Source organism: Streptomyces sp. NPDC002446 (genome assembly GCF_053595675.1).
Window position 1 is genome coordinate 1 of the sequence record NZ_JBSFYC010000071.1, and the last position, 40,862, is coordinate 40,862.

At 72.8% G+C, this 40,862-nt stretch carries 34 protein-coding genes, 1 tRNA gene and 2 pseudogenes; 17 read left to right on the forward strand and 20 right to left on the reverse strand.

Annotated features, from left to right (window positions below; all coding sequences use genetic code 11):
* Window positions 1–213 precede the first annotated feature (213 nt).
* A complete protein-coding gene (locus tag ACWD6P_RS30025) occupies window positions 214–1,065 on the reverse strand; it encodes a DMT family transporter (protein ID WP_451447318.1) in 852 nt (283 codons plus the stop codon).
* Window positions 1,066–1,298: 233 nt separating this feature from the next.
* Here ACWD6P_RS30025 and ACWD6P_RS30030 point away from each other — a divergent pair, with 233 nt between their 5' ends.
* Both ACWD6P_RS30030 and ACWD6P_RS30035 read left to right on the forward strand, forming a co-directional pair.
* Window positions 1,299–2,954: an FAD-binding dehydrogenase gene (locus ACWD6P_RS30030; protein ID WP_451447319.1), complete on the forward strand. Its 1,656-nt coding sequence runs from the start codon at window positions 1,299–1,301 to the stop codon at window positions 2,952–2,954.
* A gap of 252 nt (window positions 2,955–3,206) precedes the next feature.
* Window positions 3,207–4,229, forward strand: coding sequence for a hypothetical protein (locus ACWD6P_RS30035; RefSeq protein ID WP_451447320.1), 1,023 nt, complete (start codon window positions 3,207–3,209; stop codon window positions 4,227–4,229).
* Between the two features lie 36 nt (window positions 4,230–4,265).
* Here the strand turns inward: ACWD6P_RS30035 and ACWD6P_RS30040 are convergent, their stop codons facing one another.
* On the reverse strand, window positions 4,266–4,670 hold the full coding sequence (locus ACWD6P_RS30040; RefSeq protein ID WP_451447321.1) for a (2Fe-2S) ferredoxin domain-containing protein: 405 nt from the start codon (window positions 4,668–4,670) through the stop codon (window positions 4,266–4,268).
* 160 nt (window positions 4,671–4,830) lie between these two features.
* Here ACWD6P_RS30040 and ACWD6P_RS30045 point away from each other — a divergent pair, with 160 nt between their 5' ends.
* Both ACWD6P_RS30045 and ACWD6P_RS30050 read left to right on the forward strand, forming a co-directional pair.
* A complete protein-coding gene (locus tag ACWD6P_RS30045; protein ID WP_451447322.1) occupies window positions 4,831–6,246 on the forward strand; it encodes a cytochrome P450 in 1,416 nt (471 codons plus the stop codon).
* A 306-nt stretch (window positions 6,247–6,552) separates the two neighbouring features.
* Complete coding sequence (locus ACWD6P_RS30050; RefSeq protein ID WP_451447323.1) at window positions 6,553–8,187, forward strand: ABC-F family ATP-binding cassette domain-containing protein; 1,635 nt, start codon at window positions 6,553–6,555, stop codon at window positions 8,185–8,187.
* A 34-nt stretch (window positions 8,188–8,221) separates the two neighbouring features.
* Here ACWD6P_RS30050 and ACWD6P_RS30055 read toward each other — a convergent pair whose 3' ends face one another.
* The 7 genes from ACWD6P_RS30055 to ACWD6P_RS30085 form a co-directional block, all read right to left on the reverse strand.
* Window positions 8,222–8,896: an HAD family hydrolase gene (locus tag ACWD6P_RS30055; RefSeq protein WP_451447324.1), complete on the reverse strand. Its 675-nt coding sequence runs from the start codon at window positions 8,894–8,896 to the stop codon at window positions 8,222–8,224.
* 111 nt (window positions 8,897–9,007) lie between these two features.
* Window positions 9,008–9,766, reverse strand: coding sequence for a Bax inhibitor-1/YccA family membrane protein (locus tag ACWD6P_RS30060; protein ID WP_451447325.1), 759 nt, complete (start codon window positions 9,764–9,766; stop codon window positions 9,008–9,010).
* Between the two features lie 96 nt (window positions 9,767–9,862).
* Window positions 9,863–11,227 (reverse strand): hypothetical protein, encoded by a 1,365-nt coding sequence (locus ACWD6P_RS30065; RefSeq protein WP_451447326.1) that lies wholly within the window; start codon window positions 11,225–11,227, stop codon window positions 9,863–9,865.
* A gap of 3 nt (window positions 11,228–11,230) precedes the next feature.
* Window positions 11,231–13,774: a hypothetical protein gene (locus ACWD6P_RS30070; protein WP_451447327.1), complete on the reverse strand. Its 2,544-nt coding sequence runs from the start codon at window positions 13,772–13,774 to the stop codon at window positions 11,231–11,233.
* Between the two features lie 15 nt (window positions 13,775–13,789).
* Window positions 13,790–15,301, reverse strand: a complete 1,512-nt coding sequence (locus ACWD6P_RS30075; RefSeq protein ID WP_451447328.1) for a caspase, EACC1-associated type — start codon at window positions 15,299–15,301, stop codon at window positions 13,790–13,792.
* Window positions 15,302–15,498: 197 nt separating this feature from the next.
* Window positions 15,499–16,461, reverse strand: coding sequence for a pseudouridine synthase (locus tag ACWD6P_RS30080; protein WP_451447329.1), 963 nt, complete (start codon window positions 16,459–16,461; stop codon window positions 15,499–15,501).
* Window positions 16,462–16,563: 102 nt separating this feature from the next.
* Window positions 16,564–16,648, reverse strand: a tRNA-Leu gene (locus ACWD6P_RS30085).
* Between the two features lie 237 nt (window positions 16,649–16,885).
* Between ACWD6P_RS30085 and ACWD6P_RS30090 the strand changes: the two genes are divergently transcribed.
* The 3 genes from ACWD6P_RS30090 (at window position 16,886) to ACWD6P_RS30100 (ending at window position 19,646) form a co-directional block, all read left to right on the forward strand.
* Window positions 16,886–18,211 (forward strand): M20/M25/M40 family metallo-hydrolase, encoded by a 1,326-nt coding sequence (locus tag ACWD6P_RS30090; RefSeq protein WP_451447330.1) that lies wholly within the window; start codon window positions 16,886–16,888, stop codon window positions 18,209–18,211.
* Window positions 18,212–18,371: 160 nt separating this feature from the next.
* Window positions 18,372–18,605, forward strand: coding sequence for a chaplin (locus ACWD6P_RS30095; protein ID WP_451447331.1), 234 nt, complete (start codon window positions 18,372–18,374; stop codon window positions 18,603–18,605).
* A gap of 195 nt (window positions 18,606–18,800) precedes the next feature.
* Entirely contained in the window at window positions 18,801–19,646 is an 846-nt protein-coding gene (locus tag ACWD6P_RS30100; protein ID WP_451447332.1) for a chaplin family protein, read from the forward strand.
* Window positions 19,647–19,801: 155 nt separating this feature from the next.
* Here the strand turns inward: ACWD6P_RS30100 and ACWD6P_RS30105 are convergent, their stop codons facing one another.
* The gene (locus ACWD6P_RS30105; protein ID WP_014059547.1) at window positions 19,802–19,990 is read right to left on the reverse strand and encodes a DUF5703 family protein; all 189 of its coding nucleotides are present in this window, start codon (window positions 19,988–19,990) and stop codon (window positions 19,802–19,804) included.
* A 47-nt stretch (window positions 19,991–20,037) separates the two neighbouring features.
* On the opposite strand from ACWD6P_RS30105, the gene ACWD6P_RS30110 reads away from it, so the two are divergent.
* Complete coding sequence (locus tag ACWD6P_RS30110) at window positions 20,038–20,709, forward strand: hypothetical protein (protein WP_451447333.1); 672 nt, start codon at window positions 20,038–20,040, stop codon at window positions 20,707–20,709.
* Between the two features lie 146 nt (window positions 20,710–20,855).
* Here the strand turns inward: ACWD6P_RS30110 and ACWD6P_RS30115 are convergent, their stop codons facing one another.
* Window positions 20,856–23,267, reverse strand: coding sequence for a helix-hairpin-helix domain-containing protein (locus ACWD6P_RS30115; protein WP_451447334.1), 2,412 nt, complete (start codon window positions 23,265–23,267; stop codon window positions 20,856–20,858).
* Window positions 23,264–24,247, reverse strand: coding sequence for an aldo/keto reductase (locus tag ACWD6P_RS30120; RefSeq protein WP_451447335.1), 984 nt, complete (start codon window positions 24,245–24,247; stop codon window positions 23,264–23,266). Before ACWD6P_RS30120 ends, ACWD6P_RS30115 begins: the two co-directional genes overlap by 4 nt.
* A gap of 126 nt (window positions 24,248–24,373) precedes the next feature.
* On the opposite strand from ACWD6P_RS30120, the gene ACWD6P_RS30125 reads away from it, so the two are divergent.
* The gene (locus ACWD6P_RS30125) at window positions 24,374–25,429 is read left to right on the forward strand and encodes an LLM class F420-dependent oxidoreductase (RefSeq protein WP_451447336.1); all 1,056 of its coding nucleotides are present in this window, start codon (window positions 24,374–24,376) and stop codon (window positions 25,427–25,429) included.
* 263 nt (window positions 25,430–25,692) lie between these two features.
* A complete protein-coding gene (locus tag ACWD6P_RS30130) occupies window positions 25,693–26,481 on the forward strand; it encodes a ferritin-like domain-containing protein (protein ID WP_451447337.1) in 789 nt (262 codons plus the stop codon).
* Window positions 26,482–26,535: 54 nt separating this feature from the next.
* Here the strand turns inward: ACWD6P_RS30130 and corA are convergent, their stop codons facing one another.
* On the reverse strand, window positions 26,536–27,531 hold the full coding sequence (gene corA, locus ACWD6P_RS30135) for a magnesium/cobalt transporter CorA (protein WP_451447338.1): 996 nt from the start codon (window positions 27,529–27,531) through the stop codon (window positions 26,536–26,538).
* 59 nt (window positions 27,532–27,590) lie between these two features.
* On the opposite strand from corA, the gene ACWD6P_RS30140 reads away from it, so the two are divergent.
* The 4 genes from ACWD6P_RS30140 (at window position 27,591) to mshC (ending at window position 31,216) form a co-directional block, all read left to right on the forward strand.
* Window positions 27,591–28,289, forward strand: a complete 699-nt coding sequence (locus tag ACWD6P_RS30140; protein ID WP_451447339.1) for a histidine phosphatase family protein — start codon at window positions 27,591–27,593, stop codon at window positions 28,287–28,289.
* A gap of 109 nt (window positions 28,290–28,398) precedes the next feature.
* The gene (locus ACWD6P_RS30145; protein ID WP_451447340.1) at window positions 28,399–28,989 is read left to right on the forward strand and encodes a DUF3090 domain-containing protein; all 591 of its coding nucleotides are present in this window, start codon (window positions 28,399–28,401) and stop codon (window positions 28,987–28,989) included.
* Window positions 28,953–29,855 carry an SCO1664 family protein gene (locus ACWD6P_RS30150; protein WP_451447341.1) on the forward strand — a complete coding sequence of 301 codons (903 nt, stop codon included), beginning with the start codon at window positions 28,953–28,955 and terminating at the stop codon, window positions 29,853–29,855. Before ACWD6P_RS30145 ends, ACWD6P_RS30150 begins: the two co-directional genes overlap by 37 nt.
* 131 nt (window positions 29,856–29,986) lie before the next feature.
* Window positions 29,987–31,216, forward strand: a complete 1,230-nt coding sequence (gene mshC / locus ACWD6P_RS30155) for a cysteine--1-D-myo-inosityl 2-amino-2-deoxy-alpha-D-glucopyranoside ligase (RefSeq protein WP_451447342.1) — start codon at window positions 29,987–29,989, stop codon at window positions 31,214–31,216.
* An 89-nt stretch (window positions 31,217–31,305) separates the two neighbouring features.
* Here mshC and ACWD6P_RS30160 read toward each other — a convergent pair whose 3' ends face one another.
* Window positions 31,306–32,394, reverse strand: a complete 1,089-nt coding sequence (locus ACWD6P_RS30160; protein ID WP_451447343.1) for a PAC2 family protein — start codon at window positions 32,392–32,394, stop codon at window positions 31,306–31,308.
* Window positions 32,395–32,657: 263 nt separating this feature from the next.
* On the opposite strand from ACWD6P_RS30160, the pseudogene ACWD6P_RS30165 reads away from it, so the two are divergent.
* Window positions 32,658–32,911, forward strand: a pseudogene (locus tag ACWD6P_RS30165) (fuconate dehydratase); the annotation flags it as partial.
* A gap of 5 nt (window positions 32,912–32,916) precedes the next feature.
* Window positions 32,917–33,012, forward strand: a pseudogene (locus ACWD6P_RS30170) (oxidoreductase); the annotation flags it as partial.
* 168 nt (window positions 33,013–33,180) lie between these two features.
* Here the strand turns inward: ACWD6P_RS30170 and ACWD6P_RS30175 are convergent.
* The 6 genes from ACWD6P_RS30175 to ACWD6P_RS30200 all read right to left on the reverse strand — a co-directional run bounded on the left by ACWD6P_RS30175 (window position 33,181) and on the right by ACWD6P_RS30200 (window position 40,222).
* A complete protein-coding gene (locus tag ACWD6P_RS30175) occupies window positions 33,181–33,852 on the reverse strand; it encodes a FadR/GntR family transcriptional regulator (RefSeq protein ID WP_451447344.1) in 672 nt (223 codons plus the stop codon).
* A 94-nt stretch (window positions 33,853–33,946) separates the two neighbouring features.
* The gene (locus ACWD6P_RS30180) at window positions 33,947–34,999 is read right to left on the reverse strand and encodes a hypothetical protein (protein ID WP_451447345.1); all 1,053 of its coding nucleotides are present in this window, start codon (window positions 34,997–34,999) and stop codon (window positions 33,947–33,949) included.
* A 233-nt stretch (window positions 35,000–35,232) separates the two neighbouring features.
* On the reverse strand, window positions 35,233–36,837 hold the full coding sequence (locus ACWD6P_RS30185; RefSeq protein WP_451447346.1) for an FAD-dependent oxidoreductase: 1,605 nt from the start codon (window positions 36,835–36,837) through the stop codon (window positions 35,233–35,235).
* A 13-nt stretch (window positions 36,838–36,850) separates the two neighbouring features.
* Window positions 36,851–38,395: a glycerol kinase GlpK gene (gene glpK / locus ACWD6P_RS30190; protein WP_451447347.1), complete on the reverse strand. Its 1,545-nt coding sequence runs from the start codon at window positions 38,393–38,395 to the stop codon at window positions 36,851–36,853.
* Between the two features lie 46 nt (window positions 38,396–38,441).
* Window positions 38,442–39,230, reverse strand: a complete 789-nt coding sequence (locus ACWD6P_RS30195; RefSeq protein ID WP_451447348.1) for an MIP/aquaporin family protein — start codon at window positions 39,228–39,230, stop codon at window positions 38,442–38,444.
* A gap of 227 nt (window positions 39,231–39,457) precedes the next feature.
* The gene (locus ACWD6P_RS30200) at window positions 39,458–40,222 is read right to left on the reverse strand and encodes an IclR family transcriptional regulator (protein ID WP_451447349.1); all 765 of its coding nucleotides are present in this window, start codon (window positions 40,220–40,222) and stop codon (window positions 39,458–39,460) included.
* A 260-nt stretch (window positions 40,223–40,482) separates the two neighbouring features.
* Between ACWD6P_RS30200 and ACWD6P_RS30205 the strand changes: the two genes are divergently transcribed.
* The coding region (locus ACWD6P_RS30205) for a homocysteine S-methyltransferase family protein (protein ID WP_451447350.1) at window positions 40,483–40,862 on the forward strand (380 nt) is incomplete at its 3' end.

A 40,862-nucleotide genomic window follows, 5' to 3' on the forward strand; every position in this document is an offset into this window, starting at 1 on the left:
GTCGAAGACCATCCGCCGGACGTGGCCGGGGAAGAGCGTCGCATAGACCGCACCGAAGTACGTCCCGTACACACCCCTACCCCGGAGGACCGTCACCGGCAGCCGAACAGCCCCGCGCAGCGGCAATCAGCTCGCCGCAGGCGCAACGGCGACAAACCCCCACGGCGGGAAAGCCGAAAACGTGCGCGGCAGGCCAAGCGCAGCGGAAGGGCGTCACGGCGGCATCGCCGGATGGGTCCCAATCAATACGATCCCCGCGACGACCGCCGCGATCCCGGACACCTCCCAGGCCAGCGCCGCGGGGGTGACCTGCAGCCGGTCGCCGAGGAAACCCACCCCGCAGGCGATCCCGGCCAGCGGCTGGGCGGCGGTCAGTGCGGGCAGCGACAGCCGCAGCGGCGCAGACTCGAAGGCGCTCTGCACCATCACCAGTGCCAGCACCCCGAGGACGAGGATCGCGTACGGCTGCCAGCTGGTCAGCAGTGCCGGCCAGCCGCCCTTCTCGTAGTGGTCACCGCTGATCCGGGTCAGCGCGTCCTGCAGGCCGTAGACCAGTCCGGCCGCGATGCCCAGCAGCGCGGCCTCCAGGCTCACATGCACCCGCTCCCGCTTGGCGACGGCCGCCAGCAGCAGGGCGGTGCCCAGGACCATCCCCATGATCAGCCACTGCCACAGATGATCGGGGCTCCTGGTCCCGCCCTGCGGACGGCCGGCCACGACGAAGGCGGTCACCCCGCCCGCCAGCAGCCACAGCCCGGCCCAGCCGGTGCGGCCGAGCCGCTGCCGGGTCAGCCGCCTGGACAGCGCCATCGCGAACAGCAGATTGGTCGCCAGCAAGGGCTCCACGAGAGTGATGTCACCCATCCCGAGCGCCACCGCGCCCAGCGCCATCCCCAGCACCATCAGACCGATACCGGCCACCCACACCGGCATCCGCACGAGATCGAGCAGCAGACGCAGCGAGAGGTAGTCCTTCATCGGTGCGTACTGGGCCGCGGCCTGCTGGAGCACGAAGCCCGACCCCAGACAGCAGGCCGCACCAAGGGCGAGCAGTATCACCGTCACGTCGCACACCTCGTATCGCGCGTGGGCGGGGGATGCGGCTGGGAACAGCCATCCGGCACCGGGCGCGGGGTGGCCCAGGTCACCCCTCATTCTCCCGCGCGCTCCCGTGTCCCGCCGGGTGCCTTCGCGTACCGCGCGGTAACCGAACGGTTGACGCGGCCGTCGGGTGCGCTGAGGATCGATCACCACGGCGGCGGGTGCGTGCCGGCGTGCCCCGGTGAGGAGATGCAGAGATGGCGTACGACGCTGATGTGATCGTGATCGGAGCGGGGCTCGCGGGGCTGGCGGCCACCGCGGAGCTGGTGGACGCCGGACGCAAGGTGATCCTGCTCGACCAGGAGCCGGAGCAGTCCCTCGGCGGACAGGCGCACTGGTCCTTCGGCGGCCTCTTCCTGGTGGACTCGCCCGAGCAGCGCCGGCTGCGGATCCGCGACAGCCGGGCGCTGGCCTGGCAGGACTGGCTGGGCACCGCCGGTTTCGACCGGACGGAGGACCACTGGCCACGCAAGTGGGCCGAGGCGTACGTCGACTTCGCGGCCGGGGAGAAGCGCTCCTGGCTGCACCGGCAGGGCGTACGGTTCTTCCCCGTCGTCGGCTGGGCCGAGCGCGGCGGCTATGCCGCGACCGGGCACGGCAACTCCGTCCCCCGCTTCCACATCACCTGGGGCACCGGGCCCGGCCTGGTCGCGCCGTTCGAGCGACGGGTGCGGGCCGGGGCCGCCCGCGGCCTGGTGGAGCTGCGCTTCCGGCACCGCGTCACCGGGCTCTCGCGCAGCGCGGGCAGCGTGGACACGGTCAGCGGGGAGATCCTGGAGCCCTCGGACGCCGAGCGCGGCACGCCCAGCAGCCGCGAGGTGACCGGTGCCTTCGAACTCAGGGCGCAGGCCGTGATCGTCACCTCGGGCGGTATCGGCGGCAACCACGAGCTGGTGCGCGCCAACTGGCCCGAGCGGCTGGGCACGCCTCCGCGGCGGATGCTCTCCGGGGTGCCGGCGCACGTGGACGGCAAGATGCTGGGCATCGCCGAGGCGGCCGGCGGCCGGATCATCAACCGCGACCGGATGTGGCACTACACCGAGGGCATCGACAACTGGAACCCGATCTGGCCGAAGCACGGCATCCGGATCCTGTCCGGCCCGTCCCCGCTGTGGCTGGACGCCCGCGGGAAGCGGCTGCCGGTGCCGCTGTTCCCCGGCTTCGACACCCTCGGCACGCTCGAACACATCATGCGGACGGGGTACGACCACACCTGGTTCGTGCTCACCCAGAAGATCATCGAGAAGGAGTTCACCCTCTCCGGATCCGAGCAGAACCCCGACCTGACCGGCAAGAGCATCCGCGAGGTGCTGGGCCGCGCCCGTTCCGGCGCGCCGGGCCCGGTGCGGGCGTTCATGGACCACGGCGCGGACTTCGTCGTCGAGTGCTCGCTGACCGATCTCGTACGGCGGATGAACGCGCTGACCGAGGAGCCGCTCATCGACGAGGCCGCGCTGCGCGACGAGATCGTGGCCCGCGACCGCGAGATCACCAACTCCTTCACCAAGGACCTCCAGGTGACCGCCATGCGCGGGGCCCGCAAGTACCTCGGCGACCGGCTGATCCGCACCGCGGCCCCGCACCGGCTGCTCGACCCCAAGGCCGGCCCGCTGATCGCCGTACGGCTCAGCATCCTCACCCGCAAGACGCTCGGCGGCCTGGAGACCGACCTCTCCTCGCGGGTGCTGGCCGACGGCGGCGCCCCCCTTCCCGGTGTCTACGCGGCGGGCGAGGCGGCCGGATTCGGCGGTGGCGGGGTGCACGGCTACCGCTCGCTGGAGGGCACCTTCCTCGGCGGCTGCCTCTTCTCCGGCCGTACGGCGGGACGGGCGGCGGCCAGGGCGGTGGCCTGAGGGGAGGGGGAGGGAACGGGCGCGATTCCGGCGGGTGGCGGCCCAATTCGGTTGTCCGGAAGGGATATTGGCGGATCCGGCCATTCCCCTTCCCGCCTTGACGCGGAGCTCTGCGTAGCGCTTTGCTGTGCGTGATGACTGGTGCGGACCAGTCCGTCACCCTCTGCACAGGCGCGCGCAGGCCCGGCTCCCCCACCGAGGACAACGGTGCGGTGCCCGGCCCGCACGGCGCGCCATGGAGCCCCTTGACCCGTGACTTCGTTTCCCCCTACGCCGCCGCCGGCCGTGCGACGCGCCCGCTGCCCGGACGCCCCGGTCCTCGCCCCGGCCCTGGACGACACCCAACTGGCCATCGCCGCCGAGGCGCTGGCGCTCGGCCAGTGGGCCCGGGTGCGGACCCTGCTCGCCGAGACCGGCGCGGACTGGGACCGGCGCGGGCACCGGCTGGCGGTCCTGGCGAGCTGCCCCGGCAGCGCCGCCTGGGCCGGCGACTGGCAGCTCGCCGAGCCCGGCAGCGGTGACGCCGCGACGCTCCTGGCGTTCGCCACCGTACGGCTCGCCCTGCGCGGCGAGGCCGGTACCGGCGCGGCCGCCGAGGCCTGTGCGGCCGCCGCCCGGATGGTGCCCGACGACCCCACCCCCTGGCTCGGCGCGCTGATCCTCGCCCGCCGTACCGGCACCCCCGACGCCCGCGCCCACGCCTTCCGGCAGGTGCGGGCCCGCCACCCCGACCACCACCACGCACACCACCTGATGGCGGCCTGCCTGGCCGAGCAGCAGCCGGGCCGCCCCGACGACCCGCGGCACCCGGCCAACGCCTTCGCCGCCCGCGCCGCGGCCCGCGCCCCCGCCGACTCCCCGCTCGCCCTGCTCCCCGTCGTCGCGCACGCCGAGCGCTACCGGGTACGGGCCGCCGCGGGCCTGGAGCCCCCCGACCCCGCGGACTCCGGCCACTGGTCCACCCGCCGGGCCCACAAGCTCCTGCAGGCCGCCTTCGACTGGTGGCTGGAGTGGGAGGGCGAGGATCATCCGCGCGGCAAGGTCGACCTCAACTTCCTTGCCCATGCGATGTTCCACGAGGGCAAGAGGGCCAAGGCCGCCGCCCTCTTCCAGCGCATCGGCCCCCATCTGACGCGCGCTCCGTGGTCGTACGGGGGCCGCGATGCGGAGGGGGCGTTCCGGGCCGCGGTGCGGGCCTGCGCCCGGGGTGAGCCCACGGTGCCGGGCGCCCGGCCGCAGGGGGTTTCCGGCCGTGACCCCTCGGACGGGCCGTAGGGGCGGTTCGCCGTCGCCGCGGCAGGCGGCATACGGTCAGATCTGTTCCCGCACCCGCCGCGACACCGTGATCGCGTACAGATCGAGGACGCCCGGCGGCTCCGCCAGGCCCGGCCCGCCGGCGCGTATCCAGGCGGCGATGTCCGCGAGTGCGTCGTCGTCGTTGACCAGGCCCAGCCAGACCGGGCGACCGCCCGCCGCGCGCCCCTCGGCCGACGGCTGGACCACGATCACATTCGCCTGGTCGCAGACGTCCAGGCACTCGGAGGCCCGTACCGGCGCCGCGCCGTCCAGCGCCGCCCGGAGCCGGGGGATCTGCCCGGCGTGGTCGACGCCCGGGATCTTGGCCGCATCGCCGCAGCAGCAGCCACGGCAGACGGTGACCCGGCACGGGGCCGCGGTCGCCGCCCGGCCGGCACGCTTGTTGATCATCCGGCTCATGCTACGTGGGGGCGGCGGAGCTCCCCGCGCCGCCTCCCCCTCGGCGGGCCGGGGCGGAGTGACGCCGGGTCACGGTGCGACGCCGAGTCACGGTGCGATGCCGGAATCACGGTGCGACGCCGGGATTAGTCATGTGCACGACTGGGATAGGAATCCCAGCATGTCCCTCACCGAGTCCCCTTCCCAGCCCGGCCCCGCGCCGGAGACCGAGATACCCGGCCCGGCCGGCCTCCCCGTGCTCGGCTCGCTGCTCGACCTGCGGAGCGACTCGCTCCGTACGTTTGCGAACGCCCGGCGCGAGCACGGTGGCGTGGTGCGCCTGCAGGCCGGCCCGCCCGGTCTGCGCAGTGTGTTCCACGCGGTCTTCGAACCCGAGGGCGTCCAGCAGATCCTCGCCTCCCAGGCCGCCAACTTCCGCAAGGACCACCCGCTCTACGAGGAGGTCCGGCAGTCCTTCGGCAACGGCCTGCTCACCAGCCAGGACGCCGACTACCTCCGGCAACGCCGGCTGGTGCAGCCGCTGTTCACCAAGCGCCGGGTCGACGGCTATGCCTCGGCGGTGACGACCGAGGCCGAGGCGCTCGTCGACCGCTGGCGGTCCGCGCGGACGGAGACCGTCGATCTGGTGCCCGAGATGAACCGGCTCGCATTGCGCACCGTTTCCCGGATCCTCTTCGGCCTGGACGCCGAGGAGGCCGTGGAGGCCATCCACCGGTGCGCCCCCGTCATCAACGCCTATGTCGTACAGCGCGGTTACCTGCCCGTGAAGATCCCGCGCGGGTGGCCCACCCCCGGCAACCTGCGGGCGCGGGCCGCCACCGACGAGCTGAACGCGCTGTGCGACCGCATCGTCGCGGACCGCCGGGCGGTGTCCGGCGCGGACGATGACGGGCAGGGGGACGATCTGCTCTCGCTCCTGGTCGCGGCCGGCAACGACGAGGACGGCTCGCTCGACGCGACCGAGGTCCGCGAACAGGTCCTGATCTTCCTGCTGGCCGGGCACGAGACCACCGCGACCTCCCTCGCCTTCACCCTGCACCTCCTCGCCCGGCACCCCGAGGAGCAGACGAAGGTCCGCGAGGAGATCGACCGCGTCCTGGCGGACCGCGTCCCGACCGCCGCCGACCTGGACCGGCTGCCGTATCTGACGCAGGCGCTCAAGGAGTCCATGCGGCTCTATCCGGCGGCGCCGGTCATCAGCCGCCGGGCCGTGACCGCCACCGAGCTCTGCGGTTTCCGCATTCCGGCCGGCGCCGATGTGGTCGTCGCCTCCTGGGTGACCCACCGCGACCCGGCGCTCTGGGAGGACCCGGAGCGCTTCGATCCGAGCCGCTTCGCCCCCGAGCGGGAGGCGGCCCGGCACCGCTATGCGTGGTTCCCCTTCGGCGGCGGCCCGCGCGCCTGTATCGGGCAGCACTTCTCGATGCTGGAGTCGGTGCTGGCACTGGCGACGCTGCTGCGCGGCTACGAACTCGACGCCGTGGACGAGGAGGTGCCGGTCGCCGCCGGTATCACCCTCCAGCCCACCGGCCCGGCCCGGGTGCGACTGCGTCCGCGCGACGGGGCGGGGGAGTAGCCCCCGGGGGCGCCGCCTGTCCCGCATCCGTCCGCCATCCCGCACTTCCACCTAACGCAACGAAAATAGCGTTTGCATTTCGGCGGCGTCCCCCGTAGTGTCTTTTCCGGTCCCATTGCCGCCGATTGGAGAAGGCCGTTGCTCGTCTGAGGTCCGCAGACACCGCGCCCGCGTATGCCCTGCATCGCGCGGCCCGTCCGTGACCTCGGAGTGCCCTACGGCGTACCCCGGCGCATCTCGGCGTTCCCGCGGTGTCTCCCTGCGCAAGCCCCCCGCTCATGCACCACGCGCACCCTGGAGACCTTTATGCATAAGCCGCCCACCGCCGCGTCCTTTGCGGCCCCCGCCTCCATCGTCTGCACCGGCCTCGGCTTCGCCTGGCCCGACGGCAGCCCCGTCCTGGAGGACTTCCAACTCGCCGTGGGCCCCGGCCGTACGGGCCTGATCGGCCTCAACGGGGCGGGAAAGTCCACCCTGTTGAAGCTGATCGCGGGCGAGCTGACCCCGACCGCGGGCAGCGTCAAGGCCGTCGGCGAGGTCGGATACCTCCCGCAGCACGCGCCGCTCGACACCCACCTCCGCGTCGACCAGGCGCTCGGCATCGCCGCGACCCGCGCCGCCCTGCACGCGATCGAGAACGGCGACGCGCGCGAGGAGCACTTCACCGCCGTCGGCGACGACTGGGACGTCGAGGAGCGCGCCCGTGCCACCCTCGACCAGCTCGGACTGCCCGGCCTCGACCTCGACCGCACCATCGGCGAGGTCTCCGGCGGCGAGTCCGTCCTGCTGCGGCTGGCCGCCCTGCTGCTGCGCCGCCCGGACGTCCTGCTGCTCGACGAGCCCACCAACAACCTCGACCGGGCGGCCCGGCAGCGGCTGTACGACGCGGTCTCCGGCTGGTCCGGGGTGCTCGTCGTGGTCAGCCACGACCGCGAACTCCTCCAGCTCGTCGACCGGATCGCCGACCTCCGCGGCGGCGAGGTCCACTGGTACGGCGGCAACTTCAGCGCGTACGAGGAGGCCCTGGCCGTCGAACAGGAGGCGGCCGAGCGCATGGTGCGGTCCGCCGAGGCCGACGTACAGCGCCAGAAGCGCGAACTGGCCGACGCCCACGTCAAGTTGGCCCGCCGGGTCCGCTACGGCAACAAGATGTACGCCAACAAGCGCGAACCGAAGATCGTCATGAACGCGCGCAAGAGGGAGGCCCAGGTATCCGCCGGCAAACACCGCATCATGCACACCGAACGCCTCAAGGAGGCACAAGAGCGCCTCGACGAGGCCGCCGAGGCGGTCCGCGACGACGACGAGATCCGCATCGACCTGCCGCACACCGCCGTGCCGCCGGGCCGCACCGTGCTCACCCTGCACGCCCTGCGGACCCGCTACGGCGCCCGCGCCGACCTGGAGGTGCGCGGCCCCGAACGGATCGCGCTGACCGGCCGCAACGGCTCCGGCAAGACCACCTTGCTGCGCACCCTCGCCGGCGAGGTCCCACCGGAGGAGGGAACGGCCGAGGCCCATGTCCCCCACCGTTTCCTCCCGCAGCGCCTGGACGTCCTGGACGACACCCTGACCGTCGCCGAGAACGTCGCGCGGTTCGCCCCGGACGTCACCAACAACCGCATCCGCGCCCGGCTCGCCCGCTTCCTGTTCAAGGGCGCCCGCGCCGACCAGCAGGCCGGCACGCTCTCCGGCGGCGAACGCTTCCGGGCCTCGCTCGCCGCCCTGATGCTGGCCGAGCCGGCCCCGCAGCTGCTGCTGCTCGACGAGCCGACGAACAACCTCGACATGGCGTCGGTCCGCCGGCTGGTCACGGCCCTGGAGTCCTACGAGGGCGCCCTCCTGGTCGTCAGCCACGATCTGCCGTTCCTGAGGGAGCTGGGCATCACGCGGTGGCTCACCCTGGAGGACGGTGAACTGGCCGACGGCGAACCGCTGTAGGCGAGCCCGTCGGACAGGCCCTGTCGGACAGGCCCTAGAAGTGCTGCAGCAATTCGCTGAACGCGGAGAGCTGCAGCACTTTCGCGTCCGCCGGATCGAGGTCGCCGTGCTCCAGTACCCAGGTGTGGTCGTTCGGGATGAACACCGCGTTGAGACCGGCCGAACGGGCGGGCAGGATGTCCGACTTGGGGGAGTTCCCGATCATCCAGGCGGAGTCCGGCGCGAAGTCGTAGGCGCGGGTCAGCTCCTCGTAGGTGGCGACGTTCTTCTCCGCCACGATGTGCACCGCCCGGAAGTGCCCGGTCAGCCCGGACGCCGCCACCTTCCGCTGCTGCTCCTCCGTGTCCCCCTTGGTCAGCAGCAGCAGCTCATGCCGCCGTGCCAGCTCGGCCAGCGTCTCGGCCACCCCGGGAATCAGCTCCACACGGTCCCCCGCGAAGGCCGCCGCCCACCCCGAGATCCGCGCCGACTCCTCGGCGGTGGCGGCCCGGCCCCGCAGCCGTGCCACACACTCCCCGAGGCTGTGCAGAAACACCCTGCTGCCGTATCCGAGGGTCGGCGCGTTCGCCGCCTCGATCCCGTCGAGCACCGCCCGCACCCCCGCACGGTCGAGTTCGGGGTGGACCATCCAGTCCAGGAACTCGTCGATGACCCGCTCGAAGATCACGTTGTTCTCCCACAGCGTGTCATCGGCATCGAAGATCAGCATCCGCCGGCCGGCCCTTCTTCCAGTGAACAGATCCGCGCACCGTACGCAGGTCCGGCGCCGGCCCGCACCGCAATTACAGGGCAGCGGGCGGCCCGGGACCGGCCGGACGCCTCACCACCACCGCAGGTACGACAGCAGCCGCAGCAGCTCCAAGTAGAGCCAGACCATCGTCATCGCGAGTCCGAAGGCCACGTACCAGGCCCACCGGTGCGAGGCACCGGACCGCAGAAAGCGGTTGGCGGTCTCGAAGTCCACCAGGAAGAAGAAGGACGCGGCGCCGATCGCCACCGCACTGACGGCGATCGCCAGGAGGCCGCCGTCCCGCAGCCCGAGGTCCGCGCCGAACACCAGCGACGCCACCATGTCCGCCACGACCAGCGCCAGCAGCCCGATCGCCGTACCGGCCGCCCAGCGCGTCGCCTTCGCGCTGACCCGTACGGCGCGGGTGGCGTACGCGGCCAGTGTGCCGGCGAAGATGCAGCCGGTGCCGATGACGGCCTGGCTGCCGACGCCCGGGTGCAGTGCGTCGAAGAACCGGGTCGCCTCCCCGAGAACGATCCCCTGCACGGCCGCGAACAGCAGGGCCAGCGCGGCGCTGGGCCGGGGCCGGACGGCCAGGAAGATGCCGATGCCCAGCCCGGCGAGCAGGGCCGGCAGGGCCAGGAACCCGAGCTCCAGGAACACGGTCACAAGGGCGCTCGCCGCCAGGACGGCGAGGACGGCCAGGGTCTTGACGACGATGTCGTCGAGCGTGATCGGACGGTCCGGGGCGGCCGGTGCGGCGCCGCCGGACGGCTTCGTCCCGGCCGGGGTGACCGCGCCGTCCAGCGTCAGCAGGTTACGGATCGCGGGGTTGCTTGTCGTGGGCACCGGCCCTCCCGGAGAGATCGGATCGTACGCATCTGGATCGCTCAACTCCTTGTGCAGCAAGCATAGTTGGCGTGTCCGGCAGCGGGCGGGTCCCGCTCACTCCACTTCCACGACCCGCCGGGTGCCGGGAACGCTCTCCCGCAGCGCCCGGACCACCTCCGGCACCGCAGGGAACACGCTGTCCCCGCCGGGCGGCGGCCCGTACGGCAGCGCCGTCCCCAGGTGGTCGCGCCAGGGCGCGGGCACGGCGATCGGCTGGCGGATGCCGGTGAGCACCACGCACTGCACCGCCTCGGTGCCGTAGCGGTGCAGCGCCGAACGCAGCCGGCCGGGCAGCCCGAGACGCTGCGGCACCGCGGTGTTGAGCAGCCGCTCGCCCAGGCTGTCGCCCTGCGCGGCGAGGTCGCTGCCGCGCAGCTGGTGGATGCTGTCGCGGAGGGCGGGGTAGTGCTCCGGCAGCACGCCGCGGCAGCGCAGTACGAGCAGGGGGTGCGACTGCCCCTCCACCTCGCAGGCGATGTCGAACGACATCCGCCGCTTCAGGAAGCCGTAGCGGACCTCGTTGATCACCTGCAAAGACGCCTCGGGCTTCGGCCTGCCGGTCTCCGGGGGCGGCTGGCTGTACAGGCCCGTGAGCTGTTCGCTGACCGTCACCGACCCGGCGAACAGCCGCCGCATCCCCACGGCCACCGCATGGTGCTCGTACAGCTCCAGCCATGCCGGCAGCCGGCGCACACTGGTCAGGTCCGGCGCCAGGCGCGCCGCCTCCTCCGCGTGCTCCAGCGCATCGCCGCGCAACTGCTCGCTGAGCAGGCCGATCCGCCGGCGCAGCTCGATCAGCGCCAGCGCGTCGAACTGCGCCGCCCGGTCCGCTTCCTGCCGCCCGCCGACGCCCTCCAGCACACCGGCGAGGATCTGGGTGGGGCCGGCGTCGGCGGACCAGTCGCGGCGCCGGGCCAGTTCCGTGAGCCGGTCCAGCGCGTACGGGGTCAGCCAGGCGCGGCTCTCCACGAAACCGCCCCAGTCACGGGACTCCAGCCCGTGCCGGGCGGCGAGCCGCGGCAGCCGGGCCAGCAGCGCCAGCAGCAGCAACTCGGCGTCGTCGACGCCGTCCTGATGGTGCCCGGTCTCGCGCAGCGCCTGGGCGAGCTGGTGGGAGTCGAAGAGCGTCGCGAAGACATCGGACTCCGGGCACTGCAGGATCTCCGCCAGCAGCGGCTGCGCGGTCGGCCCGACCAGCAGATGCAGATGCCGCCCGGTGAACGTGGCCGGCAGCTCGGGCGGGGTGAACGCGGCGTGGATCCGCGCCGCCAGCTCCGCCAGCCGGCTCTCCGCCTCGCTGAACCGCCCGATCCGGTGCAGCAGATCATGCGCGGCGAAGTTGCCCAGCGCCTCCTCGACGGCCGCCATGGCCCGCTCCGAGGTCCGCACCATCCACACGACGTACAGCTCGTTGTCCATCGCTCACCTCCCCGCGACCCGGCCGTAGCGCGGCGGTTCCTGCCCGGAGAGGACCTCGAACAGCTCCTCGGCCGCACCCCGCGACCCCCCGACGTACGGCCCCACAAGAATCTCCTCCAGCGCCCGGCCCAGCTTCGCCAGCGCCGCGTCGACGGCCTCCTGGTGCTCGCCGAGCTCCTCGCCGGCCTCGTCCAGCTGCCGGGCCAGCCGGGCGTTCTCCACCGCCCGCCGGAAGAGCCACACCGCGTACTCCCGCTCGGCGCTCACCTTGTTCAGCGGATCCCCCTTGCAGCTGGCCCGCGCCCGCGGCAGGCCCTGGAACAGCCGCCGGATGCCCTTGTCCAGCCCGGCCTCCGGGAGGGCCTCCAGCCAGCCCGCGGTGAACTCCTCGTCGGCGCTGCCCGCCTCGTCCAGCGCCCGCAGCGCGGTGTCCGGCAGACCGGGCATCTGATGGCCCAGCAGCCCGGGGATGTCGCGGGCCTCCAGCCGTGCGGCGCGGCACTCCACGATCGCCCGCAGCAGCCACGCCCGCGCCTGCCACCGGGGCTCGCCGCGGACGTCGTCCAGACACTCACGGGCGGTGAGGAACGCCTCGGTGCGCATCGCCAGCAGCGCCCGTTCCATCCCCTCGCCGACCGAGGTGTGCCGCTCCGCGGTCCGCAGCGCCGCCTCGATGTCGTCGGCCTCGGCCGCGGTGGGCTCGGACGGCTGCAGGGCCTCGATCATCCGGCGGGCCACACCGTACGGCTGGGCCCGCAGCGCCTCGATGAAGCGGCGGCCGAACTCCTCCTCGACATGGGGCTGTTCGGCCAGCCGGGCCAGTTCGTCCCAGAGCGTCTGCGCGGTGGGGCCGGTGGTGTCGGACGGCGCGGGCTCGGCGTGGTCGGTGGCATCGCGTACCACCACCACGGCCCGCTCGGCATCGGCGAGCACCGCGGACCGGGCGGTGTCCACCAGCGTGTACGGATGGACGAACAGCAGCGCCGGGTCCTCGGCGGTCGGCGGCAGATAGCGGCTGATCAGCACCGTGTGCGGGGTGAACACGTCCGACGGCGCGATGCCCTGCGCCCGCAGCGCGCACCGCCACTCGAACCACAGCATCGGCGCGACGTCCTTGCGCCAGGCGAGGAAGGCCCGTTCGGTGGCGGGAGACTCGTCGGGCGTCACCCCCCGCAGCGCGGCATCCAGGAACCGCCCGGCGGCCACCTGCCGCGCCGGCGCATGCGGCCGGTGCACCGCCGTCTCCAGCTGCTCCACCAGCTCACCCCTGCGCCGGGCCCACTTCTCCCGCATCGTGATCAGCTGCGGCACATTGACCTGGTAGTACTGCTCGGTCTCCCGCTCCTCGGGTTCGGTCAGCCGGATCGTGCGGCCGGTCGGCTCGTCGAACCGCTCCACCAGCAGCACCGTCGCCGGCCACAGCGCCCGCCGCTCCTCCGGGCTCGCCCCCTCGAACGCCGCCAGATCGGCCCTCAGCTGCTTGATCTCGGCCTCCAGCTGGTCCAGGCGCAGCCGCGCGTCCATGGTCAGCCGCTGCGACAGCACCCGCTGATGGGCCTGCTCGACACCGATGTACGCATCCGTGGTGAACAGGTCCGGGCTGAACTCCAGCCCCACGGTGGCGCCGTGCCCCCGCACCGTCCGCAGATACGGCTGAAGCGACACCAGCCCCGTATCCCGCGGGCCGTCCGTCGCACGCGGCGCCCGCAGCAGCGCCTGCTCCGTCTCGGCCGCCGCCCGCTCGGCGAGCGCCCGCATCCCCTGCGCGTACGCCACCAGCTCCCCGTACGCGATGTCGGCGACCTCCACCAGGCTCGTCTCGTGCGCCAGCGACCGCAGCAGGCCGACGAAGTCGCGCAGCGCGCCACGGGCCGTCGAGGACGAGCCGTCCGCCACCGTCACCGACCGCGCGCGGAAGACCGACGGCAGATCGAGCGAGGGCTGGGTGCCGGACAGTCCGGCCGTGACCCTGATCAGCCCGACGCCGAGATGGTCCCCGACGAAGTCCCCGCTCTCCGGATCACTGAGGCCGTTGACCCGCAGACAGGTGGTCAGCGCCGCCTGCACCACCTGCTGCCGAATCTCCGGGATGCCCGACCCGACCACCAGCACCTCGACGGGGCCCTGTTCGTCCCCCGCCACCCAGGCCCGCAGCAGCGACGACGGCAGCGCCGCGCGCACCTGCGGCGCAAGCGCCGCCTTCGGCCCCCAGGCCGGCGCCGCGGGGAACAGCGGCCCGCAGTCGGCCGACTCCCGGGCCCGCCGGGCACACCGCGCCACCGGACCGTCGTCGGCCCCGCTCTCCGCTGCGGGGACGTGCAGCCCCAGTGCCCGGGCGTGCAGCACCAGCGCCAGATCGTCCTCGGTGTCACCGAACAGCGGCTCATCCGGGCACTGCTGGAGCCAGTACTGCCACACCCTGCTCACCAGCTGCTTCGGCACGGCCGGCCGGCTCTCCCGGAACCGCTGTTTGACCTGCTCCGCCTCGCCCGCCGTCCAGGTGTGCGGCAGGCGCCTGAGCACCTCGTCGACGCCGTCCCCCCGCATCGGACCCCCTCCTCGTCACACCTCGCCGGCACACCGGAATCCCACGTTCCCGCGGCACTCGGACGGTGACCGCGGCGACAGAGACTCCCGCAGACGCGCCACGGGAGTGTCGTAGGCACCCCCGCGCAGCACCGGTGCGCCCGTGCCGTCCACGCAGATGTCCCAGACGTTACCGAGCAGGTCCCCGATGTTGTACGGATTCACCGCGAATTCCCCGACCGGCGCCAACTCCCCAAGACTGCCACGGAAGTTGACCCGCCCCGCCGCGATGTCCTCGCGCCACCACTCCCCGGTCCGCCCGGCCCGCGCCGCCAGCTCCCACTCGTCCGCCGTGGGCAGCCGCAGTGCCGTCCCCAGCCGCCGCCCCGCCCAGGCCGCATAGGCGCGGGCGGCATGGGCACTCACCGCGACGACCGGGTGCCCGCCGCGCCCCGCCGGGAACTCCAGGCCGCACCAGCCCCGCAGATAGTTGTCGTCGACGTATGCCCCCGCCGCCCGCGCGGCCGCCGGCCGCCAGCGCTCGTTCGCCGGATCGCACAGGAACGCCCGGAACTGCGCATGGGTCACGGGGTACCGTCCCAGCCGCACCGCCACCGGCCCGGCGGGCGGCACGGCCACCAGCCCCGGCGGCGACGGCGGCCGCCGCCCGGACGGCACCGGCACGGCCACCCGCGCCGGCCGGACACCGCCGCGCGCCGCCCGGTCCGCGCCCCGGGCCGCGCCCCGCTCCGGCGCCCCCTCGCCGTCCGCCGGCCGGCTGGGCGCGCCGGCCGCACGCACGGCGCGATTGCGGAACAGGCAGATCCGCCCGGCCAGATCGCTGTTGCTCTGCCGGGGCAGCGGCCGCCCCTTCGCCAGCAGCGCCTGCGTCACCCCCTCGAAGAGCGCCGTCATGCTCAGCAGCGCAGGACCGTCCGGCACCCCGGACTCGACGAGGCCGATCAGCTCGCCGGTGAACGCGGTGTACCTCTCGCCCGGTACGGCCAGCGCCTGGCGCGTCGCCGCGGTGGCCGTCAGCACGAACGCACCGTGCACGGCGGCCGCGGGCGCGAGGTCACCGGTGTGCATACCGCCCAGCGCCAGTCCGCTCCAGCAGCAGTCCAGCACGACCACCTTGCGCCGGGCCGCCGGACGCCCGCCGGACGGGGACAGCAGGATCTCCCGCAGCTCCTCGTAGCGCACCGCGGTGTGCGGCCGGTCCGGGTCCGACTCCGGCAGCGTGAGATGCAGCTCCCCGGACAGCGGGTGCACCAGGCCGTGCCCGGCGTAGTACAGCACCACGGTGTCCGTGGCCTCGGCGGCCGCGTCGTACAGCGCGTTCAGCATCGCCTGACGGGTCGGCTGCCGCAGCACACTGCACCGCTCCCCGGCCAGCCCCCACGCCCCGGTGTCGCACAGCAGCTCACGCAACCGCCCGAGGTTGTTGCGCACCGCCGGGAGGTCCTCCAGCGCCCCGTGCTCATACGTGTCCGTACCGATCAGCACGGCGCGCGACCGGGCCGGATCGGACAGCTGCCAGGCGGACACGCTAATCCCGCGGCCCGGCTGGGACCACCGGCGCGCCGGGCCCCTCCTCGCCCCCGGCAGTCGGCGCGGCGCCCTCGCCCCGACCGACCGCGATCCCGTCCCGGTCCCTCCCGATCCGTACGCGCACCGCCGCCCCCGCTGCCGTCACTCGTCCCTGAGCCGCAGCATAAGTGGCACCCGTCACGCAGGTCTCAGGATCAGGACAACGGCCGCGCATCCCATGCCGCGAGCCGCAGCCCGCTCTCGAACCGCCGCTCCCGGCCGTCCACCGGATCCCTGAACTCCAGCGCCTTCGACAGCAGTTGCAGCGGCGCGGCGAAGTCCTCCGGCCCGGCGTCCCCCGCGGCGGCGGGACGGTCCGAGGGGCCCGGATGGAGCGGATCGTTGAGGATCGGCAGCCCGAGGCCGTTCATGTGCACCCGCAGCTGATGGGTGCGTCCGGTCTCCGGCAGCAGCCGGTAGCGCCCGAGCCCGCCGCGCCGCCCGACCAGCTCCACCCGGCTGACCGCGTTGACCTCACCGGCCACCTCCCGGGCGGCCGGCACCCCGCGCTCCTTCACGATCCGGCTGCGCACCGTCACCGGCAGCGCGACCCGCTCGTCGTACGGCGCCACCGCCTCGTACTCCTTGCGCACCCGGCGCCCGCCGAACAGCCCCTGGTACGCCCCCCGGTCCTCGGGCCGTACGACGAACAGCGCCAGCCCCGCCGTCAGCCGGTCGAGCCGGTGGGCGGGCTGCAGTGCGGGCAGCGCGAGATCGCGCCGCAGCCGCGCCAGAGCGGTCTCGGTGATGTGCCGCCCGCGCGGCGTGGTGGCGAGGAAGTGCGGCTTGTCGGCGACCACGATCCGCTCGTCCTGATGGACGATCCGCACCGCGAACGGCACCGGCACCTCCGGCGCGAAGTCCCGGTGGAACCACACATACCGCCCGGCCAGATACGGCTCGCCCCCGCTCAGCGCCCCGTCCACCCCGACGAACCGCCCCGCCGCCAGCATCTCCTCGACCCGCCCGGCCCCGATCGCGCCCCGGTACCGGTCCACCAGATGGTCCCGCACGGTCGCCCATGCGCCGTCCGGGTCGGCGGGCAGCCGAACCCGCACGGGATCGATCCCCGCACGCTGGGGGAGCGGGGCGGGCGGAACGGGAGATCTGCGTCTCATGGGGCAAGGAAACCTCGGCTCGGGCGGTGCTCCCACATCGCACCGCACAGAAACGACCAGCGCCCGCCTGGCCGGAGCCGGGGCGGGCGCTGATCTGCAAAGTGTCCGAGGGGGGACTTGAACCCCCACGCCCGATAAAGGGCACTAGCACCTCAAGCTAGCGCGTCTGCCATTCCGCCACCCGGACAAGGTGTCTGTCGTTGCGGCCCTGGGCCGTTCCGACGTGGAAAACAATAGCAAACCTTCGGGGGTGGTCGATCACCCGCGCTGCCGGCCGGGCCCGGGCCCGGGCCTGTGACCAGCGCATGTCGGGAGTATTGCGGCCTTGGGCGCAGGGGGCGCCGGGTGGAGGATGGCGGTGGACCCCGCCGCGGAGCGCGCTCCTCGGGGCGCACGACGCGGCCGTGAATCATGAGGAGGCAGTGTGACTGAGCCGAAGCCGGCCAGTGCGGTCACCGGTGAGGACGAGGTGGTCGACCTGTGCCGGGATCTGATCAGGATCGACACCAGCAACTACGGCGACCACTCGGGCCCGGGTGAGCGGGCCGCCGCCGAGTACGTCGCGGAGAAGCTCGCCGAGGTCGGCCTCGAACCGCGGATCTTCGAGTCGCACAAGGGCCGCGCCTCGACCGTCGCCCGGATCGAGGGCGAGGACCGCTCGCGGCCCGCGCTGCTGATCCACGGGCACACGGACGTGGTGCCCGCCAACGCCGACGACTGGACCCATCACCCGTTCTCGGGGGAGATCGCGGACGGCTGCGTCTGGGGACGCGGCGCGGTCGACATGAAGGACATGGACGCGATGACGCTGGCCGTCGTCCGTGACCGGCTGCGCACCGGGCGTAAACCGCCGCGGGACATCGTGCTGGCCTTCCTCGCGGACGAGGAGGCCGGGGGTACGTACGGCGCGCGCTACCTCGTCGACCACCACCCGGAGCTCTTCGAGGGCGTGACGGAGGCGATCAGCGAGGTCGGCGGCTTCTCCTTCACGGTCAACGAGCAGCTGCGGCTGTACCTCATCGAGACGGCCCAGAAGGGCATGCACTGGATGAAGCTGACCGTGGACGGGTCGGCCGGGCACGGTTCGATGATCCACAAGGACAACGCGATCACCGAACTGTCGGAAGCCGTCGGGCGGTTGGGCCGCCATGAGTTCCCCGTCCGGGTGACCAAGACGCTGCGGTCCTTCCTGGACCAGCTCGGGGACGCGCTGGGCACCGAGCTCGACCCGGAGAACATGGACGACACCCTCGCCAAGCTCGGCGGTATCGCCAAGCTGATCGGCGCGTCGCTCCGGAACACCGCGAACCCGACGCAGCTGGGGGCCGGTTACAAGGTCAATGTGATCCCGGGCCAGGCCACGGCGCATGTCGACGGGCGCTTCCTGCCCGGTTACGAGGAGGAGTTCCTGGCCGATCTGGACCGGATCCTGGGGCCGCGGGTCAAGCGCGAGGACGTACACGCGGACAAGGCGCTGGAGACGACGTTCGACGGTGCGCTGGTGGACGCGATGCAGTCGGCGCTGCAGGCCGAGGACCCGATCGCGCGGGCCGTGCCGTACATGCTCTCCGCCGGTACGGACGCCAAGTCGTTCGACGACCTGGGGATCCGCGGGTTCGGCTTCGCGCCGCTGAAGCTGCCGCCGGAGCTGGACTTCGCCGGGATGTTCCACGGCGTGGACGAGCGGGTGCCGGTGGACGGGCTGAAGTTCGGGGTGCGGGTGCTCGACAGGTTCATCGACCAGAGCTGAAACCGGAGTTGAAGCTGCGTACGACGCGAATTACCTGCCGTTCGCGCCGACTTCGCTGAAAAGAGTGAATGTGCTGATGTGTTCGTAGCTTCAACGGCCTTTTCCTCGTTGTAGGCAGTGCGGTCCGCGGCTGGGACCGCATTGCCTACAAGGAGGAACAATGATCAAGAGGATCGCTGCCGCCGCGGCGGCCGCCGGTGGCCTGGTGCTCGCCGGTGCGGGCCTCGCTGTTGCGGACGCGGGTGCCCAGGGTGCCGCCGTGAACTCGCCCGGCGTCGTTTCCGGCAACAACGTCCAGGTGCCGGTTCATGTCCCGGTGAACGCCTGCGGCAACACGATCTCCGTGGTCGGGCTGCTGAACCCCACGTTCGGCAACTACTGCGTCAACAAGTGAACTTCTGACGCTCTGCGACGTCGTATCTGCACCCGTAAGGGTCCAATTCAGCTTGGCTCCGGAATGCCTGCCATGCATTCCGGAGCCTCTGGGTATTTCGATGGGCGAGTGGATCTCTCGTGGAACTCTCGGGATCTCCATGGGCAGCGCCGCTCGCACGCATTCCTGTAAGGCACTAGGCAGGGGAACACACCTATGAGACAGGTCGCACGCAAGGGCCTGATCACCATGGCAGCGGCCGGCGGCGTACTCGCCGCGGCCGCCGGCTACGCGCACGCGGATGCGGGAGCCGACGGCGCCGCGGTCAACTCGCCCGGTATCGCCTCCGGCAACAACGTCCAGGCACCGGTCGACGTACCGGTGAACATCTGCGGCAACACGGTCAATGTCGTCGGGGTGCTCAACCCCACGTTCGGCAACCACTGCGCCAACGGCGGCGGCAAGCACCACGGCGGACACCACGGCCACGGCGGACACCACGGCGGGGCGAGCGCCTCCGGCCGGACCGCCGACTCGCCCGGTATCGCCTCCGGCAACAACGTCCAGGTGCCGGTCGACGCACCGGTGAACGTCTGCGGCAACAGCGTCGATGTCGTCGGGGTGCTGAGCCCGACCCACGACAACGACTGCGCCAACGGGGCGCCCAACGGCCCGCACCGTCCGCACCACCCGGGCAAGCCCCACCACCCCGGGAACCCGGAGCACCCGGGCCAGGAGGGGAACGAGGGACACCCGCACCACCCGGGACACCCGCATCACCCGGGCAAGCCCGAGCACCCGGGTAAGCCCGGGAACCCGGGCGGGGCCGAGAAGCCGGGCGGTTCCGAGAAGCCGGCGCACGGGCAGCGCCCCGGGGCCCCGGGCAAGGAAGCCCCGGGAGCGGGGCCCACATCGCACGGCCGGACCGCGACGGCGGCCCGGCCCAGCGAGCAGCTCGCGCAGACCGGCGCCGGCGCCCTGGGCTACGCGCTGCCCGCCAGCGCGGGGCTGCTGCTGGGAGGCGCGGTGCTGTACCGCAAGGCACGCAAGAGCGCGGGCTGATGGCGGTGCGCGGACGGCGCACCGTGCGGAAGAACGCGTGTCGATGATCGTGTGCACCGTCCGCCGCTGACCGGCTGCGGACGGTGGCGCGTACACCACGGAGCGGGCCCCGTCCGGACGGGGCCCGCTCTGCTGTGTTCACCCGCCGGCGGCAGTCACCACGTGGCGCGGAGCTGGCGGATGATCCGGCGGCGCAGCCGCACCCTGCGGCTCCCGTCCGGATTCAGGCGCAGTCGGTCCAACTCCCAGTGTCCGTACTCGGCATGGTCGGTCAGCAGGCGTGTGGTGGCCTTCCGGGAGACTCCCCGGGGGACATACACATCGCAGAATTCGTATTCCGGCATCGCATCTATTGTGCGGGACCGGCCCCGGTACGGATAGCGTCTGCACTATGTCTGATGCTGCGCAGCCTTCCGCTGCCGAGGTACGTGCCGCCGCCGAGGCGGTCAAAGCCGCGCTGGACCGTCACCTCGACGCGGTCGAACGCCGCTCGGGGCCGGACGATCCGGCTGTCTACGCCGCGTTCGACGAGCTCGCCGCGGCGGCTGAGGTCTATGACGAGCTGCTCTACGACACCTACGACGAGGTCACCCCCTTCGAGATCCCCGGGAGCGACGCCCTGCCCGCCTACGCGGGTCCCGAGGAGCCGAGCGCGCTGAGCGTGCTGATCCGACGCGACTACACGGTCGCCGAACCGCAGCGGCTGCTCCATCAGGCACAACGCGTCGCCGATCTCGATCCGGACGCCGCCGACGACGCCGCCGGCAAGCGGCCCGATGCCGCCGCGGTCGTCGGCAGCAGTGTGCATGCGGCGCTCGGTGTGCTGTTCGGGGAGTTCGAACCGGACGAGATCGCCTCCCGGCACAAGGAGTTCGGCCTGGAGGAGGGGGACTCCACGCTGTGGGTGGCGGCCGCCGACGATCCGGCCGAGCCGGGGGAGTGGCTGTCCGCGCCGTTCGATCAGGCGGACCCGCAGCGGGTGGTGTGCCGCTTCGACGTCAGCGCGGTCTTCGACGAGGAACTGGGCGACGACCTGCTGGAGCCGCTGGACCACGAACGGTGAGGGCGAGCGGGGCCGCACCCGGCCCCGCCGGCGCCGCGCTCCGGGTGCGCCGCTGATCGCTGTGCGCCGCTGCCCCGGTCCGTCGGCGGACATCCGCCGAGGGGCCGGGGCAGTGGTGTGAGCGGGGTGTGGTGTGCGGTACGGGCTCAGCCGTCCACCGGCTCGTCCCCGGTGGTCTGCGCGCTCTGCAGCTGGAGCAGCGCACGCAGCCGGGTGGTGCGCTCCTTGACGGGGACCTCGGCGACCGCGCGGGGCAGGGCCTGGTCGGCGCCCTGGACGACCGACAGATGCCGTTCGCCGCGGCTGAAGGCCGTGTAGACCCAGGCCCGGGTCAGACCGCCGGCCGCGTCACCGGGGAGCACGACCACCGCGGCCGGCCAGCGCGTCCCGGCCGCCTGATGGGCGGTGAGCGCCCAGCCGTGGCGTACGGCTCCGGCGCCGACCTGCTCGCGCGGCACCACGACCGCGGAGCCCTCGCAGTCGAGACGCAGGCCCGCGGCGTCCGCGCCGGTGACCGTGCCGGGCACCGTACGACCGGGCGCCGGGGCGTAGGCCACGCGGTCGCCGGGGTCGAAGCCGCCGAACCGGCCGGGGCCGGGATTGAGCCGTTCCTTGAGCGCGGCGTTCAGCGCGCGGGTGCCGGCCGCGCCGCCGTGGCCGACCGTGATGACCTGGGTCTGCTCCGCGGGGACACCGAGCGCCCGGGGGACCGAGTCGGCGACCAGCTGGACGGTGCGGTGCACCGCCTCGCCGGCGTCCCGCACCGGGACGATCACCACCTCCTTGCCGGGGGCCTCGACCTGGCTCAGCTCGCCGATGCCGATGCCCGACACCAGCTCGCCGATCGGGCCGAAGTCCGGTGTGCGGGAGGCGACCTGGGGGCAGAAGCGGGCCGCGAGGAGGTCGGCGAAGAGACGTCCGGGGCCGGCCGACCACAGGACGCCGGGGTCGCCGCTGAGGACGAGGCGGGTGCCGTCGGTCAGCGACTCGACGAGCAGCGCGGCGGTCTCCAGATCCAGCTGCGGGGCGTCCAGCACGACCAGCAGATCGAGCGCGAGGGCGCCGTCCGCGTCCCGGCCGGGGCCCTGCTGCCCGGACAGCAGACCGGACACGGTCACCGCCGCCGCGGCCGGATCCGCGCCGTCGGCGGTGTCCGGCGCGCTCTCGGCGAGGTGGGCGGCCAGGCGCCGGCGGCCGTTCTCGGTGTGGGTGGCGCCGAAGGCCCGCAGGCCCAGCGCGCGGGCCGCGGAGATCAGCGCGGCGGGCTCGGCGCGGGCGGCCTCCGCGCCGGTGTGCGCCACCAGGCCGCTGTGCGCGGCGGCGCGGATCAGCTCGGCGGCCGACGGCGAGGGGGTGGCGGCCGCCGCGGCCTCCCAGGCGGCGGGGGAGGGGCGCACGGTCTCCTCGGCCACCGGCTCCTCGCCGTCGGCCTCGGAGGCGCTCGCCGTCTGCTCGTCCGCGTCGTCCGCGCCGTCCGTGTCGGTCTCCGCGGCCGCCTCGTCGCCGGGTGTCCCGGCGCCGTCCTCGTCCTCCGACGCGCCCTGTTCCGGGGCCGTGACCGGCTCGAACGTGTTGAGGAGCCGTGCCAGGCCGTCGGCGACGCTCTCCTCGGCCATCGCGAAACGGTCCAGGCCGAGCAGGATCCGGACCGGCTGCTCCGCCTCCTCGTCGTCCGCCGCGGGCCGCGCCCGGCCCGGCTCCTCGACGGCGTCCTGGAAGACCAGCACCGCGCCCTCCGCGATGGCGGTCTGCAGGGCCTCGTCGGGGTCGGGCACCGAGCGCTGGGCGAGCGCCGCCCGCAGCGCGGCGGCCTCCAGGGCGGAGTGCCCCGCGAGGGCGGCCTGCTCCAGCAGCCAGCCGACCAGGGCCTGTGCGCGCCGCTCGTCGCCGGGCCCGGCCGCGGCACCGAGCAGCGCCCGCGCGAATCCGTCGGCCTGCTCGGGGCGCACCCCGGGCACACCGAGCAGCTGCCAGGGGTCCTCGCTCAGCGCCTCGGCGGCCCGCTCCCCCAGCACCTCGGCGGCCTTCTCCGCCAGCGCCTCCGGGGCGCCGCCCGCGGCGAGGACCTGCCGTACGCCGTCGAGGCCCGGGGAGGTGGGACGGGGCGCGGACGCCGGGGCGGCGGGCGCCGCCGCTCCGCCGGGGACGGGAGCGCCGGGGTCCCCGGGGGCGGTACGGGCCAAAGCCGCGGCCTCCTGCGCGGCGCGCGGGCGCGTCACCTCCTGGGCCCGGGCCGCCGGTGCGGCCTGGGGGGCGGGGCCGCCGGTGGCCGTGGTGCCCTGGGGCGGTCCGGCGGCGGGGGCGGCCGGCCGGGCGGGACGCGGGGCGGTGAAGAACGAGGCGGCCGAACGCTCGCCGCTCTCCACGGCCCGCACCGCCGCCGCCAGCGCCGCCGCGGTCGTCTTGCCCGGCGAGGCCGCCTTGCCCGGCGGGGCCGCCGGGGCCTGCTGCGCCTCCTCGCCCGGGGCCGCCGCGCCGTCGGGCTCCGGGGCATCCGCGGTCCCGGCCGCGCCCTCCTGCTCGGGCGGGGTTTCGCCGGCGAGGCGGTCGGTACTCACAGCGTGCTCCAGTCGTGATCGGGGTAGTGGTGCACCGGAGCCGACACATCGTCCAGCGCCCGGCGGATCTCGTCAGGAAGACTAAGGGTCTCCACTGACAATGCCGCTCTGAGCTGCAGCGCCGTGCGGGCGCCGAGGACCGGCGCGGTCACGCCGGGCCGGTCGCGGACCCAGGAGAGCGCGACCTGGAGGGGGGTGACGGCCAGTCCGTCGGCGGCGGTGGCCACCGCGTCGACGACCCGGCTCGCCGTCTCGTCCAGATAGGGGGCGACGAACGGCGCCAGATGCTCCGAGGCCCCGCGTGAGTCGGCCGGGGTGGCATGGCGGTACTTGGCGGTCAGCACGCCGCGTCCGAGCGGCGAGGACGGCAGTACGCCGATGCCCAGGTCCAGCGCCGCCGGCAGCACCTCGCGCTCGATGCCGCGCTGCAGGAGGGAGTACTCCATCTGTGTGCTCGCCAGGCGGTTGCGTATGCCGGGTGCGGCGAGCTGCCAGGTGGCGGCCTTGGCGAGCTGCCAGCCCGAGAAGTTCGACAGCCCCACATAGCGCGCCCGGCCGCTGCTGACGGCGAGGTCGAGGGCCTGGAGGGTCTCCTCCAGCGGAGTGCGCGGATCGAAGGCGTGCAGTTGCCACAGGTCGACGTAGTCGGTGCCCAGCCGCTCCAGAGAGGCGTCGAGGGCGGCGAGGAGATGGCGCCGAGACCCGTCGACCCGGCGGTCCGGCTCCAGCACGCTGCCGGCCTTGGTGGCGATGACCAGGTCGCCGCGCGGGACGAGACCCTCCGTCAGCCGGCCCAGGAGGTGTTCGGCGCCGCCGTCGGCGTAGATGTCGGCGGTGTCCACGAGGGTGCCGCCGGCCTCCCAGAACGCCTTGAGCTGCTCGGCGGCTTCCTGCTCGTCGGTGTCGCGGGCCCAGTTCAGCGTGCCGAGCCCCAGCCGGGACACACGAAGACCCGTTCGGCCGAGGTGCCTTTGCTCCATGGGCCTGAGGTTACTGGCCCCGGCTCGGGATCAGGGGACCTGTGGACAACCTGCCGGTGACGCCCGGCCGGGGTGCGCGCTACAGTCCCCGGAACAGCGACGTTACTGATCGGTAAGGGGAGCGGCATGAGGCTTGGCATCAACCTCGGCTACTGGGGCGCCGGGATGGACTCCGACAATCTCGCGGTGGCACAGGAGGCCGACCGCCTCGGCTACTCCGTCTGCTGGGCCGCCGAGGCGTACGGCTCGGACGCCGCCACGGTGCTCTCCTGGGTCGCCGCCCAGACCGAGCGGATCGACATCGGCTCGGCGATCTTCCAGATCCCGGCGCGCACGCCCGCGATGACCGCGATGACGGCGGCCACCCTGGACTCCCTCTCCGGCGGCCGGTTCCGGCTGGGCCTCGGCGTCTCGGGGCCGCAGGTCTCCGAGGGCTGGTACGGCGTCAAGTTCGACAAGCCGCTGGCGCGCACCCGCGAGTACGTCGACATCGTCCGCAAGGCCATGACGCGCGAGCGGCTCTCCTACGAGGGCGAGCACTGGACGCTCCCGCTGCCCGGCGGCCCCGGCAAGCCGCTCAAGCTCACCGTCCACCCGCAGCGCGAGCACATCCCGCTCTACGTCGCCGCGATCGGCCCGAAGAACCTCCAGCAGACCGGCGAGATCGCCGACGGCGCACTGCTGATCTTCCCGTCCGCCGAGCACCTGGAGGAGACCGCGGTCGCCCACCTCCGGGCGGGCCGCGAGAAGGCCGGCAAGACGATGGACGGCTTCGACGTGTGCCCGACCCTGCCGCTGGCCGTGGGCGCGGACAAGGACGTCAGCGCGCTGGCCGACATGTTCCGCCCGTACACCGCCCTGTACGTCGGCGGCATGGGCAGCCGTCAGCAGAACTTCTACAACAAGCTCGCCCAGCGCATGGGTTACGAGAAGGAAGCCGCCGAGATCCAGGACAAGTACCTGTCCGGCGACAAGGACGGCGCCGCCGCCGCGATCCCTGAGCGGCTGATCGACCAGACCACGCTGCTCGGCTCCGTCGAGCGGATCGCCGAGCGGATGCAGGCCTACGCGGCGGCCGGGGTGACGACGCTGACGCTGGCCCCGGCGGGCTTCAGCCGGGAGGACCGGCTGGCCTCGCTGCGGGCCGGGATCGAGGCCCTGGAGCGCGCCGGGCTGGCGTAGCCGCCCGCCCGGGAACCCGCCGCACAGCGGGCCCGGCGCCGAAAGCGCCGGGCCCGGGAGCGCCGCGGCCGTGGTGGGGGCTCGGGGGGTCTTCCCCGCCACGGCCGGCATGCTGCCCAACGCGGCGACGGGCGCCCTGGTTACGCCCCGCCACCGCGCCGCTGTCCCCCGAACGGCCCAATGGGCGACCGTTCCTGTTGCCACGCCCGGTACGCCCGACTTGACTGGTCCCTTACGGGTGTGTCCGTTCGGAGGTGGCGCTGATGCTCTCGGCCCGAAGCCTGTTCCAGGAGATCGTGGACAACGACGACGCCTACCGCCTGTTCTGTTCCATCGCGGCGAGCGGCGAGGCCCAGGGCGGCTGGGAGAACGGCCGGATCGCCACGCTGCTGCCCGCGTCGATGCGGCACCTGGCACCCAAGGTCACCCGGCACGGCGCCGACGAGGACAAGCACGGCCGGATATTCCTCGCCCTGCTGCGCAAGCGGGGGATGACCCCCGGCGAGGTCCCCGAGGAGACCGACTACACCATGCTCCTGGAGCGCCAGGGCATCGGTCTGGCGCACGACAAGCTGCGCCGCGACGAGCCGCTCACCGAACTCGACGTGATCACCTACCTCGCGCACAGCCGCGTCACCGAGCAGCGCGCCGCCGGCCAGATGGAGCTGCTCAGCAAGCACTTCGGGGACCATCCCGACCTGGGCAGGGCGGTCCGGATGATCTCCCACGACGAGGACAACCACCTGGCCTACTGCCACGAGGAGCTGCTGCGGCTGGCACACGCCGGGCACGGCCGGGCCATCCAGCGGGCCCTGCACGAATGCGCCCGGGCCGAGGCCGCCGTCTACCGGGACGTCAGCCTGGCCGTGATGGCCCACATGGGCCGCATCCTGCACTGGCCGGCGGCGAAGTCCGCGGCGCTCGCCGCCGGCATCCGGGCGGTGTACGGCTTCGAGCGGCTGGTCGGCTGGCGGCGGATGGTCACCCTCCGGATGCCCGAGCGGCGCGACGCGCTGGGCGGCCCGGCCGGCTCCGCCCCGGAGTTCGCATAGCCATCGTGCGGCCGGCAGAGCCCCGGCGGGCCGTACGCCCACGGGCCCGCCGCCTCACAGCCAGCCGCGGCGCTTGAACAGCCGGTAGAGGGACACCTCGATGACGGCCATCAGCACGATGATCGCCGGATAGCCGAAGTGCCATCTGAGCTCGGGCATGTCGTCGAAGTTCATGCCGTAGATCCCCGCGATCAGGGTGGGCACGGCCGCCAGCGCCGCCCAGGACGAGATCTTGCGCATGTCGTCGTTCTGCCGTACGCCCATCTGCGCCAGATGGGCGGCGAGAATGTCCGAGAGCAGCCGGTCCAGGCCCTCCACCGACTCGTTGGCGCGGGTGAGATGGTCGTCGACATCGCGGAAGAACGGCCGGGCGTGGTCGTGCACGAACGGCACCCCGGGGTTCTGCAGCCGGGTCATCGGCTCCGCCAACGGCCCGGTCGCCCGGCGGAATTCCAGCACCTCACGCTTGAAGGCGTAGATCTGGGCGGCGGTGTTGCGGGTGTCCCGGCCGCGGACCGGAGCGAACACCTCCGCCTCCAACTCCTCCATGTCCACCTGCAGTTCGGCGGCCACCTCGATGTAGTGGTCGACCACGGCGTCGCTGACCGCGTACAGCACCGCCCCCGGGCCGTGCCGCAGGATCTCCGGGTGGTCCTCCAGACGGCGCCGCACCGCCGCCAGCGGGCTGGCCTCGCCGTGCCGGACGGTGACGACGAACGAGTCGCCCACGAAGACCATCAGCTCCGAGGCGGTCACCGCGTCCGCCTGCACGTCATAGGTGATCGGCTTGAGCACCACGAACAGCGAGTCGTCGTAGACCTCCAGCTTCGGCCGCTGATGTGCGTGCAGCGCGTCCTCGACCGCCAGCGGGTGCAGCGCGAACTCGGAGCTGACGAGCGCGAACTCCTCCTCCGTGGGCTCGTACATCCCCAGCCACAGGAAGGAGCGCCCCTCCGCCCGCGCCGCCGCCAGGGCACCGGAGAAGTCGGCCGCGCAGTCGGTGCGGCGGCCCTCCCGGTAGATGGCGCAGTCCACGATCACACCTGGCATTCTCGCGCGGACCGCGGTCGCCTGCCAGAAAGGCGGACCCGGAACGTAGGCTGGCGGTCATGCCCACGCTGATCCTGGTGCGGCACGGCCGCTCCACCGCCAACACCGCCAAAGTGCTCGCCGGACGGACGCCCGGCGTCGCCCTCGACGAGCACGGCGCCGCCCAGTCAGCCGCCCTGCCCGCGCGCCTGGCGCAGGTCCCGCTGACCGCCGTCGTCTCCAGCCCGCTGCAGCGCTGCCGGGAGACCGTGGCGCCGCTGCTGGACGCCCGGCCCTGGCTCACCCTGCACATCGAGGACCGGATCAGCGAGTGCGACTACGGCGACTGGTCGGGCCGCAAACTCGCCGAGCTCAACGACGACCCGCTGATGGAGGTCGTCCAGCAGCACCCCTCCGCGGCCGCCTTCCCCGGCGGCGAGTCGATGCGGGCCATGCAGGCCCGCGCGGTGGACGCGGTACGCGACTGGAACGCCCGCATCGAACAGGCCCACGGCCCCGAGGCGGCCTACGCCATGTGCTCGCACGGCGACATCATCAAGGCGCTGGTTGCCGACGCGCTGGGCATGCACCTCGACCTCTTCCAGCGGGTCTCCGTCGAGCCCTGCTCGGTCACCGTGATCCGCTACACGCGGCTGCGCCCCTACCTCGTACGCCTCGGGGACACCGGCGACTTCGGCTCGCTCGCGCCCCGGGCGGACGGCAGCAGCCCGGCGGCCGACCGGGACGCGGCCGTCGGCGGTGGTGCGGGCGCAGCGTGATCAGTCGGCGCAGTAGGGTGGTGCGACGGCGCTGCCCGCCACGCCTCTGCGGTCCGCAGGACGTGCAGCGACCGCAGTGACCCCGCAGTCGAGCAATCGGAGCAGGACGTTGTCCCGTCAGGTGTTCTTCTACGACTCGCCGGACCGCTTCGTGGCCGGCACGGTCGGGCTGCCTGGCCGCCGTAGCTTCTACCTCCAGGCCACCGCGGCCGGCCGCACCACCAGCGTCGCCCTGGAGAAGACACAGGTCGCAGCGCTCGCCGAGCGGATCGACGAGCTGCTGGACGAGGTCGTACGGCGCAGCGGCGGCAACGCCCCGGTGCCCGCCGTCTCGCCCGCCGAGCTGGCCGACACCGCCCCGCTGGAGACGCCCGTCGAGGAGGAGTTCCGGGTCGGGACGATGGCGCTGGCCTGGGACGGCGAGGACGAGCGGATGATCGTCGAGGCGCAGGCCCTGGTCGAGCTGGACGCCGACAGCGAGGAGGACCTCGCCGACGCCGAGGAGCGGCTGCTCCAGGACGACGAGAACGGCCCGCCGATGCTGCGGGTGCGCCTCACCGGAACCATGGCCAGGGCGTTCGCCAAGCGGGCGCTGGAAGTCGTCAACGCCGGCCGCCCGCCGTGCCCGCTGTGCAGCCTGCCGCTCGACCCGGAGGGACACGTATGTCCGCGCCAGAACGGATACCGACGGGACGCCTGAGCGCGGTGGAGCCGGCCGGCCCGCTGCCCGGTCCCGCGGATCCGCAGGATGCGCCGCCCGCCGCGCCGGGCCTGCCGGCCGCCGTGCTCCTCGAAGGGGAGCTGACCGTACGCGGCCGCATCCAGGAGGCGTCCAACGCCGTGCTCTACTGCACGGTCGACCACGACGGCCGCAGCGCCGCCTGTGTCTACAAGCCGGTCGCCGGCGAGCGCCCGCTGTGGGACTTCCCCGACGGCACCCTCGCCCAGCGCGAGGTCGCCGCCTACGAGGTCTCCCGCGCCTGCGGCTGGGACCTGATCCCGCCGACGGTGCTGCGCGACGGCCCGTACGGCACCGGCATGGTCCAGGAGTGGATCGACCCGCCGCAGAGCAGCGACGAGGTGCCCGAGCTGCTGGCGCTGGTGGAGGACGAGGAGCCGGGCCCCGGCTGGAAAGCCGTCGGCTTCGCACAGCTCGGCGAGGGCCGCACCGCGCTGCTGGTGCACGCCGACGATCCGCGGCTGCGGCGGCTCGCGGTGCTCGACGCGGTGATCAACAACGGTGACCGCAAGGGCGGCCATCTGCTGCCCGGCACGGACGGCCGGTTCTTCGCGATCGATCACGGTGTGACCTTCAACGCCGAGGACAAGCTGCGCACGCTCCTGTGGGGCTGGGCGGGGGAGCCGCTGCCCGATGAGGCCGTGGAGGTGCTGCGCGGCCTGCGCAAGGCGCTTGAGGACGGGGCGCCGCTCGCCGCCCGACTGGCCGAACTGATCACGGAAGCCGAGATCGAGGCGCTGCGGGAGCGGGTGGCCGGGCTGCTGAGCAGCGGCCGGCACCCCGAGCCGAGCGGCGGGTGGCCCGCCATCCCCTGGCCGCCGGTCTGAACCGTCGCGGCCCGCACCGGGATCGTCACGACGCCCCTTGCACGTCGCGCAGTCAAATGCAAGAGCGCCTTTCCGGCCAACACCCCTGGTCCGGTTCGTATGCGGAACATCCGTCCGGTTACGCTCAAGGCATGCATGCATGGCCCGCTTCTGAGGTCCCCGCCCTGCCTGGTCAGGGCCGCGACCTGAGGATCCACGACACCTCGACTGGCGGACGGGTGACCCTCGCCCCCGGTCCCGTCGCCCGTATCTATGTCTGCGGCATCACGCCGTACGACGCCACCCACATGGGGCACGCGGCGACCTACAACGCGTTCGACCTCGTTCAGCGCGTGTGGCTCGACACGAAGCGCCAGGTGCACTACGTGCAGAACGTCACCGACGTCGACGATCCCCTGCTGGAGCGGGCGAACAAGACCGGTGTCGACTGGACGGCGCTCGCCGAGCGCGAGACCGCGCTGTTCCGCGAGGACATGACGGCCCTGCGGATGCTGCCGCCGCGCCACTACATAGGCGCCGTCGAGGCGATACCGGGCATCGTCCCGCTGGTGGAGCGGCTGCGCGACGCCGGCGCCGCCTACGAGCTGGACGGCGACATCTACTTCTCCGTCGCCTCCGACCCGCACTTCGGCGAGGTCTCCGGCCTGGACGCCGAGGCGATGCGGCTGCTGTCCGCCGAGCGCGGCGGCGACCCGGAGCGGGAGGGCAAGAAGAACCCGCTCGACCCGATGCTGTGGATGGCCGCCCGCGACGGCGAGCCGAGCTGGGACGGCGGCTCGCTGGGCCGCGGCCGGCCCGGCTGGCACATCGAGTGCGTCGCCATCGCCCTGGACCACCTCGGCATGGGCTTCGACGTCCAGGGCGGCGGCTCCGACCTCGCCTTCCCGCACCACGAGATGGGCGCCTCGCACGCCCAGGCGCTGACCGGTGCGCACCCGTTCGCCCAGGCGTATGTGCACGCCGGGATGGTCGCCCTGAATGGCGAGAAGATGTCGAAGTCCAAGGGCAACCTGGTCTTCGTCTCCACGGTGCGGCGCAACGGCACCGACCCGGCCGCCATCCGGCTGGCGCTGCTCGCGCACCACTACCGCGCCGACTGGGAGTGGACCGACGCCGTGCTGGACGAGGCGGTGGACCGGCTGGCGCGCTGGCGCGCGGCGGTCTCCCGTCCCGACGGGCCGTCCGCCGACGCCCTCCTGGAGGAGATCCGTACGGCGCTCTCCGACGACCTGGACTCGCCGGCCGCCCTCGCGGCCGTGGACCGCTGGGCCGCCGCCCAGCAGGCCGGCGGCGGCAGCGACGAGGGCGCGCCGGGCCTGGTCTCGCGCGCGGTCGACGCGCTCCTCGGGGTGGCGCTGTGACCGCCACTGGCTGACTCCCGTCCTCAGGGGCGCTTTCGCCGGCCGGCGAAAGCGCCCCTTTCCCGTGGACCGGGAAGAGCGGGCCGCGCTCAGCTCTCGCCGTCGTCCGGGCCGTCCTCCGGCTTCCCGGAATCGGCGGAGTCCGCGCCGGCGGACGGGCCCGGAGTCTCCGTGGAGCCCTTGTCCTTGGCCGTGTCCTTCGGCTCCCGCGGCTCCTTGGACACCGGCCGCGGCGGCCGGGTGCGCCCGCTGGTGGTGTCGCGGAGGTAGGAGCTGTCGCGGCTGTCGGCGAGTCCGCCCTCGGTCGCCACGCCCGGGCCGGTCTGCGGGTCGCGGCGGCGCAGATAGCGCTCGAACTCGCGGGCGATGGCCTCGCCGGAGGCCTCCGGCAGATCGGCCGTGTCCCGCGCCTCCTCCAGGGACTGGACGTACTCGGCGACCTCGCTGTCCTCGGCCGCCAACTGGTCCACGCCCAGCTGCCAGGCCCGCGCGTCCTCGCTCAGCTCGCCGAGCGGGATGCTGATGTCGAGCAGGTCCTCCAGGCGGTTGAGCAGGGCCAGGCTGGCCTTCGGGTTGGGCGGCTGGGACACGTAGTGCGGCACCGCGGCCCACAGACTCACCGCGGGGACGCCCGCGTGGGTGCAGGCCTCCTGGAGGATGCCGACGATGCCCGTCGGGCCTTCGTAGCGGGACTCCTCCAGATCCAGCCGGCGGGCGAGGTCCGCGTCGGAGGTGACCCCGCTGACCGGCACCGGGCGGGTGTGCGGGGTGTCGCCGAGCAGCGAGCCCAGCACCACCAGCATCTCCACGCCCAACTCATGGGCGAAGCCGAGGATTTCGTTGCAGAACGAGCGCCAGCGCATGCTGGGCTCGATCCCGCGGACCAGGACGAGATCGCGCACCCGCCCCTTGCCGTTCGCGTCGCCGACGCGGACGACGGAGAGCCGGGTCGTCGGCCATGTGATCTTGCGTACGCCGCCGTCCAGGAAGACGGTGGGGCGGTTCACCTGGAAGTCGTAGTAGTCCTCGGCGTCCAGCGCGGCGAAGACCTCGCCCTTCCACTCCCGGTCCAGATGTGCGACCGCGGCGGAGGCGGCGTCGCCGGCGTCGTTCCAGCCTTCGAACGCGGCCACCATGACCGGGTCGATCAGCTCGGGCACCCCCTCGAGCTCGATCACCCAGCGCCTCCTTCCGACCGGTTCGGCCGTCTGGGGACGGCCGCCGGCAGCAGTTCCATTGCGTGCGTCACCAAGACTACGGCTTGTGTGGCGTCGCTCCGCAGCCCCTCTGCAAGAACCAGTGCCGATTCATCCGACCTGTGCCCAGAGGTACTCGCTCAACTTCCGTACGGGGTCTGGACGCGGTCTCACGCGCGGGTCTATACATCGGATGACCTGGGAAAGGTCCGATGTTCTTCCGCAACATCTCAGGGGGCATGCGCATGGCCGTGACCGACACCGTCACCGAGCTGGAGGTCCATGACGTCCGCTTCCCACCTCGGAGCAGCTCGACGGCTCGGACGCCATGAACCCCGACCCCGACTACTCCGCCGCCTATGTGGTGCTGCGCACCGCCGGCGGACCACCGGGGCACGGCCTCTGCTTCACCATCGGGCGCGGCAACGAGGTCATGGCCGCCGCGATCCGTTCGCTGGCCCCGTACGTCGTCGGCCGCCCCGCGCCCACCACCGCCGCACGGCGGCGGATGTCGCGGCGACCGTCGCCCACCTGGCGGGCGACGGCGGGCGCTACATCACGGGTGCGTCGATCGCGGTGGACGGGGGCTTCGCGATCTGACGCGCCCGCACGGGCGGACCGGGCGGGCGTACCGCACGGCAGACCGGGCGGGCGTAGGCGGGCCTACCGGCGGGCAGCGGCGCCGGGCGGGCGCGTTCACCCTCACAGGCGGCGCCCGGCGGGCGGGCGCACGTCACAGCGGCCGACGCCCGGCGGGGCCCGCCCACGTCACAGCGACGCCCGCAGCCACTGCTCCACGCTGGCGATATGCACCGTCGCCCAGGCCCGCGCCGCCTCCGCGTCGTGGTCGCGCAGCGCGCCGAGGATCGCGCGGTGCTCGGTGAGGGTGCGGGCCACCGCGTCCTTCTGGGTCAGCCCGCGCCAGATCCTGGCCCGGGTGGTCGGCCCGGATAGCCCGTCCAGCAGTGAGCAGAGCACGGAGTTGCCGGACGCCGCGACGATCCCGCGGTGGAATTCCAGATCGCAGGCGACCAGGTCCTCCACCGAGGGGTCCGGTCCCAGTGCGTCCAACTGGGCCTCCAGGGCGTCCAGTTCCTCCCGTCGTATCCGGCCGGCCGCCATCGCCGTGGCGGCCGGCTCCAGGATCCGGCGGACGGCGAGGAACTCCAGTACCGTGTCATCGCGGTGGAAGTCCACCACGAAACTCATGGCCTCCAGCAGGAGTTGCGGATCGAGGCTGGTGACGTAGGTGCCGTCGCCCTGGCGTACGTCCAGGATGCGGATGAGGGAGAGCGCGCGCACCGCCTCGCGCAGCGAATTGCGGGACAGGCCGAGCTCGGCCGCCAGCTCGCTCTCCTTGGGCAGCCGGTCGCCGGGGCGCAGCGCGCCGGAGACGATCATGCCCTTGATCTTCTCGATGGCCTCGTCGGTGACCGCCATGCCGACCTCCCCGCTCTGCGACGGACATCCCGCCACGGACACACCGCCACGGACACACCGCCACGGACCCCGCAGACATCCGATGTCTGGGCCATTATGGCCTGCCGGCCGTGAGATCGCGCCCTCCCCAGCCGCTCTTGTACGCCGCCCAGTCCTCCTCCGTGGCCGTGAAATCGACATACAGCGCCGTACCGAACCGCCGGCGGCCCGGATCCTCGCGGGTCAGCCCCAGCCGTATGCCCCGCACCGCGGCCCGTACCGTCTCCGCCGAGGCGTGATGGCCCACTCCGTCGGTGTGGAAGAACGGCAGCCCCATCAGCAGATCCGTCTCCGGCCCGGTCGCCTCCAGCGCCAGCCGGGTCTGCTGCGCCACATAGCCGCCGTACAGGCTCTCGGCCGGCAGGGCGGTGTCGTACGACATCAGCGCGATCTGGTCGACACGGCGCGCCACCTGCCCGAAGAACCGCTGGGATATCCACTTGGGGTGGCCGGTCACCGCCCCGGTGACCGTGTGCAGCTCCGGCAGCGGATCGATCTGATGGACCGCCACGGACAGCACCCCGCCCCGGCCGCGCACCGCGGGCCCGAGCCGGTCCAGCAGCCGCAGGTAGTCGGGGTTGTCGGAGTGCAGCGGCTCGATGTCCAGATGGACCCCGGCGAAGCCGTCCGCCAGTACCTGACGGGCGCTCGCCACGATCGCCCGGCGGGCCGGGGCATCCGCCAGCCGTAGCCCGCCCCGCTTGCCCTTCTCGTACACCAGCCGGTCGCCCAGCCAGGCGTGCACCCGTACCGACGGCAGCTCCCGGCGCACCGCGGCGATCAGCCACCGCGCCCGCGGATAGGCCTTCCGCGCCGGCGGCAGGGTGCCGTCATGCTCCAACGGCCCGGCGTGCACGTACAGATCACGGATTCCGGTGCCCTCGATACGCCGCCGCAGCGCCGCCACGTCGGCCGCGTCCCGCCGTCCGTCCACCCAGGCGTGCCCGAGCCAGAAGGCGTCCCGCCCGCGCGTCGTGGTCTCCGGCGCGGCCGCCCCCGCGTACTGGGCGCGCAGCGCCGTCCCCGCCAGCGTCACCGGCAGCACGACCAGCACCGCGACCACCCAGGCCGCCCACTTCCCCGCGCGCCGCAGCCGTAGCCGAGCCATCGCCGTCCCCCCCCGTCGTCCCCCGTCGATGTTCCTGGTGCACATCATCGCAGCCGCCACTGACAGTCACCGCCGGGCAGTCACCGCCGGGCCGGGTCTCCCCACCCGGCCCGGCGTGCGCACCGCGCGCGCGGACGACGGTGGGGCGGCCCGCACGGACCGCCCCACCTTCCTGCACACTCACGGGGCTGACGGGCAGTCAGCTTCCGTGCGGCCGTGCGGCCGTGCCGTCCTCAGCCAGCCAGCATGTCCTTGACCCTGGCCCGGACGTCCTCCGTGTCCAGTCCGCGGATCATCAGCGTCGTACGGCGGCGCAGCACGTCGTCGACCGTCTCGGCCCACTCGTTGTCCCGGGCGTAGGCGACCTGCGCCCAGATCTCCGGCGCGTCCGGGTGGATGCGCTCGGCCAGCGCCGGGTTCTCGTTCGCCAGCCGGGCGATGTCGAAGGACAGCGAGCCGTAGTGGGTGGCGAGGTGCCGCGCGGTCTCCGGGGCCATCCGCGGGCCGGGCGTGCCACCGTCGACGAGCAGCCGGTGCGCGACCGCGTTCGGGTTGGCGATACCGGGCAGCGGAAGCTTCTTCGGCAGGTGCGCGATCGGCTCCATGTCGTCGGCCAGGGGGTGGCCGGGCAGCGCGGCGAGCTTGTTCATGACCGTACGGCCGATGTGCCGGAAGGTCGTCCACTTGCCGCCGGCGACCGACAGCATGCCGCCGCTGCCCTCGGTGACGACCGTCTCGCGCTTGGCCTTGGAGGTGTCGCCGGGGCCGCCGGGCAGCACCCGCAGGCCCGCGAACGCGTAGGTGATCAGGTCACGGGAGAGCTGCTGGTCGCGGATGGAGAAGGCGGCCTCGTCCAGGATCTGGGCGGTGTCCTTCTCGTTGACCGCGACGTCCGCCGGGTCGCCCTCGTACTCCTCGTCCGTGGTGCCCAGCAGCAGCATGTCCTCCCAGGGGAGGGCGAAGGTGATGCGGTACTTGTCGATCGGGGTGGCCAGCGCCGCCTTCCAGGGGGCGGTGCGCTTGAGGACCAGGTGCGCGCCCTTCGACAGGCGGATGGAGGGGGCCGCGTTGGGGTCCTCCATCTTGCGCAGGTGGTCCACCCACGGGCCGGTGGCGTTGAGCACCAGGCGGGCGTTGACGCCGAACTCCTGGCCGTCCAGGCGGTCCTTGAGCTCCGCGCCGGTGACCCGGCCCTGGGTGAAGCGCAGACCGGTGACCTCGGCGTGGTTGAGGACCGTGGCGCCGGCCTCGACCGCCGCGCGGACGGTCATCAGGGCCATCCGGGAGTCGTTCATCTGGTCGTCGCCGTACACGGCCACGGCCTTGAGGTTGTCCGTACGCAGCTCCGGAACGTCGCGCTGCGCCTTGGCCGGGGTTATGACGTGCCCGACGCCGTCACCGAACGCGGACAGCGCGGAGTAGGCGAAGACGCCCGCGCCGAGCTTGGCCGCGCCGTGCGGGCCGCCCTTGTAGACGGGCAGGTAGAAGGTCAGGGGGTTGGCGAGGTGCGGTGCGACCTGACGGGACACCGCACGCCGCTCGAAGTGGTTCTCCGCCACCAGCTTGACCGCGCCGGTCTGCAGGTAGCGCAGCCCGCCGTGCAGCAGCTTGGAGGAGGCGGAGGAGGTGGCGCCGGCGAAGTCGCCGGCGTCCACCAGGGCCACCCGCAGTCCGGCCTGCGCGGCGTGCCAGGCAGTGGAGATGCCCAGGATGCCGCCACCGATCACCAGGAGGTCGTATGTCGCCTTGGAAAGCTGCTCCCGAGTCTCGGCGCGGCTCGCGTTCGAACCGTTGGCCGGGTGCGTCCCGAGTGCCGGGACGCTCTGCAGGGTGCTCATGATGTGCTCCTCGTCAGCTCTCGTCGTCGTCGAGCCAGCCCATGGTCCGCTCGACCGCCTTGAGCCAGCTCTTGTATTCGCGGTCACGGGTGGCCGCGTCCATCCGGGGGGTCCACTCGGCGGCCCGGCGCCAGTTGGCGCGCAGTTCGTCGGTGCTGGACCAGAAGCCGACGGCCAGTCCGGCCGCGTAGGCAGCGCCGAGGCAGGTGGTCTCGGCGACCATGGGGCGCACCACGGGGGCGTCCAGGAAGTCCGAGATGGTCTGCATCAGCAGGTTGTTGGAGGTCATCCCGCCGTCGACCTTGAGCGCGGTCAGGTCGACGCCGGAGTCCTTGGTCATGGCGTCGGTGATCTCGCGGGTCTGCCAGGCGGTGGCCTCGAGCACGGCACGCGCGATGTGTGCCTTGGTGACGTAGCGGGTCAGGCCCGCGATGACACCGCGCGCGTCCGAGCGCCAGTAGGGGGCGAACAGGCCGGAGAAGGCCGGTACGAAGTACGCGCCGCCGTTGTCCTCGACCGTGCTGGCCAGGGTCTCGATCTCGGCCGCGCTGTTGATGAGCCCCATCTGGTCGCGCATCCACTGGACGAGCGAGCCGGTGACGGCGATGGAGCCTTCCAGGGCGTAGACCGGCTGCTGGTCGCCGATGCGGTAGCCGACGGTGGTCAGCAGCCCGTTGTAGGAGTTGACCGGCTCATGGCCGGTGTTCATCAGCATGAAGGTGCCGGTGCCGTACGTGGACTTGGCCTCGCCCTGCTCGAAGCAGGTCTGGCCGAAGAGCGCGGCCTGCTGGTCGCCGAGCGCGGAGGCGACCGGGACGCCGGCGAGCACACCGCCCGCGGAGTGGCCGTAGACCTCGGCGGAGGACCTGATCTCCGGCAGCACGGCGGCCGGGATCTCCATCGACTGCAGGATCTTCTCGTCCCACGCCAGGGTGTGCAGGTTCATCAGCATGGTGCGCGAGGCGTTGGTGACGTCGGTGACGTGGTGTCCGCCGTTGACGCCGCCGGTCAGGTTCCAGATGACCCAGGAGTCCATGGTGCCGAAGAGGATCTCGCCGCGCTCGGCGCGCTCGCGCAGGCCCTCGACGTTGTCGAGCAGCCAGCGGATCTTCGGGCCCGCGAAGTACGAGGCCAGCGGCAGACCGGTCTCCCGGCGGAAGCGGTCCTGGCCGACGTTGCGGCCGAGCTCCTTGCAGAGCGCGTCGGTGCGGGTGTCCTGCCAGACGATGGCGTTGTGGACCGGCTCACCGGTGTTCTTGTCCCACAGGACGGTGGTCTCGCGCTGGTTGGTGATGCCGATGGCCTTGACGTCGGCGGCGGTGATCCCCGCCTTCTCGACGGCGCTGTCGACGACCTGCTGGACGTTGGCCCAGATCTCCGAGGCGTCGTGCTCGACCCAGCCCGGCTTCGGGAAGATCTGCTCGTGCTCCTTCTGGTCGACCGAGACGATCCGGCCGTCCTTGTCGAAGACGATGCAGCGGCTGGACGTGGTGCCCTGGTCGATGGCCGCGATGAACGGCCCGTGGCCGTGGGAGGCGGTGGTGTGGGTGTCGCTCATGGTGTGCTCCAAGAAGTCTGTGCGGGCGGCGGGGCGGTCAGGCGGCTCAGGCGAACGCCAGCTGGTAGATGCCCCCGGCGATGGCTCCGCCGATCAGCGGGCCGACGACCGGGATCCAGGCGTAGCCCCAGTCTGAACCGCCCTTGTTCGGCAGCGGCAGCAGCGCGTGCACGATGCGCGGACCGAGGTCGCGGACCGGGTTGATGGCGTACCCGGTCGGGCCGCCCAGCGACAGGCCGATGCCGACGACGACCAGTGCGACCAGCAGCGTGCCGATCACGCCGACGCCCTTGCCGTCGTCGCTCAGACCGAGCGTGAGGATCGAGAGCACGAGAACGACGGTGGCGATGATCTCGGTGGCGAGGTTCTGTACGACGTTCCGGATCTCCGGGCCGGTGGAGAAGATGCCGAGCACCGGGCCCGCCTTGGGAGCGGCCTTCGGGTCGACCAGGCCCTCCTCGCTGGTGTGGTTGGCCAGCACCTCGGGGTCGGTCAGATGCGCCCGGAACTGTCCGTAGTAGACGATCCACATCAGCACCGCGCCGATCATGGCGCCGAGCATCTCACCGGCCAGGTAGACCGGTACCTGGCTCCACTCGATGCCGCCCTTGATGGCGAGGCCGAGGGTGACGGCGGGGTTGAGGTGAGCGCCGGACTTCACGGCGATGTAGGCACCCGTGAGGACGGCGAAGCCCCACCCGAAGGCGATGGCGACCCATCCGGCGTTGAACGCCTTGGAGCGCTTGAACGTGACGGCGGCGCAGACGCCGCCTCCCATCAAAAGCAGAACAGCGGTACCGATGGTCTCGCTGATGAAGATGTCGGAGCTGGACACCCGCGACTCCTTTGTCCTTCGTCCAGGGGAAGGCGAACCCCGGGTCCCTCCGGTGGTCCGCGCCCTCCTAGAGGGCGGTGGTCGGCCCGCGGCAATGCTCACCATAGCGAATATTGTCGTTAGGTGTTCGACAATGCCGACCGACGAACGGCAGTTTTGTTCACCGTAAGAACCCCGTCAAGGGTTCCTTGGCCAAAAACTTAGGTGAACTTAACGGCCGAAACCGGTCAGAATCGCCCCGCGCCAAGATCACGGGAGACCGCCCGTGCGCAATCCCTCACAGCAGCGATGATTTCCGGCCGCAGCTCGCCCTCCCGGCAGAGCCGCTCCACGGCGCCCGTGACGCCCACCGCGCCCACCGGCATCCGACGCCGGTCGTGGATCGGCGCGGCCACCGACGCCACCCCCTCCCAGGTCTCCTCCACGTCCGCGGACCAGCCGCGCGCCCGGGTCAGGTCCAGCAGCCCCTCGAAGTCCCCCAGCCCGGTCACCGTGCGCGGCGTGAACGCCTCCCGGTCCGCCTCGACCGCCTCGCTGTGCGCCACCGGGTCGTACGCCGAGAGCACCTTGCCCAGCGCCGTGCTGTGCAGCGGCTGCATCGCGCCCACCTCCAGCACCTGCCGGCTGTCGTCCGGCCGGAAGACGTGGTGCACGATCAGCACCCCCTGCTGGTGCAGTACGCCCAGATAGACCGCCTCGCCGCTGGAGCGGGCCAGGTCGTCGGTCCACACCAGGGCGCGGGCCCGCAGCTCGTGCACGTCCAGATAGCTGTTGCCCAGCCGCAGCAGCTCCGCGCCCAGCTGGTAGCGGCCCGAGACGGCGTCCTGCTCGACGAACCCCTCCTGCTGGAGCGTGCGCAGGATCCCGTGGGCGGTGCCCTTGGCCAGTCCAAGGGAGGAGGAGATGTCGGAGAGCCCCAGCCGCCGCTCCCCTCCTGCGAGCAGCCGCAGCATCGCGGCGGCTCGCTCCAGCGACTGGATGGTCCGTGCCATCGGGCAACCTCCGAAGTATGCGGTTCGACAATGCTGAACGATATCGGCCCATGCCGACCCGAGTCAGCGAACCAGACGTTCTTGGTAGCGAACGGGAGTCTGCCAACGATCACGGATAGTGCACGACAGGGGGGTGGTGTCGTGCTGTCCACGGCGTGAAACGGGGAACACGTGTACCGGACCGGCAGCTACGCTGGCCGGGTGCGCCCTCTCCAGGAGGGTGCAAAGCCGACAGCCGTCGCAACCACGGGAGCACCTCCATGGCCTCGAACACGCCATCGTCCATCAGCACGTCCCGCAGCGAGAACCTCCGGGAGGCACTGGCCTCGCGGGTGGTCGTCGCGGACGGCGCGATGGGCACCATGCTGCAGGCCCAGGACCCGACCTTGGAGGACTTCCAGCAGCTGGAGGGCTGCAACGAGATCCTCAACATCACCCGGCCCGACATCGTCCGCTCGGTGCACGAGGAGTACTTCGCGGTCGGCGTCGACTGCGTGGAGACCAACACCTTCGGCGCGAACTTCGCCGCCCTCGCCGAGTACGACATCCCCGAGCGGGTCTTCGAGCTGTCCGAGGCCGGCGCCCGGATCGCCCGCGAGGTCGCCGACGAGTTCACCGCCTCGACCGGCCAGCAGCGCTA

Bases quoted from the DNA above. Each gene is read 5' to 3' on its own strand.
- ACWD6P_RS30140 (WP_451447339.1), top strand. From the start codon at position 27,591: ATGCCCACGCTGATCCTGGTGCGGCACGGCCGCTCCACCGCCAACACC.
- ACWD6P_RS30180 (WP_451447345.1), bottom strand. From the start codon at position 34,999: ATGGCTCGGCTACGGCTGCGGCGCGCGGGGAAGTGGGCGGCCTGGGTG.
- ACWD6P_RS30055 (WP_451447324.1), bottom strand. From the start codon at position 8,896: ATGCTGATCTTCGATGCCGATGACACGCTGTGGGAGAACAACGTGATC.
- ACWD6P_RS30050 (WP_451447323.1), top strand. From the start codon at position 6,553: ATGCATAAGCCGCCCACCGCCGCGTCCTTTGCGGCCCCCGCCTCCATC.
- ACWD6P_RS30125 (WP_451447336.1), top strand. From the start codon at position 24,374: ATGAGGCTTGGCATCAACCTCGGCTACTGGGGCGCCGGGATGGACTCC.
- ACWD6P_RS30040 (WP_451447321.1), bottom strand. From the start codon at position 4,670: ATGAGCCGGATGATCAACAAGCGTGCCGGCCGGGCGGCGACCGCGGCC.
- glpK (WP_451447347.1), bottom strand. From the start codon at position 38,395: ATGAGCGACACCCACACCACCGCCTCCCACGGCCACGGGCCGTTCATC.
- ACWD6P_RS30045 (WP_451447322.1), top strand. From the start codon at position 4,831: ATGTCCCTCACCGAGTCCCCTTCCCAGCCCGGCCCCGCGCCGGAGACC.
- ACWD6P_RS30175 (WP_451447344.1), bottom strand. From the start codon at position 33,852: ATGGCGGTCACCGACGAGGCCATCGAGAAGATCAAGGGCATGATCGTC.
- ACWD6P_RS30070 (WP_451447327.1), bottom strand. From the start codon at position 13,774: ATGCGGGGGGACGGCGTCGACGAGGTGCTCAGGCGCCTGCCGCACACC.
- ACWD6P_RS30105 (WP_014059547.1), bottom strand. From the start codon at position 19,990: ATGCCGGAATACGAATTCTGCGATGTGTATGTCCCCCGGGGAGTCTCC.
- ACWD6P_RS30200 (WP_451447349.1), bottom strand. From the start codon at position 40,222: ATGGCACGGACCATCCAGTCGCTGGAGCGAGCCGCCGCGATGCTGCGG.
- ACWD6P_RS30130 (WP_451447337.1), top strand. From the start codon at position 25,693: ATGCTCTCGGCCCGAAGCCTGTTCCAGGAGATCGTGGACAACGACGAC.
- ACWD6P_RS30065 (WP_451447326.1), bottom strand. From the start codon at position 11,227: ATGGACAACGAGCTGTACGTCGTGTGGATGGTGCGGACCTCGGAGCGG.
- ACWD6P_RS30150 (WP_451447341.1), top strand. From the start codon at position 28,953: ATGTCCGCGCCAGAACGGATACCGACGGGACGCCTGAGCGCGGTGGAG.
- ACWD6P_RS30095 (WP_451447331.1), top strand. From the start codon at position 18,372: ATGATCAAGAGGATCGCTGCCGCCGCGGCGGCCGCCGGTGGCCTGGTG.
- ACWD6P_RS30030 (WP_451447319.1), top strand. From the start codon at position 1,299: ATGGCGTACGACGCTGATGTGATCGTGATCGGAGCGGGGCTCGCGGGG.
- ACWD6P_RS30110 (WP_451447333.1), top strand. From the start codon at position 20,038: ATGTCTGATGCTGCGCAGCCTTCCGCTGCCGAGGTACGTGCCGCCGCC.
- corA (WP_451447338.1), bottom strand. From the start codon at position 27,531: ATGCCAGGTGTGATCGTGGACTGCGCCATCTACCGGGAGGGCCGCCGC.
- ACWD6P_RS30120 (WP_451447335.1), bottom strand. From the start codon at position 24,247: ATGGAGCAAAGGCACCTCGGCCGAACGGGTCTTCGTGTGTCCCGGCTG.
- ACWD6P_RS30080 (WP_451447329.1), bottom strand. From the start codon at position 16,461: ATGAGACGCAGATCTCCCGTTCCGCCCGCCCCGCTCCCCCAGCGTGCG.
- ACWD6P_RS30185 (WP_451447346.1), bottom strand. From the start codon at position 36,837: ATGAGCACCCTGCAGAGCGTCCCGGCACTCGGGACGCACCCGGCCAAC.
- ACWD6P_RS30100 (WP_451447332.1), top strand. From the start codon at position 18,801: ATGAGACAGGTCGCACGCAAGGGCCTGATCACCATGGCAGCGGCCGGC.
- mshC (WP_451447342.1), top strand. From the start codon at position 29,987: ATGCATGCATGGCCCGCTTCTGAGGTCCCCGCCCTGCCTGGTCAGGGC.